This is a genomic window from Chlorobium sp. KB01, from assembly GCF_001975465.1.
In the GTDB taxonomy this organism is placed as follows: Bacteria; Bacteroidota; Chlorobiia; order Chlorobiales; family Chlorobiaceae; genus Chlorobium.
In genome coordinates this window covers 1-57671 of record NZ_MPJE01000045.1, presented here as the reverse complement: position 1 = coordinate 57671, position 57671 = coordinate 1, and the positions used below count along the sequence as shown (strand labels likewise).

Sequence of the window (57671 nt, the reverse complement as noted above, 5' to 3'; positions counted from 1 at the left end):
GGCTGAAACACTCCTTGATGAATTTGAGGACTATGTGATTGATGCACTTGAAGTTGCTTCCCGTGAGTGGTCACAGGAGGTGACGGAGTTGCTGGGTGATGACCGGCCGGTAATCCTGCTTATTAACGGCGAAGAGGTATAGGATCACCGTTATGGCTGTCATGACCGAGTTTATCGATCTGATTGTACCTGTTGCAATCATTGAAGAGAAGTATCCCGGAGGGTGGGAACAATGCCTCATCGATCACAAGAGAGCGATCGGCGGCAGGGTCTGGTTTGATGACCATCTGTTTCGTGATGGTGCCATGAACCCCGGTGCGATGGATGCGCTGCTCAAAGCGTGGTGGAAGATGGGGTTTGAGTGTTACACCGAAAAGGATGGCGTACGGCAGTGGAAGGATCTCTGTGTGTATGAAGGGTTGCATGGGGGATTGCAGATACCCTGTGAGTGGCTCGGAGAGGATCCTGCAACCCGCACACTCTATCTGAGGGGAACCCCGCCGGGCGAAATAAAGGGGAGGGACCGGGATCTGTGCGATGAGTGGGAGGCTCCTGTATTTCCGGGATTGTGACTTGCTGGTTTGAGCAGCGGATAATAAGCTGTATTTTGATTGCAAATGAGTTGCGGGGAAGTTCCCTGCATAGAACAAAACAACTCTTTTCGACACGTGAATACTTCATCCCACTCTCAGGCAGTAACTTCAAAACGGGTGTTTGTTGTCGGTGCCACCGGTTATATCGGCAAATTTGTTGTCCGTGAACTGGTATCGAGAGGCTATGAGGTGGTGAGTTTTGCCCGGGAGCGTTCGGGGGTCGGAGCCATGACCAAAGCGGATGAGCTTCGCGTGCAGCTCAAGGGCTCCGAAGTACGGTTCGGTGATGTGAGCAGCCTGGACTCACTCATGCAGAGCGGTATACGGGGCGAGCATTTTGATGTTGTGGTCTCATGCCTGACCTCTCGCAACGGGGGAGTGAAGGATTCATGGAATATCGATTATCAGGCAACCCGCAATGCACTTGATGCAGCCAAAGCTGCCGGATCAGGGCATTTTGTGCTGCTCTCGGCGATCTGTGTCCAGAAGCCGCTGCTCGAGTTCCAGAGAGCCAAGCTGAAGTTCGAGAAGGAGCTTCAGGAGTCCGGTCTGATCTGGTCGATTGTGCGACCGACCGCTTTTTTCAAATCCATTGCCGGTCAGGTTGAAGCGGTAAAAAAAGGAAAACCCTATGTTGTGTTCGGCAACGGCGCATTGACCGCCTGCAAGCCGATCAGCGAGCGGGATCTGGCCCGTTTTATTGCCGACTGCCTTGATGATCCCTCAATGCAGAACAGGATTCTCCCCATCGGCGGACCGGGCAGGGCTATTACTGCAAGGGAGCAGGGCGAACTGCTGTTTGAACTTCTTGCTCTTCCGCCTAAGTTCAAAAACATGCCGATACAGATGTTTGATGTTATCATCCCTGTCTTGACCCTGCTGGCCAGGATTTTTCCGAAACTTGAGGACAAGGCCGAGTTTGCCCGTATCGGCAAATACTACTGTTCGGAGTCCATGCTGGTGCTGAACCCGGTTACCGGCAGGTACGATGCAGAGATCACCCCTTCCTACGGCAGCGATACCCTGCGCGATTTTTACAAGAGGGTACTTCAGGAGGGGCTTGCAGGCCAGGAGCTCGGTGAGCACTCCATGTTCTGAGGATCGCAACACCTTTTCTTTTGCCTGCGGCGGCTCTTTTCATTTCAAACGAATGCCTTATGCTCAAAGCCTTTCTCAAGGAGATGAAAAAGACCCTCTTCCCGCATGCCATTGCTGCCCATTTCAGCAACGGTCTGATTCCCGTTGCCGTGCTATTTCTTCTGCTCTCTCTCTCTTCTGGCGATGTTTATTTTGAGCATACCGTCATTCACCTGCTTGTTATCGTGCTGATGGCCATTCCGGTCTCCTTTTTTTCCGGCATTTATGACTGGAAAACGAAGTACAAGGCGGCAAAAGCGCCCATATTTATAAAAAAAATCCGCCTTTCCATTCTGCTGTTTATACTCTGTGTCACGACAGTTTCTTTCCGTCTGGGCGTGCCCGGGGTGATGCATCAGGAGGGTATGCTGCACTGGCTCTATATTGCACTGCTCTTATCCATGCTGCCGGTGGTGGTGCTGCTCGGTCATTATGGCGGGAAACTCTCGGCAGCACAACGATCGGCAGGCGCCAGAAAATAAGGATCCCCCGTGCGGCTTTACAACACCGAGCCGCACCCTATCATGAGCGGCGGTACTCACAACAGATCTCAAGCGAAGAAACGATGAAAACAGCAGAAAAGATGAACCGGTCGGCACTCAAAAGGATTGCACTCTTTACCTCCGGTGGTGATGCTCCGGGTATGAATGCTGCCATTCGGGCGGTAACGCGAGCCGCCATAGCCGCCAATCTTGAGGTAATCGGCATCCGCCGGGGGTATCAGGGGATGATTGAAGGGGATTTTCAGTCCCTTCATGCCTCGGATGTGAGCGGTATTATTCATCTGGGCGGAACCATGCTTCGAACAGCCCGGAGTAATGACTTCAGAACTCCTGAAGGCCGCAGCAGGGCCTATGAGCAGTTGAAAAATGCTGCTATTGATGCCGTTGTGGTCATCGGCGGCGACGGCTCATTCAGGGGGGCTCAGGAGATGTCACAGGAGTATCCGGTTTCGTTTGTCGGTATTCCTGCCACCATTGACAATGATATGTATGGTACCGATTACACCATCGGTTTTGAGACGGCATTGAACACCGTTGTGGAGGCGGTCGATAAAATAAGGGATACAGCTCGCTCGCATGGCCGGATATTTTTTGTGGAGGTGATGGGTCGGGAGGCCGGACAGCTTGCACTGCACAGCGGAATTGCCTGCGGGGCAGAGGTGATACTGATTCCCGAGTCGAGTGCGGAGGGGGGAGAGCTGCATAATTTTCTGAAACACGGATATAAAAACAAGGAGAGCAGCGGCATTGTCATTGTTGCAGAGGGTGATGAAACCGGTGGCGCCATGAAAATTGCCGAACATGTGCGCCGGGATCATCCTGAGCTGGAAGTTCGGGTTTCCATTCTCGGTCATATACAGCGGGGAGGAAACCCTACAGCTGATGACCGGATCAATGCGACAAGAATGGGTGTTGCGGCTATTGAGGCCCTGCTTGCCGGAGAGAAAAATATCATGATCGGACTGGCAAGGGATAAAATTGTACAGGTACCCTTTAAAACCGCAGTAAAGCTTTGCCACCGAATTGACGAGCAACTGCTTGATATTCAGCGGATTATGAACATTTAACATGCAACGGATGCATGATCAGGCATAGCGTGAGCAAAAAAAACAGCAAAAGCCGGGAAGGTAACCGGCTTTTGCTGTTAAAAAAGAGGCTTGTGAGCGATGAAAAACATGAACCGCGGTTATGCTGATCATGGTTTGGTTGTACCTGTTTTTACCGGTTTTTCATTGACTACGCAGGAGTTGCAGGAAGAAACTTTCAGCAATGTGTAGAGCGGACAAAACCCGGAAAGTGCCGTCACTATCGGCATGAGGCCGATTGCTCCCCACCATGACTGATTGAGTATGCCAATAAAAATAATCGATATACCAATGATGATGCGGATCCCTTTATCATATTTTCCGATGTTTTTGTTCATTGGTTCCCTTTAATAAATGTTGAGTATACGTTATGCTTGTTGAGCATGGTTCTTTGCTGTTAAATTACCATCACTTTATCTTTTTAGCAATCGCTCCGGTGCATATTTATGACAATACCGTTCAGGGAGAGCCCTGAAGGTTTGCTTTTACCCTGAACCATGAGTTATACCGCCTGCCAGTGAGCATAACAATAAACAATCTAACCGCGGGGTATGACCGCCATCCGGTTGTACATCATCTCAGCGGTTCGTTTGCTGATGCCTCATTAACGGCGGTTGCAGGGCCGAATGGAGGCGGGAAGAGCACCCTGCTTAAAGCCCTTGTCGGCTTTGTTCCCTTGATGACCGGCCGTATTGATTTTGGCGGCATCAAGTCTGATGACATTGCCTATCTGCCGCAACAGTTTGAAATTGACCGTACCTTTCCGATTTCGGTTATTGATGTTGTTCTGCTTGGTAACTGGTCGAGAACCGGCGCTTATAAACCTATGGGTAAATTGCATAAAAAAGAGGCTCTCGATGCTCTTGCAGAGGTCGATATGGCGGCGTTTGCCTCCCGACCTGTTGTTTCGCTCTCCACCGGTCAGTGGCAGCGTGTGCTTTTTGCCCGCATTATTGTGCAGCGAGCACGCCTGATTCTGCTTGACGAACCCTTTGCGGCAATTGACGGTCATACAACCCTTGAATTAATGCAGCAGCTGAAACAGTGGGGTCGAAATGGCGTTACGATTATCTGCGTCATGCATGATCTCAATCTGGTTCGTTCCCATTTTCCTCAATCACTGCTGCTCTCAAGAGAGCTTATTGCCTGGGGTAGTACGGCCGATGTGCTCAGTGAGGAAAATCTTGAAGCTGCGCTTGAACGAAGGGGGAGCTGGCAGGAGTCACTTGAACGCTGTGAAATCAACGGGGAGGAGCGGAGTGCATAGTGAATATCTGCTGGATCCTGCAATGAAGCGGGCGTTGACTGGAGCGGTTCTGGTCTCATGCAGCAGTGCCCCGCTGGGTGTATTTCTTGTCCTACGCCGCATGAGTCTGCTCGGTGACATTATGGCGCACGCCATTCTGCCCGGTGTTGCGGCGGCTTTTATTCTCTTCGGTATGTCGATTCCGGTAATGAGTATCGGTGGTTTGGCTGCGGGGTTGACGGTTGCACTGCTGGCAGGGGTGGTATCGCGTTTTACCGCCTTGCGTGAAGATGCTTCTTTTGCAGCACTCTATCTGATAGCCGTGGCCTCAGGCGTGTTGATGATTTCGCTGCATGGGACGGCTCAGGATCTGGAGGATATTCTTTTTGGTGATGCCCGGTTACTGGATGAACAGATCCTTTCCCTTATGGCGGTTATCAGTGGATCGACGCTTCTGGCGCTTTTGCTGATCTATCGTACGCTTGTTGTCGAGTCATTTGATCCTGTTTTTCTGCGTACCGTAAGGGGAAATGGAGGTGTGGTGCATGCGGTTTTTATTACCCTTACCGTACTGAATATGGTCGCAAACTACCGGGCAATGGGGACGCTGATGTCGGCAGGTCTCATGCTTGTTCCGGCTATTGCTTCGCAGTTCTGGACACAACATCTGCGAAGCATGCTTGCTCTTGCTGTTGCCCTGGCGGTCAGCGGATCAATGCTCGGCCTTATTCTTGCTTTCAGCTGTAATCTCCCTTCCGGACCCTCCATAATTCTGATACTGGGGGGATTTTATCTCTTCTCCCTGCTCTTCGGGCGTTTTGGAAGCGTGAGGGCTCGATACTTCCCGTTTCGTCATTTTTCGAGGTAGAGCCCCTTTTTCAGGGAGTCGGATCCAGAGTGACCGGCAGCACTTCGTGTATTGCGGATGCTATCTGCACCATCTGAACCGGTTTATTCAGTGTCTTGGTGATACCGACCCGATTGATGGTAGAGAGGTCATGCACATTTTTCCCATAGCCGGAAATCATGATTATGGGGAGTTTCGGATCTGTTTTATGGATCTCTTCAGCCAGCTCAAACCCGGTCATTTCCGGCATGGTAAGGTCGGTAATGAGCAGGTCGAACTGTTCTGGTTGCCGCCTGAACTCTTCAAGTGCCTGCTGCGGGGAGTTCAGGGCATCTACGTTGAAACCCAGTTTTGTAATCATGAGCGACATCACCTTCAGGGCGGCCTGTTCATCGTCAACGAGGAGAATGGTGCCGTGCCCTTTGGCGTGTGCGCTTTTTGCTTCTCTCTTTTCGCTCTTTTCGTCAACCAGCGGAAGATAAATCTTGAAGGAGGTTCCTTTTCCTACAAGACTTTCAACCACAATCTCCCCCCTGAAACTTTTGATGATGCCATGAACAACCGAGAGGCCGAGGCCTGTTCCTTTATTGACCGCTTTTGTGGTGAAGAATGGTTCGAAGATTCTCTCCATTGTGGCTTCATCCATGCCGGTTCCGGTATCTGAAACCGTGAGCTGAAGACACCCTTTTGCATCAAGTTTCGGAAAAAGCTTCTGCGTATTGTTGTCATGTGATCTCCCTGAGCTCTATGGTCAGCACTCCGCCGGACGCTTCCATAGCCTGGAAGGCATTGGTAGAGAGGTTGACAATAACCTGATGCAGTTTCGATGAGTCAGCCAGAATATTGCGGCAGTTTTTCTCAATGTGCTGCTCAATTCTGATAGTGACGGGTATTGATGGCCGGAGAAGTTTCAGGGCCTCCTCTATAACGGCCTGAACGCTTACGATTGCTGTAGTGCTCTCCTGAGACTTGCTGAAGGTCAGGATTTGCGATACCAGATGCCGTGCCCGTTCGGCTGCCAGCATGATCTCATTGAAATAGTCGTGCATCGGCTCCTCACTTGACAGGCTCATTACCCCCATCTCTGCATACCCGAGGATCGGAGTGAGCAGGTTGTTGAAATCATGGGCGATGCCGCCGGCAAGTGTTCCTATGGTTTCAAGGCGCTGGGACTTGCGGAGTCGCGCCTCAAGCATATTTTTCTCTTCCTCTTCCTTTTTCCTCTCGGTGATGTCAAGAACAATTCCGGCTCCTCGCTATTAAGAGTGGGTAAAGGTATGAGAAGCGTATATTGTAATTTTCCATTTTCACCCTTCCGTTTATGAAAGACCTTGACCTTTTTCAGTCAGCCTTGGGCCTTGAAACACCATGGCATGTATCGTCGTCATCGTTTGATGTCGAGAAAAAACGGCTGGACATCAAAATTGACTTTTTGCCGGGAAGTGTCTTCTGTTGCCCTCAATGCGGTCGAGAAAGGGTGAAGGCTTACGACACCACAGAGATAACCTGGCGCCATCTCAACTTCTTTCAACATGAAGCATACCTGACGGCCCGAGTCCCTCGTGTATCCTGCCCTGATTGCGGTATCATCAAGCTGAAGTCATTTCCCTGGTCTCGCCGTGAGAGTGGTTTCACCCTGTTGTTTGAGGCGATGATCATGCTCATGGCCAAGTCAATGCCAGTCAAGTCAATTGCTGAGATGGTCGGTGAGCATGATACTCGTATCTGGCGAATCATTCATCACTATGTCGATCAAGCCCGTGCGAAGGAGAACTACTCGGCAGTCAACACGGTGGGTGTTGATGAAACCTCAAGCAAGCGCGGCCATCACTATGTGACTCTGTTTGTTGACCTTAAAATTCCGAAAGTGATTTTTGTCACTGAGGGTAAAGACGCATCAACGGTTCAACGATTCAATGAAGACCTTGTTGCTCATAAGGGTGATCCGGCATCGATCACCGAATTCTGTAGCGACATGTCACCGGCTTTTATCAAAGGAGTTGCTGATAATTTTGTCAATGCTCAACTGACCTTTGATAAGTTCCATATTATGCAGGTCATTAACAAGGGTGTAGATGAGGTGCGACGTCAAGAGCAAAAAGAGCGGCCTGAACTGCTCAGAAGCCGTTACATCTGGCTAAAAAATCAGGATAACCTCAAGGAATCACAACGTAACCGACTTGCTGAATTATCGTTAAGTAAATTGAATCTGAAAACAGCACGCGCATACCGGATACGTCTTTCATTCCAGGATTTTTTTAATCAGCCAACAGCTTTGGCAGAGTCGTACCTGAAGAAGTGGTATTTCTGGGCAACCCATAGCAAGTTGCTGCCAATAAAAGAGGCGGCTTATACCATTAAACGACACTGGGATGGCATATTGCGATGGTTCACTTCCCGAATCAGCAATGGAACGCTTGAGGGTATCAACAGCCTCGTTCAAGCCGCTAAAGCACGTGCACGAGGTTACCGTACCATCAAAAATCTCACCAGTATGATTTACCTGATCAGCGGTAAACTGAATTTTGATCTACCCACTTAAAACAGCGAGGAGCCAAAATTCCAGCATATCGAACTATTCTTGAATCAGCATCCCGGACCGGCGCCCCTTTTGACATCAGCCACCGAATGGATCCATCCTCATCACGGGTCCGCCACATGCAGTCGAACTCAACACCCTTAAGGAGTGCCTCTGCGGCAGCAGCTTCAACGGTTTTACGGTCCTCGGCAATAACGGTTTTCAGCCAGTTATCAAAAGATGGCTTACAGCTGTTCGGCTTCAGGCCCAGCAGCGCCCACATCTTATCACTCCAGACGGCATCATTTGTTTCCATTATGGCCTCCCATACACCTGAATTGGTGGAGGTCAAAATGAAATTCATCCGCTCGCTGTTGGCTACAAGCTGCTCCTGAAGGTGCTTGCGCTCCGTAAAATCGTGGATGATGGAGTAGAGGAGGGACTTGCCCTGCAGAATAATCGGGCCGCTGAAAACTTCAACATCACGGATGGATCCGTCACTGCGTCGATGGCGGAAGATAAAGTAGTTCCGTTCATCACGCCTTGCCCGCTGCATCTCTGCTTTAATTTCAGCCTCACTCAACATGTTTATCTCACTGATATTCATCCGGCACAGCTCATCGTGCTCCCATCCGTAAAATGTTACTGCAGCCGGATTGGCATCAATAATCCGGCCACTCTCCGGATCAATGATGAGCATGATGATATACTTGTTCTGAAAGAGGGTTTTGTAGCGGGCCTCGCTTTGCCGTATCTCGTTTTCAGCCTCATCACGATGCTTGCGGGTGCGCAGCATCGTGATGCCGTATGCCAGATTGTCAGTGAGTGAAGCAAGCAGCGCAATCTCCTCTTCGGTAAAGGCATCGACCATTGAGGAGTAGATATTCAACACCCCGAAAACATGATCATCACTCTTCATCGGAAGTCCAAGAGATGAGACATAACCACGCGCCAGAGCCTCTTTGCGCCATGGAGCGAAACGGGGGTCGGCCTGCATGTTCCTTGTGGTAAAGGGCCTGCCCGTGCGAACAGCACTCCCTCCGGGCCCCTGTCCATGTTCATTATCTCCCCAGGAGACCTTGAGCGTCTCAAGGTAACCCGCATCGTAACCGGCTTTGGCTACTGGCAGAACACTTTTTTCCTCGTCATCAAGTGCATAACCCACCCAGGTCATGCGGTACCCTCCGGTTTCAACGATAATGGTGCAGATCTCCTGCAAGAGTTCCTCTTCGGATTGGGCATGCAGCAGAGCCTGATTGCAGTTGTTGATAGCCTGAAGTGCGCGGCTCCGCTTTTGAAGTTCGGTAATATCGGAGAGAATCAGCTGGCAATCATCACTCTTGCTGAGGTGCACAGCCTCCACACGAATGTTGTGACCCTGTGGAGGAGTTTGAGCCTCCGCAGCCGGAATGCCTTCAGCTGACAGGAGTACTATTTCACAGCAGCCCGGTGCTTTCAGTTTGAAGAGGCTCTCCATGAGCGCACTGTATACAGGAATGTACTCCGGAGCAATAAAGTGCCGGAAAGGCTTATTGATCAACAGGGAGCGATCCACGCCGAGCATCCGGGATGAGGTCAGGTTGGCCTGGATGATTTTGCCCTTATTGGAAATAGTCAGATAGCCCAGAGGGGAGAAGTCATAAAGCGACGTGTAACGATCAAGAGAGCTCTCAAGTTCGGCTCTTGAATGCATAAGCTCTTCCTGCTGCATCTCAAGCTCAAGCTGATGAACCGAGAGCTCATGGATAATACGGCGCATATCCTGGGGTGACGTCAATGCATCAGGATCAATACTCAGCTTGTCCCGCAGTCGTTGTTCAGCAAGAAGCCGGAGTTCTGATGATGGCTCTGCAGTGACTCTCTTTTTATTCATGAACGAGTATTCAGGCTCCTCGGGAGGTGACGCAAGGATGTTAATTCAATAATACCAAATGTAGTGGATTATTTCCCTTTTTTTATGGAGATGGTGCCTGAAGACCATGCACCTGCTCTCAGACCGGCATTAGGACAGAGAGGAGAGGGGTGGGGGAGAAGAGGTATCCCGGCATCTGATTTCGGAAAATTCGATACCGGGGATTACGCCTCTTTTCATGAGGAGCGCTCCAGTGGTGAGGGTTACCTGGTGCGTCCCGGTCTGGATGACCAGCGTTTCGGCGCAGTTTTGGCCGGAGGTTTCGGACCGGGGTGGCCTGAATTCCCTCTCCCGTTCTGTTTCGGTGCCTTGACCGGATTATGATCGATCAGGGGGAAGGGGTGATTGTCAATAACGGGGATTTTTTTGCCGATCAGTTTTTCAATATCCCGCAGGTACTCTTTCTCCTCGGCATCGCAAAAAGAGTATGCCGTGCCTTTTGCTCCGGCTCTTCCTGTCCTTCCGATGCGGTGGACGTAGGTTTCAGCAATATTTGAGATCTCAAAGTTGATCACATACTCCAGTTCATCAACGTCAATGCCGCGGGCGGCGATATCCGTTGCCACCAGAACACGGGTAGTCTGGTTCTTGAAGTTCGACAGCGCTCGCTGGCGGGCATTCTGTGCCTTGTTACCATGAATGGCCTCGGCACGGATATTATGATGCGACAGGAATTTAACGACCTTGTCAGCCCCGTGTTTTGTGCGGGTAAAGACCAGAGCAGTTTTAATACTCTGATCTTTGAGAATATCAACCAGAAGGCTGTTTTTATTTCCCTTGTCAACAAAATAGATGTGCTGCTGAATGATATCAACGGTTGACGATATCGGGGTTACCGAGACCTCGGAAGGGTTATGCAGTATGGTGCCCGCAAGCCTGACGATCTCCGGCGGCAGTGTGGCTGAAAAGAAGAGGGATTGTTTCTTTTTTGGCAGTACGGCCAGTACTTTTTTGATGTCGTGGATAAAACCCATGTCGAGCATGCGGTCAGCTTCATCCAGCACAAATATTTCAACATCCCGCAAATTGAGAAATCCCTGATTCATGAGATCAAGCAGTCGGCCCGGAGTGGCAATAACAATGTCGACTCCGTTTCTCAAGGCTGAAATCTGGGGGTTCTGATTGACCCCTCCGAAGATGACCGTATTGTTCAGTCCGGTATGACGACCGTAGGCCCTGAAGCTTTCACCGATCTGGATGGCAAGCTCTCTGGTCGGGGTGAGAATAAGGCTTCTGATTTTCCGTTTTTTCTCATTGCTATGGCTCTCGCTCAGCAGCTGAAGAATCGGAATGGCAAACGCCGCTGTTTTTCCTGTACCTGTCTGGGCACAGCCAAGAAGGTCATTGCCCTGAAGTATAATCGGAATCGCTTCGGCCTGTATCGGGGTCGGGGTTGTATACCCCTCTTCCTGAAGCGATTTTAAAATTGGCTCTATAATGTCCAAAGAGTGAAATTGCATATGGTAAATAATTGTTCAATTGTTCGTTATGGTAACTTCGACTATATGTATGGTTGTTATGCCCACCACATATTCCGAGGTTGCGCATAACCGGTTCACTGTAGACGGTCATCTGAACAGGTGACGACAGTCTGCAAGCAGAACCTCTTCCGGATTGTTTTCAGGCCACCGGAGCAATGACGCTGTTCAGCGAGATTTCAGAAATGACGGCAACAATATTCTCGACAACCTTTTTGTTGAAAGCTGTCGGCATAAGCTTGTCGTGTGTAGGCTTGATGGAGTCGGCGATTGAGGAGGCTACAGCCATTTTTATCTCCGGAGTGACCTGTTTGATACCCGTCTTCAGCAATCCTTTGAAGAGTCCGGGGAAGACCAGGGCGTTATTGACCTGATTGGGAAAGTCGGATCGTCCGGTGCCGACAATGGATGCTCCGGCCCTGAATGCGAGATCAGGCATGATTTCAGGAGCAGGATTTGCCATGGCAAAGATGAACGGCTCACTCTTCATCCCTTTTACCATGCTCTCGGTCACGATGTTTCCTTTTGATACTCCGACAAAAACATCAGCACCCGTCATGGTGCTCTGCAGATCACCTTTATGCTTCGCCCTGTTGCTGACTCTGGCAATGGCCTGTTTGATCGGATTCATTCCCGGCCGGCCTTCGTAGATAGCGCCCTGGGTATCAACGAGCACAACATCCTTGACTTCGGCATAGATCAGGAGCCTTGCGATTGCAATACCTGCAGCACCGGCGCCATTGATGACCACATGGAGTTCATTCAGATTACGGCCGGTTACACGGCAGGCATTGATCATTGCCGCAAGGGTGACAATGGCTGTTCCGTCCTGGTCGTCATGAAAAACCGGAATGGAGAGTTCGTTTTCAAGCCGTTCAAGGATCTCAAAACAGCGCGGAGCGGAAATGTCCTCCAGATTGATACCTCCAAAACTGGGCTCGATAAGCTTGCAGAATTTAACGATATCGTCGACATCGGTAGAGTTTATGCAGAGGGGGATGGCATCAATATCTGCGAATGACTTGAAGATTATGGATTTGCCTTCCATTACCGGCATGGCGGCTTCAGGCCCGAGGTTTCCCAAACCCAGTATAGCTGTTCCGTCGGAGACTATCGCGACCTGATTGGCCCGGTTGGTCAAGGTGAAGGATTTGGTTTTATCATGACCGATTTCAGTACAGACCGCAGCAACTCCCGGAGTGTAGGCCAGAGAGAGATCGTTTTTGGTTTTAAGGCTGACCTTTGATCGGATTTCGATTTTACCTCTTGATTTGAGGTGCAGTGCAATTGACTCTTTGGAGTAGTTCATTTTGTTCAGGAACTCGAGTTTCCTGTGAAGATTTAAAGGTAAATGTGGTGAATTCAGCTCTCGTACTGAGTATTTCTCTGAAAGCCCTCAAGCTTTCCAAAAAATAACGTACCTGCGGAAAGGGTGAATGAAAGGCAGGGCAATATAGATTATTTTCTCGTTCTTAACGTGTTTGATCCAAATAAATTAGTTCAACATATATTTCGTTGTCCTACAATAATTTACAAGAATCCGCCACTAAACGTTCCCTTTGGCGGGTAGTACGTCAGAATTCAGTCGCGCCGTTTGCTGACAGGGTATTCCATCACGAAAGGCTTTGTTTATAGCTCTTTTTACAGCCGTGTGAGTACGTAAAGCTTGCGCGATAATGGCGTAAATCGTATTTTTCGTTATAGCGTGACCACTCTCGTTGTTGATGATGGGCGGGGTTTATCCTCAATAGCCCATGCTCTACTGAATGAATATGGTATGCAATATGCCGTATTGCCGGTATTTACTTCTTTCGTTTTTATCGTCAATTTTAAGCGATCAACGTTACGCACAACCTGCTGAAGCACCAGGGGGGCGGTATGAGGAGCATCCGGTATGCTCAAGCGCTCTTTTCCCGCAGCAGATCGTACAGCTCCTGTTTCAGCTCGCTCTTCGTTGAGCAAGCGGGATATACCTGTAGGGTATGGGCTGGTTCAATAGACTTCATTCAATCTGAAATAGTACTCTTATGGCAAAAAGTGTCGTAAAGTGGGTTGATGGCAAAAAAGGGTACGGCTTTATTGTCAATCCTGACGGGGGAGAGGATATTTTTGTTCACTACTCCACCATTGATTCCGTACACCGCTTCAAGTTTCTCAATCAGGATGCTGAAGTGGATTTTGAGCTTGATGATTCCAAGCAGAGATTGCAGGCCAGGTATGTCAAAGAGATCTCCATCGCCTCCTGAGCGCTGAACACCGCAAAAAAAAAGTCCATCATGCCTCGTTGCATGATGGACTTTTTTATAAAAACTGCAAAACGCTCCTCTTAACCGCCAACTTCATCCTTCAGCGATTTTCCGGGTCTGAACTTTACCACTTTTTTTGCGGCAATAGTTATGGTTTTGCCGGTCTGGGGATTACGTCCCTGACGAGCAGCCCTGTCTACAGTTGCGAAAGTGCCGAAACCGGCAAGTGGCACATCGTTACCGTTTTTCAAAGAGGCTTTTACAATACCGATAAAGGCCGTGAGAGCCCGGTCAGCATCTGCTTTGGTCAGTTTGGCCTGCGCGGCAATTTTCTCGATTAATTCGGCTTTAGACATAGGGTGTATATTTTTAGGGTTAAGGAAAAAGCATGTATCAGGTCAAATTGGTTGATTACCTATTGTGTCAGTACCTCTGTTATGAACGTGCAGGAGCGGGCTGATCCTCATTCCCTGAGCATAATCCGCTGCTCGTTTGTTGCAAAACCGGTTTTGAGAGAGGAGCGGCAGCGTCATTGATGCTGTGATTGTGCTCGCTGATTATAAAATAAACCAAAATATATATAAACTTTCAAAGTTCACGCTGTCGTTATACGCAACCAATACGCCGCACCTGCCATTATTTTATACCTTTTCCATAAATATTGTTATACAGACCATATTTTCAGCATCAATTTTGTGCAAAGTGATCTATTTTTTATGCTGATACAAGCGGAGTGAGATGGCCGGGCAATGAGCAGATTTTGCTTTGTATGCTTCTCCTCCCTTGCCCATCGTAGTACGGTAACTGCCGTTTAATGCTGAAGGTCAAGAAGTGATGAATTTAAGTGGTTATTGTGCATTCTGAACTGATAAACCCCCTGAACCTGCTCCATGCCACTTAATCTCTACACAAGCAACCGGATGGAAGTTCTGGTTGCTGCTCTTGGCGATACGCTTGGCAAGCCGTTGACCTCTGCATTGCAGAGCGAGATGATCGTTCTGCAGAGCAGGGGTATGCAGCGCTGGCTTTCAATGGAGCTTGCCAGTCGTTTCGGAGTCTGGGCCAATGGTCACTATCCCTTTCCAAATGCAATGGTTACCGGGTTGTTTGAGTGTATGCAGCTCGATCAACCTGACAGTTCATCGTTTTCAAAGGAGGTGATGACCTGGAAAATTATCCGTCTTCTCGGGGAGATGACAGAGCTTGAGGTTTTCAGGCCGCTTCAAACCTATCTTGCCGATGACCGGAACGGTCTGAAATGCTTCCAGCTTGCCGGTAAAATTGCCGATACCTTTGACCAGTACACCCTTTTTCGCTCCGACCTGCTTGCAGGCTGGGAGGTGATGGAGGATTCCGGGGCCGGGGAGTGGCAGGCGGTACTGTGGCGTAAGCTGGTGGATGAGGCTTCCGGAAAACACCGGGGGAGCCTGAAGGATGAGTTCTGCAGAAAGATCAGAAGCCGCCAGGGTCACGTTGCCCGCTTTCCTGAACGGATCGCTTTTTTCGGTATCTCCTCTCTTCCCGGATTTTATCTGGAGATGCTCTCTGCGGTTTCGGAAATCGTTGACGTCAATCTTTTTATCCTGAGCCCTACAAAGGAGTACTGGGGTGATATTGTCTCCAGAAGAAGGGTTGCCGGGATGCCTGCTGCCGAAAAGGCGTTGCATACCGAAGGCAATCCGCTGCTTGCTTCACTTGGCACCATTGGCCGCGATTTTTCCGGGATGGTTCTTGAGCTGAACGATGATGCCGTCGTAGAGGAGGAGCTCTATGTTGATCCGGGAGAGGATTCGCTTCTCCATCTCGTGCAGTCAGATATGCTCAATCTCGCTGATGCGGGATCGGATGGCGTACGGCGTAAGGTTGATGCAGTGGATCGCTCCGTGCAGATTCACTCCTGTCACAGCCCGCTCAGAGAGATTGAGGTTTTGCATGATAACCTGCTGTTCATGCTTGACGAACTGCCCGGTCTCAAACCCAGAGATATCCTTGTGATGCTGACGGATGTTGAAGCCTACTCTTCATATATTTCAACGGTTTTTGGCCGGAGCGGAGAGGGGGTTCCGGCTCTGCCATACACCATCGCCGATCGCACGTTTCTCAATGAGGGTGAGATTGCTTCATCGATGCTCAAACTGCTCGATATCGAGGGGAGCCGCATGACGGCGCCGCAGCTCTTTGACCTGCTCTCCACTCCACCGGTGAGCCGAAGATTCAACCTTGAAGAGAGCGGCCTGGAAACCATACGGGAGTGGATTGAGGAAACGAACATCAGGTGGGGTATCAACGAATCGGACCGGGAGGCAAGGGATCTTCCCGCATACCGGGAGAACTCGTGGCGGGCCGGTCTTGACCGTCTCCTTCTGGGCTGCGCCATGCCGGAGAGCGGCGAGCTGTTTGCAGGAATTCTTCCCTGTGAAGATATGGAGGGAGGGGTTATTGAACTGCTCGGAATCCTTGCCGGTTTTATCGATTCCATTGAAAGGCTTGCAATCCGGATCAGGAGTGCGCGTACTCTTGAAGAGTGGCAGGAGTTCTTTCTTGCCATGCTCAATGAGTTTATCAAGGCCGATGAGGAGTCCGAAAGAGAACTTGCGGCCATTCATGGCGTGGTGAACACAATCAGCGACTTTGGCCCGAAATCCCGTTTTACAGGGGAGGTTCAGCCTGCGGTGATGCTTTCCTGGATGCGGATGAATCTTGAACAGGAGGAGCACGGTCTGGGGTTTATGACCGGAGCAATAACCTTCTGCTCCATGCTGCCGATGCGGAGCATTCCTTTCAGGGTTATTGCCATGCTGGGCATGAATGACGGGGCATTTCCACGTCAGGATCGTTCTCCGGGCTTCGACCTTATCGCCAGGGAGCCCCGCCGGGGGGATCGCTCGAAACGGAGCGAGGACCGATACCTTTTTCTTGAAACACTCCTTTCCGCCCGTGATCGGCTTTACCTGAGCTATGTGGGTCAGAGTGTTCGTGATAACAGTGAAATTCCCCCCTCCGTGCTCATAAGCGAACTGCTCGATGCCATAGAGCGGGGGTTCCTCTTTTCCGGCAATGAGCGTGCTGAAAAGCGCCTTGTTGTCCGCCATCGCCTCCAGGCCTTCAATGCGGCATATTTTACCAAGGGGTCACCTCTTTTCAGTTATTCACGGGAGAACTTTCAGGCGCTTGCGGGTTTTGCTTCAGCAGGCAGTAGCTCCGTTCCCTTTATTGATGAGCCGATAGAGGTGCTCTCCGAAGAGCATAAAACCGTTTCCCTTGACCGGTTGATCCGTTTTTATGATAACCCGGCGGCGTTTTTTCTTTCCGAACGCCTCGGGATACGATTCGGAGGGTCAATCAAGCCGCTTGAAGAGCGGGAACCCTTCTCTGTCGGCGGGCTTGACGGCTATTATATGAAGCAGGAGCTGCTCGGCGAGGAGCTTCAGGGAGGCAATCCCGAACGTCTGCTGCCGATTTTTCGCGCCAGAGGTCTCCTTCCTCCTGCCCGGAACGGCGAGATGGTGTTCCGGAAGATGGTTGATGAGGTAAAGGCCTTTGGCGGAGTGGTGCGAAAGAAAACCGGAGGAGGAGCGCCTCTTGCCCCGCTCAATGCAGAGCTTCAGCTTGGTACTTTCCGGCTCACCGGTTCTCTTGAGCGGCTTTCCGCCTCCTGCCGGATGCAGGTGCGCTGTGCATCCATGAAGCCGAGAGATCAGATACGGAGCTGGATTGAACATCTGGTGCTCAATGTCGTTGCACCGGAGGGTTACCCGCATGAGAGTGTGCTGGTGATGCAGGATAAGGCAAAACGATACCGATCGGTTCAGGATGCCCCGTTGCTTCTTGAGAGAGTGCTCGACTACTTCTGGGAGGGTCAGAGAGAGCCGCTGCCATTTTTTCCGGGGGCATCGCTTGCATGGGCCGGAAAATATGGAGAGGATGATGCCATCCGGTTTGAAGCGGCTGACACAGCGTGGAGTGCGGGTTACCTCTCAAGCGGTGAGGGTGCCGATCCGGCAATTCAGCGATGCTTCGGTTCCGAGCCCCCGTTCACTGATCGTTTCAGAACCATCGCCGATGAGCTGCTTCTTCCCATGCTGGCCAGTGGAGAAAGGGCATGAGTATGAAAAAGCTTGAACTCGGCAGTGTTGAACTTGCCGGAATGAATCTTATCGAAGCCAGTGCCGGTACAGGAAAGACCTATGCCATCGCATCGCTCTATCTTCGCCTTCTTCTGGAGTCCTGGCTGCTGCCGGAGCAGATCCTTGTGGTGACCTATACCGAAGCCGCTACGCAGGAGCTTCGCTCAAGGATTCGAAGCCGGATACGCGAGGGGCTGGATGTTCTGGAGGGAGCCGGCACCGGTGATCCCTTCCTGACCGAGATCTCAACGAGAGCCCGGGAGGCCGGAACCGGAAGGGAGAAGGGGGTGCTCGAACAGGCTCTTGCCGCTTTCGATACGGCCGCGATATTTACCATTCACGGCTTCTCCCTGCGAGCCCTGCAGGAGAATGCCTTTGAAAGCGGTTCGCTCTATGACACCGAGCTTGTAACTGATGAGAGTGAACTGTTGCGGGAGATTGTCGATGACTTCTGGCGGCACCATTTTTTTTCTGACACTCCGGATCTTCTCGGTTTTGTCCTGCAGCAGAAGAGCTCTCCCGAGAGCTTCATGAAACTCCTCAAAGGGGTGCACGCTTCGGGAGGTGGTGAGATTGTTCCGCAATTCACTCCGATGGAGATTCTGTCGATCGAACAGAGATGCATGCAGCGCTTCAACGAGATTTCAGATCTCTGGCGGGATGAGGCGCTGAATGTGCAGCTTCTGCTTCAGACCGACAAGGGGCTCAGCCGCTCGGCAGATAACTATCGGGCTGATCTGCTGCCGGATCTTTTTGACTCGATGGAGCGCTTTGTACGCTCTGCAAATCCCTATGACCTCTTCACCGGCTTCGGGAAGTTCACAGAGAGCGGGCTTGCGGGAGGCACCAAACCCAAAGGCAGTGCTCCTCAGCATCCTCTTTTTCAGCTATGCGAATCCTTGAACGCGCTGGTTTTCGAGCGCTTTGTTGCCCTGAAGTTCGAACTGATAGTCTTTTATCACGAGAATATGCCGCTTCGCAAGAGGGCAAGGAATGTTCGTTTTTTCGATGATCTGCTTGCTGACCTTTATCATGCGCTCGACAGCGAAGAGCTGGCCTCGGTACTCCGCACGCAGTACAGGGCCGCCCTGATTGACGAGTTTCAGGATACCGATCCGGTTCAGTATGAGATTTTCAGAAAGATCTACGCTGGTTCCGGTGCGCCGCTCTTTCTGATTGGCGATCCCAAACAGGCGATCTACAGCTTTCGGGGGGCAGATATTTTTGCCTACCTGAGGGCCGCCGAAGAGGTAGAGGAGAACCGGCGCTTTACCCTGACCTCAAACTGGCGTTCCGATTCCTCACTGCTTGATGCCTTCAATACCATTTTTCATCAGCAGCGCCTCCCTTTTCTTTTTGAGGGCATTGTCTATCATCCGCTCACTCCCGGAGAGAGCCGGGAGGCGTCCGGTGCTGTTGAACGCCAGGAGGGTGCAGGGGAGCGGCCGATGCAGATCTGCCTGATGGATCCCGGAAATGAGAGCGGCACCTTTACGACCGGCAGTGCGGAGCGTTTTGCCGCCGAGGCCTGCGCATCTGAAATTGAGCAACTGCTCTCTGACGGTTTCAACGGGAGCTCCTTTCCTCCGGATTGTTCCCTGAATGCCGGCGACATTGCCGTTATTGTCCGTACGCACCGTCAGGCTCGCATGGTGCAATCAACACTGCGCTCAAGGGGAATTTCCGGAGTAATGCGGAGTGACGAGAGCATCTTTGTTTCAAGCGAGGCCGAGGAGGTTCGTATTCTGCTCGCAGCACTCTCCGATCCCGGCGCTGAAACTCTTGTGCGGACGGCTCTGGTGACCGATATCCTCGGCCTCTCGGGTAACGATATTGACCGCCTGAATCGTGATGAGACCCTCTGGATTCCCTGTCTGGAGCGCTTTCACCGTTACCATCGAATCTGGCTTGAACGGGGTTTCATGGCAATGGCCAGTGAGTTCATGAGTAATGAAGCGGTTCGCGCCCGTCTTTTACGCTTTTCCGACGGTGAACGCCGGTTGACCAACGTGCTGCACTGTTTTGAACTGCTGCATCGGGAGGCAGAGGAGCGGCGGCTTGGTATTGAAGCACTTGCATCATGGTTCAGTGAGCGGATTGCCGCAGGGGAGAGTGCCGACGAGTACCAGATACGACTTGAAAGCGATGAGGCGGCAGTCAGAATTGTCACTGTTCATGTGAGCAAGGGACTTGAGTATCCGGTTGTGTTCGCGCCATTCCTCTTCGGCGGGATCAATGCCGGAAAGGATGTTGTACAGTTCCATGATGAAAAGGGAAAGCTGGTAAAGGATTTCGGTTCAGGCACCATTGCTGAGAACCGGAGTGCTGCCGAAAAAGAGGCCTTGGCTGAAAACCTCAGGCTTCTCTATGTTGCACTGACAAGGGCAAAGTACCGATGCTATCTTTTCAGTGCCAGAGTTGTTGACGGACGGAAAAAAGAGAGCACACTCCTCTCACCATTGACCTATCTGTTTCACGCCTCGGAAGAGGCAAAACGTTCGCCCGTGCTTGTGAGGGCGGTAACCGAATCGATACGCGCTCTCGGTGCCGGGGAGATGGCCATGCAGCTCACCGCGCTTGCAGAAGCCTCCGGGGGTTCGATAGGGGTTCGCACGATTGAAGCGGCTCAAGCTCTGCCCATGAAGCACCTTCCCGCTTCTGGCGGAGAGGAGATGTATACTCCTGTGGTGCACTCCTTCAGAGGTCAGATCGAACGTCTATGGCGGGTTTCGAGTTTCACCTCCTTCAGCCGTCATGAGCCTAAAGCGGCTGAACTTCCTGACCGGGATGATCGGGAGGGGGCAATGGTGCAGGCCGTGCCACAGCTGAATGGAGAGCGGAGCATTTTTTCGTTTCCACGCGGAGCGGGAGCGGGGATCATGATGCACTCAATATTTGAAAAGCTTGATTTTGCCTCACCCTCCGGGGAGTCGATAGCGCTCCTTGCTGAGCAGAGTCTCGCCCGACACGGGTATGCAGGGGAGTGGCTCCCTGTTCTTTTACGGATGATCACCGACACCCTCAACACTCCGCTCTCTACGGGAAACGGCTTTTTCACGCTGGGCGCTCTCAAGCCCCGAAGCTGGGTAACGGAGCTGGAGTTTTTCTTTCCGCTCAGGCAGGTGAGCGCCAAAGCGCTCGGTGAAGTGCTGAAGCGTTATTGCGCCTGTTCAGAAGGTGTTGATCTTCTCTCCGTTGCAGGAGTGCTCGATTTCAGGGAGGTCAAGGGGATGCTTATGGGGTTCATCGATATGGTGTTCGAGCATGAGGGACGCTACTATCTGCTTGACTGGAAATCGAACCATCTTGGCAATAGTGTTGAAGAGTACCGCAGTGACTCCTTGAGAAGAGCCATGCAGGAGAATCTCTATCCGCTCCAGTATCTGCTCTATATCGTAGCGTTGAACCGTTATCTTGCTCTTCGGGTGGCAGGCTATACCTACGCTTCACATTTCGGAGGGGTCATCTACATTTTTTTGCGCGGGGTCAGCCCGCAAGAGGGGGAGTCAGCCGGGTTTTTCCGGGACCTGCCCTCCGCCGGGCTGATTGAGGCATTGACGGATATTCTTATTGAAGACGGGGAGGATGAACGGTGAACAGAGAGTTTCATGAACGGTTGATTGACCGCCAATTTGCCCGGTTTATCTCTGGTATTGCCGGAAACGATGAGGAGTTGTTTGCCCTGCTGGTTTCCATGGCAAGCAATGCTCCCGGAAACGGTCATATATGCCTCAATCTTGAAGATCTTGCCGGAGAGAGCCTCACCGTTGAGGGGAAAAACTTTGATCTTCCCGCTCTCTCCGGGTTGAGAGAGCTCTTGATGCATGCCTCTACAACAGGGGTTCCGGGGCAGTTTCGTCCTCTTATACTTGACACAAAAAATCGCCTCTATCTCTATCGTTATTGGCGATATGAGCATGATCTTGCCGTTGCACTTCTTGAAAAGGCGGAAGGTACGGCAGGGAGTGTCGATGAGGAGCTTCTTGCAGAATCACTTGAGCGCCTCTTCACTGACGCCCTGCCAGGGGAGGAGAACCGGCAAAAAGCAGCCGCAGCAATAGCCCTTCGTCGGCAGCTCTGCATTATTTCCGGGGGACCGGGCACCGGCAAGACATCGACCGTGGTCAGGATTCTTGCCTTGCTGCTTATGCAGGAGGGGGGGCTGAATCTGCGCATTGCCATGGCTGCTCCTACAGGCAAGGCCGCAGCAAGACTCAGGGCTTCGGTGAGCGATATCCGTCGTGATCTTGACTGTTCCGAGAGTGTCAGGAGTGCCATCCCCGAGAGCGTTGTTACCATTCACCGTCTTCTCGGAACAGCTTTCCGTTCACACAGTTTCCGTTATGGAGCCTCAAACCGGCTCCCTTATGATCTTGTCATCGTGGATGAGGCCTCCATGATTGCATTGCCTCTGATGCATGCTCTTCTCCAAGCACTCAGGCCGGGAGCCCGCCTCATCCTGCTTGGCGACAGGGACCAGCTCGCCTCGGTTGAGGCGGGGGCCGTGCTTGGTGATATCTGCACTGCCGGAGAGATGAACGCTGCTTCGCCGCTTGGCCGCTCAATGGTGATGCTGAAAAAAAATTTCCGCTTCAGCGAGAAGAGCGGTATCGGAGAGCTGAGCCGACTGATCAATGTCGGCAGAGGGCAGGATGCCATGCATCTCTTGAAAAGCAGTCCACCGGGTACGCTCTCATGGCAACAGCTCACCTCCCGTGAAGAGCTGAACAGAGCGCTGCCCGAAAAGATTGTTGATGGATATCGAAGCTACACCGAAGCTACGACACCTGCAGAGGCGCTTGAGCGGTTCGAACGTTTCAGGATAGTATGTGCGCTTCGCGACGGTCCGTTTGGTGTCAGCGGCCTCAACGGGGATATTGAGAGGATTCTTCGCCGTGCGAATCTGATTTCCGCTACCGGACCGGACTACCGGTGCAGGCCTCTTCTGGTTACAGCTAATGATCACAGACTTCAGCTTTTCAATGGAGATACCGGAATTCTTTTTCCCGATCCGGAGAGTCAGGGTGAGCTGCGTGCATTTTTTCCCGCGGCTGAGGGGGGAATGCGAAAGCTGGCTCCCGTAAGAGTTCCGGAGCATGAGACCGCATTTGCCATGACCGTTCACAAGAGCCAGGGTTCCGAGTTCGAGAGGGTTCTGTTGATTCTCCCTCCGGCACGCTCCGATATTCTTACCAGAGAACTGCTCTATACCGCAATAACAAGGGCGCGATCCGGTGTAGAGATCTGGGGAGATGAAGCGCTCTTTACTTCAGCTGTCAGCCAAAAGAGTGTGCGCAACTCGGGACTGACCGATGCGCTCCTGCATGAGGAAAAGGGGGAAGAGTGGAAACGGTTGTTGATGATGACATAAAGAAATGCGCTTTTTTCTGAACAATAAACATCACGCGAGATGAACGACATTCTGTTTATTGCCGGCATTACAGCTTTTGTCATGTTCTGCTCGATCTTTTGCATGATGATGGTCCGCTGGCGTTTCGGGGAGGCGGAACTCTCAAAGCATAATGATGTCGCAGGTTTTATCTATTCCGTTGTCGGGGTTATCTATGCTGTCCTTCTGGCTTTTGTTGTGATTGTGGAGTGGGAGTTGTATCGGGATGCAGAGTCAAGGGTGCATGAAGAGGTTCGCTACATGGCATCGGTATTCAGAGATGTAAGGGTTTTCAGCGGAAGGCCGGAGGCTGTTGCGATCCAGGAGGAGATCATCACCTACACTACACGGGTTATCAATGAGGAGTGGCCGATGATGGCTGAAGGCAATTCAAGTCCTGAAGCACTCCGCTCCGTTCACCGGATATTTGATTTCACTCTGCAGCTCAGACCGCAGAATGAATATGAGAGCATCTGGTACCGGGAGATTGTTTCAAACCTCAATGATTTCAGCGATGCAAGAAACCAGAGAATTCTGGCCGGAAAGGAGGGGGTAATTCCGCCATTTATGTGGAGTGTCATGATTATCGGCGGTATAGTCACCATCGGTTTCAGTTTTCTTTTCGGCACAAGTAACTCCATGGCACAGTCATTGATGGTCGGCGCTCTTGCCTGTATCATTACGCTGGTACTGCTGGTGATTGTTGCGTTTGACAATCCGTACCAGGGGATCATCAGGGTCAAGTCTGAACCATTTATTGAACAGCTGGCGCATTTCAAGGGGTATCTGTGCCAGTGAAGCGGTTCATTATTCGATGGTGTAATGATGTCGGGCCGGAGGAGGAGCGAAGGGCAGAGCGTCTCAATGCATCAGAAGGAAGAGATCTCCCCTGATGCATTGAGAGCGGAGCGGAGATTAAAACTTGTAGGCCAATCCGAGAGAGATAACTGGGTAGTACTTCAAACTTTTGATGTTACTCTCAAGATCGGTGATCTCTTTGGCAAGATTGGTTTTGAAGGTAGCGTCCGTGGCAATAGGGCCGCTTGCCGCAAGCGAAACGCCTGGTGTTCCCTGAAAGACGACACCAAGGTCAAGTGCTATGGAGAGGTCGCTGTCAGTGCCGACAGCATTTCCCCAGCCGATTCCGGCATAGGGAGCAACGTTGTTGAAGGTAACATCACCGCTGAGTGTGGCAATCTGCGCAGCGGTATAGGATGTTCCTCCAATGGTGTAGGTGCCCTGGGGGGCGCCGGTAGCATTCACCTTGTTGCGGTTGATTACGGCACCCGATGAGAGTCTGAAACCTGATTCATCAAACGGATGCCAGTCGAGCAGCAGCGGAATGGATTGCAGCTTCAGGGTGTAATCATATTTGATATCGCTCTCTGTTTTACTTCCGTCATAGTTCAGGGCGTTAAATCCCGCCCTTGCATTGATGGAGGAGGTAAGGCCGACGGTGACTTCAGCACCCAGCCCTAAGGTTCCGCCTTTGAGTGTCCCGGCGACATCACCGGTATCGGCGAATGCAGCAGGAGAGAGGCATAAAGAGAGCAGACTCCCAAGCACTGCCCGTTTCATCACTCTTTTTTTCATGATCGTAACGGTTATGTTTGAAAGATGAGTATTGTTGGTTTTAGCTCATTGTCATCGCTGTTATCACAGGAGCCGATATCCCCGCAAGGATGAAGCGGGGGATATCAGGATGGCTCGCTATCGATACTGGCGCTTTTCTGCTTTATGCCCGAATAGACATCAAACAGGCGAACAGCACCGGCAAACCGTTTTTCGTAGTAGTTCTGTTTGAGCTGGTCTTCGGTAATCCCCTTGGTAAGGGAGGAGTGAACAAAGGTATCATTGCCGATAAAGATGCCGACATGGTTGATACGGCTGCCGGATGTCTGGAAAAACACAAGATCGCCGGGTTGCAGCTCATTTTTTGCGATTTTATTGCCGATTGCGGCCATCTCTCTTGAAGAACGGGGGAGCTCCATGTTGAAGACCTTGCTGAACATGAAACGAACGAAACCCGAACAGTCAAAACCTGCGGGAGTCTGACCGCCGGAACGGTAGCGGGTTCCGAAATACTGGGTGACATGGACAAAAAATTTCTGCATGGTACTCGAAATCCTGCAGGTTTGCTCGCATTTCTGATCCGGCACCTGCCGTTGAGCGATGTCGGAAGTGACCTCGCTACGAGCCGTTGACGGCAGCTGCACAGCGGCAACGGTGACGCTGAGGAGAGCAATACGCAGTAATCTGGAGAATGTGTTCAGGGGGAAAATCACACGAAACGGTGAGCGCTTACTCTGTTCAGGTGGCATACGCGATAGCCTTTTATTTTAGGTTAAGATGCGGCTGTCTTGCTGATAAAGTGCATATTTTTAATTATAAGCATATATCAGCAAAGATTCTAACGTTTTAGCGAATGCGGAGGAATATTTTTTAACTGTTCCGATAAAGGGTATCGCTTTTCATAGAGGTGAGCAGCCCGACAAAAATGAGCGGAGTACAGAAGCCGGAGGCCCGACCGGGCGGGAGCGACACGGGAAAGGGGTTTCAGAACAAAAAAAAAGAGGTGGCATGAATGGATAGTACCCTCTTTTCGTTATCCAAAAAGAGCAAAACGACGTAAACTCCTGATCGGCGACAGGCGTGTGTCTGCCTGACAGGAGCGATCAGGGCGTAACAGGTGAAACTCTATGCGATACAGGGATCAGCGCTATGTATAAAGAGAAGAGAGAACCGGGCTCTCTCGGTATTGTCATCACCGGAGGCAGCAAAGGGTTGGGCTATGCTTTTGCGGAAGCATTTCTTTCGGCCGGAGACCGGGTCGTTCTCTGCGGGCGCAATCAGGAGCGACTGGAGCGGGCAATCTGCTCCCTGAACAAATCCTTCCCGGAACGTGAGGTTTACGGGTTCCGTTGTGATGTTGCCGATCCGGCAGATGTAAGGAGTTTTGCCGGGTTTGCCGCCGGGCGCCTCGGTCAGGTAGACCGATGGATCAACAACGCCGGAACTGCGGGCCGCCTGAAGCGTCCGTTATGGGAGCTGGAGCTGCCCGATATCCTTGAGACATCAGCAACCAATATGAGCGGTTCGCTTCTGCTCTGTGCTGAAGCGGTCCGGCTTATGGATCGTCAGCCCCTGTCAGGCGAAGCGCGCTATCATATCTTCAATATGGGTTTTTCTTCTCCCGGAGCCGCATTTTCCCGAAGTGCTGTTCCTCACAAGGCATCGAAAAGGGGGGTGGCGGAGTTAACCCGTTTTCTTGCAAAAGAGTTGAAAAGCGCAGGAAAAACAGGTATCGGCGTTCATGAATTAAGCCCCGGTCCGGTATTGACGGACCTTTTGCTCGTCGATGCACCGGCTTCGTCGCAGCGGATTCTGAAACTCATTGCTGAAGAGCCGGAAAGGGTTGCCGCGGTACTGGTGCCGAAAATCCGTAATGTAAGAGACCCTGATGGAGAGCTCCGCTACCGGCCGCTTGCGTTTACCCTGTTGAAGCTCATAGCCGGTATGTCGAAGTCAACCACCGTATAAACTGGTTTGCAGGACGTGCTGAAGTATTGGTCAAAACAGGCATCTGTTCCTGCAGGGTTTTAAATGGAGATAAAATTTCATATTTTCAAGGCCATGAAAACGGCAAGTTAAAAGCAGTTTCAACCTTTTTTCATCCACTCCAATGAAACATCTGCTTCCTTATCTGCTCACTTTTTTTCTTCTTCTCTCCGGCTGTTCTGGTAAAACAGATGAAAAACAGGGGAAAGAGAGCTCATCGGGTGATAAACTGCAGGTTGGACTTGTTTTTGACATAGGCGGAAGAGGGGATAAATCATTCAATGATTCAGCATACAATGGTCTGGAAATGGCCAAAAAAAAGCATGGTATTACGTTTCTCTATGTTGAACCACAGGGAGAGGGAGCTGATCGTGAAGCAGCGCTGCGCCAGATGGCTTCGGATCCGGATATTGATCTGGTAATCGGTGTCGGTCTGCTTTTCAGTGATGATATCACAAGGATTGCGGCTGAATTCCCGGACAAGAAATTTGCATGTATCGATTATATCAGCAAGCCTGGAGCAGCTATTCCTCCTAATCTCCAGGGAATTGTCTTTGAGGAGAAGAAGGGCTCATACCTTGCAGGCGTGCTGGCGGGACTGGCGAGCAAAACAAAAACAGTCGGTTTTATTGGCGGAATGGAGTCTTCGGTTATTAAAAAATTCGAGACCGGTTTTATTGCGGGTGTTCATGCGGTTGATCCAGGTGTCAAGGTTATTTCCGGCTATATCGGTATGACCGGGAGCGCCTTTGCCAACCCCTCAAAGGGAAAGGAGCTGGCTCTTGGCCAGTTTGCAAGGGGCGCCGATATCATCTATGAAGCTGCCGGAGCGAGCGGTCTTGGCGTCATTGAAGCTGCCCGAGAGACGAGGAAGCTTGTTATCTGCACTGACAGGGATCAGGAGCCGGATGCTCCGGGTTTTGTGTTGAGCAGCATGATCAAGGCTGTCGATCGTGCTGTTCTGAAAACGGTTGAGCGTGCTCTTGATGGCTCGTTCAAAGGCGGATCGGTTGCTGTTTTCGGACTGGCCGACCGCTATACCGATTACGTCTACAATGAGAAGAATTCAGCTCTGATCGGAGCGGCAAATCATGAAAAAGTAGAGACTCTTCGTAATAAAATCGTGAGCGGCGAAATTTCAGTTGATGAGAACGGTACCGTACAGTGAGGAGCAGCACAAAAAACGCTTCCGGAATGGCCGGTTATCAGCATTGTGCAGAACAGAGAAATGAAGGTTTGTTAATTATTTTGAAGCGTTTGATTCGTGAATAAAAAAATTCTGGTAACCGGAGCTACCGGTTTCATTGGTTCCCGTCTTGTTATCAAGCTTGCAGCCTCATCTGATGAAATCTTTGTCCTTGTCAGAAAAACTTCTGATTTGACTTCACTCTCTGATGTCCTGGATCGCATTCATCTTATCTATGGCGATATAACAGACAGCGACTCGATTAATGAGGCGATGAAGGGGATCGATCTTGTCTATCATACTGCGGGCCTTACCTATATGGGCGACAAGAAAAATGCACTGCTTTACAAAATCAATGTTGACGGGACGAAAAATATTCTGCGCGCTGCCCTTGCTAACGGAGTTAAACGGGTTATTCATGTCAGCTCCATAACGGCCGTCGGCATAGCATTTGACAAAAAACCGGTGAACGAATCGGTTGTCTGGAATTTTGACTCCATCAGCCTGGAGTATGCCAGAACGAAACATATCGCTGAAGTTGAGGTGGCAACTGCCGTCAAAAAAGGACTTGACTGTGTTATTGTCAATCCCGCATTCGTCTTTGGCGCCGGTGATATAAACTTTAATGCCGGACGTATAATCAAGGATGTCTACAACCGGAAACTCCCTTTCTACCCGCTTGGCGGCATCTGTGTTGTCGATGTTGAAATTGTGGCCGAGACCATCATCGCGGCGATGGAAAAAGGGCGAACGGGCGAGCGCTACATTATCGGGGGGGAAAATGTCTCCTACAAGCAGCTGGCCGACACGATTTCAAGAATTACCGGAGCGCCGAAAATCCATTTTCCGCTGCCCTTCTGGATGGCGAGGATACTGAAGTCGATTCTTGATCTGTACAAGAATAAAAACAGTATCTCGAAGCTCTTCAACCTCTCCATGTTCAGGGTTGCATCCGAGTATCTCTATTTTGATTCATCCAAGGCAATTTGTGAGCTAAATATGCGGTTTGAGCCGCACGAACACAGTATTCGAAATGCCTATGAATGGTATCGCGATCGGAATCTGCTGTAGAGATTTGCCTGTTCAGGGTTTGCGGCAGAAGAGCATCATTCTCGGCGAAACTGTTGCTTCGAACGGGAAACCCTCATAGTCACCGGCAATCGTACTGAGTGAAAATCCCGTTTCACTCAGCATCGACGCTATCTCTTCTCTTGCATAGACTCTCACTGATTCGGTGAAGTTGAGCCTCTCTTCCGCAGGGGAGGTGATGGTGATCGTTTTGGTGATTCTTCCGTTTTCCAGACTCCTCTTCTCATTAACCGTCAGATCGCCAGCCATCCTGCATGAATGCGGAACAAGCGTCCGCTCAAGATGGATGGGATTGATCAGATCGAGCACATACCATCCTCCGCTCTTCAACGCGTCATATACCCTTTGAAGAACCAGCATGTCCTCCTCTTTGGCGGTGAAGTAACCGAAACTGGTGAAGAGCTGTACCACAAGATCAAAGCGCTCCTGCTCCTTGATCTCCCTCATATCGCAGCCGGTAAGCTGCACGTTGAGACAGCCGCTCGCTGCCTCTTTTCTGGCTTCTTCAAGCAGAAAAGGGGAGAGATCGTTTCCGGTTACCGGGTAGCCGAGACGGGCAAATTCAAGGGCGTGACGGCCGGCTCCGCAGGCAATATCAAGGACGGAAACCGAGTGACAGGGCTTACGGTCAAGTTCTGTCAGAGAGAGAATGGTGTGGATGCAGCGTTCGGCCTCATCCCTGTTTCTGTGACTGTAGAGCTGTAGGTAGAAGGGATGGTTAAACCACTCCTCGAACCACGCTGATGGATTTTCTGTTCCCTGCATATCGGAACTCTCGGGTATGGCGGTGAAAAAGAGACGGGAAAAGGAGGGAGTGCAGGGCATCAAATGCAATGCCCTGAACTGATCTGCCGGGCAATTATTTTGCGTAATCGCTGATGGCTTTTGCCAGAATAGGCTGTTCATTCTCGCCATTCGGGATTCTGACATGTTTTTCAACGAATTTCCATGCATTGCTCTTTTCTGATTTTACGGAAAAAACAAGCTTGGCCATTTTGAAGTCGCTGACACCGGTTTTTTTGCCTTTATCTCCAAACGTTTGTTTCTTTGCCATGACGTGTGCGTTAGTTCTTGTTGTTAATACTCGGTACTAAAAGATTTTTCCAAAAATGAACAAGAAAGTAATGAAAATAATAACCGGAAGCAAGTAATCTGTATAAAGGAATCAGTGCAGTTACGGTTCCGAAAAGAGAAGCTTCCCCTTGTGGAATATTCCGCTGGCTTTTCCTTTCAATGTGCGATCAAGAAAGGGGGTGTTTGATGATTTGGAGTGAATCGATTCCGGGGTGCATCTCCACTCCTTTTCGGGATTGATGAAGGTGAAATTGGCAACTTCGCCCGGCGCGAAAAGAATCGGTTTGAGCTTCATGATTCTGCGCGGGTTGACCGAGAGCAGTTCAATGGCCCGAGAGATGGTGATAATCCTCTTTTCCACCAGTTCTGTCAGGGTAAGGCCAACCGATGTTTCAAGTCCGATAATGCCGAACGCAGCCTGGTCGAGGGGGCACTCTTTTTCATGTGATGCATGCGGGGCATGGTCTGTGGCAATGGCATCAATCGTACCGTCGGCAAGCCCCTGCAGAATGGCTTCAAGATTTTCCCTGGAGCCGAGCGGCGGTTTCATCAGATAGTTGCCTTTATCTTCAGCCTGAAAGAGCGACTCATCACAGAGGGTGAAATGGTGGGGTGTAACTTCACAGGTCACAGCCAGTCCATCGCGCTTTGCCTTGCGCACAAGATCAAGCGCAGCTCCGGTACTGATGTGTGCAACATGATAGCGCGGTTTTCTCAGCGGTTCATGCAGTTTGTGCTTCTGCAGGTACTCCATCAGCAGCAGGTCTCTTCCGAGGGTAATGGCTTCGGATATGTCCGGAATGCCTTTCAGGCCGAGTTGTGCTGAAAAAACACCTTCATTCATAACCGCACCCTGGGTAAGGGATTTGTCTTCGCAGTGCTGGATGATGAGGAGATCGAAGTTTGATGCATACTCAAAGGCGAGCCGCATGATCTGACTGCTCTGAATAGCCGTTCCGTCATCGGATACGGCCGTTACGCCATAGGATCGGAACTTTCCGAAAGGGGCAAGATGCTCGCCGCGGCTCTCAACAGTCATCGCGCCGACAACTTCAAGATCTACCGCCAGATTTGCGGCGTGATGACGGATATAGGCGACGCCAAGCGGACTGTCTATAACCGGTTTTGTGTTCGGCATCAGGGCGACTCCGGTAAAACCTCCGGCAGCTGCGGCTTCCGAACCGCTTTCAAGCGTCTCCTTGTACTCCTGTCCGGGTTCACGGAAATGGCAGTGCATATCAAAAAGGCCCGGAGCGAGAATCTGGTCCCGAAGGTCAACAATCCGGTCTTCGGGTGAAGAGGGAAGCGTCTCATTATCGAAGGCGAGCGCTTCAATGATACCCTCATCGGAGACCTTTATGGTTCCGGTGCGATCAAGCTTTTCAAGAGGATTGAGCAGACGGGCCTGCTGAAAAATATAACTCATGGTTCCGGTTCAATAATTTACTGGTGTCAGATAACGTTGGCTTGCAGTTCGGCAACCACCTCAAGGCTTCCGGCTCCCGGTCGGGAAACCCGGCATGTCAGTGCATCACCAGGCCTGACGGCGCCTACTCCTGCGGGTGTTCCTGTAAAAACAAGATCACCGCTTCTTAATCCGTAAAGATACGACAAATAATGAATAAGCATGGCCGGGGGATGGAGCATTTCTGAAACCGCCCCCTGTTGTACCAGCTTGCCGTTCAGCTCCAGCGAAATTTCAAGATCGGGAGGAAATTGTGTTTCGGTGAAGGGAACAAAATCGGAAATCAGGGCGCTTTTACGGAACCCTTTGCTTTTGAGCCACGGGTTGCCCGATTTTTTGGTCGAGAGCTGTTCGTCACGCAGGGTCATATCAAGTCCGGCACCAAATCCGCTGATACAGGTTACAGCCTCCTCAATGGAGCAGCCATCGGTTGATTTGCCGACAAGCAGCACCAGTTCCGCCTCATAATGCATGTTTTCAGAAAGCGGTCTGCCATGAAAAACAGGTATGGTAATCATGCCGTCAGTTTCAAGGGCAGTAGGTGGCTTCATAAAGATAATCGGTTCCTCACTTTGCCGGCTCTGAGCTATCATTGCCGCTGCTTCGAGCTGCTGCATCTCAAGGGCATGATCGGAATAGTTTTTCCCGACACAATAGATGGCGCCGGGATGAATGGAGTTTCGGGGGATCAGGTTTTCCACGCGTTCACCAGGTTGGGATTGTGATGCTGTTGTCTGCTCTCTATGGCTTTCCGGGCGCCCTTTCCTGGGGAGTAGGGCATGCAGGAAAGAACACTATTTTATTATTTTACATTTTATAATGTAGCTGATCTGTTCCATATTATTGGAAAAGAATCATGAAGAGTGAGGGGTGGACCCCTCCCGGCTGTCGGGAGAGCGCTGTAGCAGCAGAAAAAGAAGCGACAAGAGCCCTGATGGCGGAGAGGAGAGGAGCGATCTCTGCAGAGCGCAGGCGTATCATGAGCGAAACCATTTCCGCTCATGTGCTCTCTCTGCCGGAGGTTATGAGTGCCCGTCTTATTGATCTCTATATTCCTCTGCCCGCTCATCCGGAGGTGAACACCTGGCCGCTTGTTGAAGCGTTGACACTCCTCGATAAACAGCTTGCTGTTCCGGTTGTGCAGGATCAGGAGCTCTGTTCAGCGCTCTACCGGAAAGGGGAACCCCTGAGGGGTGCAAGATTCGGCCAGCCGGAGCCCGAGGTGTTGGTGAAGGCTGATGAAGCGATGCTTGATGTTGTGCTTATACCGCTGCTTGCTTTTGACAGAAGCGGATATCGACTTGGTTATGGCAAAGGTTTTTATGACCGGTTTCTTCACCGGCTCTCTCTGGAGGGTTTTCGCCCATTGCGTATCGGACTTGCTTTCAGTATGCAGATGATTGACACCGTGCCTCATGATTCATGGGATGAGCCCCTTGACGGAGTTGTTCATGAAGAAGGATTTATCAGATTTACATAATTTCAGGCTAATTATGCTTCAAGGCAGTGAGGTGAGCAGACCGGAGAGGGTTCAACCGGATTTTTTTGATACCGCATACTATGTCAACCGGGAGCTGAGCTGGATCTATTTCAATCAGCGGGTACTTGAAGAGGCGTTACAACCCGATTTTCACCCGCTGCTCGAAAGGGTGAAATTTATCTCGATTTTCAGCTCAAACCTTGACGAATATTTCATGATCCGGGTTGCCGGTCTTGAGGATCAGTACGAAGCCGGTATTCAGGACAGAACCATTGACGGACTTACTCCGGCACGACAGCTTGAAAAGATCCGGACAATGGTCCTGCAGCAGCTCAGCCAGAGAAATGAGTGCTTCTATAATGACCTCATTCCGGCGCTGAAACGCGAGGGTATTGAGTTTCTGCGTTTTTCCGGACTCTCTGTATCCCAGAAGGAGGTGTTGCGTCACTATTTTCGAAAGGAGATATTTCCGGTACTCACCCCGCTTGCTTTCGATACCGGGCACCCCTTTCCCTTCATGTCCAATCTTTCATTGAATCTTGCCATCGAGCTGGAGGACGAAGAGAACCGGGCGCTGAAGTTTGCCCGGGTGAAGGTTCCGAGCATTCTGCCGCGCTTGCTCCGCCTGAATGATATCGAGGGATTTGAAGCGGGCGATGATATCATCCGCTTTATCTGGCTTGAAGATCTCATCGAGAATAATCTGGAACAGCTCTTTCCGGAAATGAGGATTATCCAGTCACATCTCTTCCGGCTGATTCGTGATGCGGATATTGAAATTGAGGAGGATGAAGCCGGTGACCTCCTTGAAACCATAGAGCAGGGTCTGCTGTCACGCAGGTATGGAAAGGTTGTGCGGCTCGATATCACTCCCGATATGCCGCAGTCGGTCAGAAAGCTGCTGATGAAAAATCTTGAGGTGACTTCGCGCAATGTTTACGAGATTGGCGGAGTGCTCGGTCTGGGTTGTCTCATTGATCTGTTGAAGATTGACAGGCCTGAACTCAAGGATGAACCGTTTGTTCCCTATAACCGGGTTGAAGAGGAGTACGGAGAGGATCTGTTCGGAGCCATCAAGGCAAAGGATCAGCTGCTCCATCACCCCTATGATTCATTTCAGCCGGTTGTTGATTTTATCAACCAGGCCGCAGTGGATCCCGATGTGCTCTCCATAAAGCAGACACTTTACCGGGTAGGCGGCAACTCTCCGATTGTCAAGGCACTGATGAAGGCGGCTGAAGAGGGTAAACAGGTGGCTGTACTTGTGGAGTTGAAGGCCAGGTTTGATGAAGAGAACAATATTGTCTGGGCAAGGGCACTTGAAGATGTCGGTGCGCATGTTGTCTATGGTCTTCCCGGCCTGAAGACCCATGCCAAGCTCACCATGATTGTGCGCCGTGAGCAGCACCGCCTGAAACGCTATCTCCATCTTGGTACGGGAAATTATAATCCGGTAACAGGAAAAATCTATACCGACTACTCACTCTTTACGGTTAATGAGCGTCTTGCCAATGATATTGCCGAACTCTTCAACGCCCTGACCGGGTACTCCCGGCACACCGGATATAAAAAGTTGCTTGTCTCACCGATCAACACCAGAAAACGGATCATTGAACTGATTGAGCGGGAGGCAGAGTGGAGCCGGAAATCGGACAGGGGGAGAATCATCATGCAAATGAATGCCCTTGTCGATGCGCAGACCATACGCGCACTCTATAAAGCATCCTGTGAAGGGGTGAAGATCGATCTCATTATCCGTGGTATCTGCTGTCTTAAGCCCGGCATTCCGGGAGTGAGCGAACATATCCGCGTTATCAGTGTTACGGGACGCTTTCTTGAGCACAGCCGGGCCTACTATTTTTATAATGGAGGCAGGGCGGAACTCTTTTTGGGCAGTGCCGATCTTATGCCGAGAAATCTTGATCACCGGGTCGAGACACTCTTTCCGGTTTTTGACAAAGCATGCATCCGTTCGGTTAAATCCGATCTTGACCTGATTCTCTCTGATAATGTCAAGGCCTGGCAGATGCAGGCCGACGGTACCTACTCGCTTGTTGATAATGATGCGCCGGAAATCAACAGTCAGTCACTCTTTTTAAGCCGATCTACCATCAAAAAAACATCGTTTAAATTTAAAGTCAAAGAATTATGAAAATAGCAGTAGCAAGTGATCATGCCGGTTTTGAATCAAAAAAAACCGTTGTCGCATGGCTTGAAAAGCATGGTTATGCGTGCAGTGATATGGGCCCGTATAATGAAGAGTCTGTCGACTACCCGGATTTTGCCCGTAAAGTTGCACAAGGGGTTGCAGCAGGTGAGTTTGATCAGGGTGTTCTGCTCTGTGGCACCGGCATCGGAGTTTCCATAGCTGCCAATAAAGTGAAGGGTATTCGTGCCGCCCTTGCCTGTAACCCTGAATTTGCAACCCTTGCCCGGCAGCATAACAATGCCAATATTATCTGTTTTTCCGCCCGCTTCTCCGATAAAGCGACAATTGAACAAAGCCTTCAGAACTGGTTTGCCGCAGAATTTGAGGGGGGACGCCATGAACGCAGAGTTGAAAAAATTGAACCATGCTGTTGAGTGAGTGCATAGAGCGCCGTCTTGATACTACCTATCCGTTTTTCACGGATGATGCTCCGGCGTCTGAAGTTTACGCCCGTATGCGTCAGGGGGAGCTTGCGTCTGCGCCGGTACTCCATGAGGGAAAGGTCTGCGCTATGGTTACGATTCCGGATCTTGTGACGGCAGTCCAGTCGAAAAAAACAGCTGCGCTCTCGCTGCGCGATCTCGCGCTGCCGGAGCAGGGCGGTATCGGAGTTCATGAGCATCTCTTTGACATTTTTCCAGGAGCGCTCCTCTTTCCCGGAACGATAATTCCGGTTACCCGTGATGACGGCAGTTACGCCGGAACGATTGAAAAAAAGGTGGTTCTTGAGAAAATTGCAGAGGTGTTTCATCTCGGAGAGGAGAGCCTGACGCTTGAGCTTGACGTGCCCTCCTCCGGCCTGAAGCTCTCCGAGGTCATAGCCTCAATTGAGAATAATGATGCCACCGTTCTCAGCAGTGGCCTCTACCACGCCGATTCAGAAGGGGAGGGGATGATTGTCACCTTCAGGGTTCTGACGCATGACTGGTTCCGTCTGGTGCAGAACATGGGGAAATACGGCTATTCGATCCGCTACTCAACTCCGCTCTCCGATGAGGGCGAGGATGAGATGAGAGAAAAGGCATTGGAGTTTATCCGTCTCATGGATATGTAGGGCACAGCTATAAATCTGTTCCGCAATGTGATTGCTGCGTTGGGTGGTGCTCGATATCCTCATGTACTACGAGTACACTCTGGTATCTGCGCTCCATTCGCCTTGCACTCAAACTGCTCACGACGATTTTTAGCGGTGCCCTTTTGCATATACAGCGATGGGCCACTAACGACAGGCTCCTGATCTCTTGCGTTATCGTTACTTCGGAACAAAGTAATAGAGATGCCTAAGCGTAGTGGCGCACCGCGGCCATCACCACCCCCTGAATGCGAAAGTCCATATCAGCGGTAATGGCTATCGGAGGGTAGCGCTTGTTTTCAGGCATCAGGGAGATGGTGCCGGTATTGCTGATGCAGAGCGTTTTGACGGTTACCTCACCGTTTATGCAGGCAACCACCACCTGGCCGTCCCGTGCGGTCGTTCTCGCCTCAACCATAAGGAGATCTCCCGGCATGATGCCGATATCAACCATGCTGTCACCGTTGACCTTCAGGGCATAGATATTCTTTTTACCCTGGGCCCATGATGCCGGCATATCAAGGTACTCTTCGATTTCATCCGAAGCGGGATCAGGCATCCCTGCCGGAACCGCAGAGCTGTAGAGCGGCACTTTGGCAAGCGAGGGACTTTCAGGCTCGATCGTGTTGATGACGAACTGCTGCATCTGCTTTTCAAGCATGGTGATTCTCCTGCTGAATTCATCAGGGGAGATCCCGCTCTCTTCCGGTTTTTTCAGCATGGATCCCTCCCCGGAGAGGAGCCACTCCGGATTGAGGGGGAACTCCTGGCATATTGAGATCAAAACAGAGGCTTTGGTGCCGCCCTTGTCATTTTCAATTTCAGATACCCTGTTGCCGGAGAGACCTATTTTTTCGCCAAACTCCTCCTGGCGAAGACCGAAGTGATCACGCACCGATTTGATGCGGGTACCGAGAGAGCAAGCTTGTTCCATGGTTGTGCGAGTCTGTGAAATTACCGCGGCTATTATCGGAATATCGATAAAAATTTAGAATAAATCACTATAACCCGAGCATTTCCCTCTCTCCCGCCTCCCGAATCCTCTCCGACCTCTTCTCCTTAATCCATCAGCCAGCATTCAATATTCAGAATCTCCTCATGCCTTTTGGTAGAGTTAGTCGAGAACATCCCGTAGCACAATAGAGTGTTTTTTGGTGCCTTTGTATCGGTTTTTTATTGGCGATTGAAATCGAAGGTCGTATCGTATTTCAGATGGTCAATCAATAGAAATCATAGTATGGACAAAGTTACCTTATTACCGAAATACCAGGTGGTTATTCCCTTGAGAGTAAGGGAGTCAATGAAGTTAAAACCTGGCCAGAAGCTGCAGGTTATATACAGTATGGCGATCGTATTGAGCTGGTGCCGCAGAAAAAGATATCCACAATGCGGGGATTTCTTAAGGGTATATCGAGAGATGTTGAAAGGGAGGAGGAGATTGCTTGAATTTTTTGCTGATGGGCAAAATGCAGATATTTTTGCCGGGCCGCTAAGGGATATCGAAACGGTCCTGGTCCCTTCGACACGCCACTATGAAGTTTTCAAGGTAGTTCTGAGGCAACGAAACGAATCTGATGCCATGCAGGCGGAGAGGTTTACGCTGAGACTCTTCTTTTAGGCTTTTGAGCCGGGACTCCATACAGCATTCCTTCAGCACTGATGTCCTCATCGATTTCTGGCCAATGGATGCCAATACCGTCAGCAATGATCTCAAAGTTGTTTCTCTGCTCCGTTGAAGCTTCCGATAAGCGCCATGACCATGTCAGCGGGACGCTGATCGTTCGCCCGTCATCAAGTGTTGCTGCAATTACTTCTCGGGTGATTTTAACCGCCCTGATTCTTGGCTCGTTATTGACCGCAGTGTTCATACCAGTAACTTTTTATGATGTTGCTTTCAATCCGAATAATCTTGTAGATCGTATTGAGTTCTTTTGAAGCAAAGCCATGATTATTGGCCAATGAAAGAGGCTCTACCCAGAATTTACAGATATTGTTTCCTTTGCTCACGTGTACATGCATTGGCTCGTTACAATCAAAGCTAAAGAAAAAGAATCGAAATCCATTCGACAGCTCTCTAATCGTTGGCATGGCTGTTAATTTGACGGCTCATGATTTTGTGTTTAAGGGTAATTTACGGATTTATTTCGCAGAATGCATAAGCAAGAGCGTTATGGTTGAAACGCAGGGCGCCGTTATAAGCAGCAGTAAAAACAGTGAAAGCTCTGCACGCAGGGGGATTGTTATCGGTATCTACGGGAAGTACAGTAAATCATGAACGTCCCGGAGTTTCATGAACGTCCCGGAGTTTCACAGGACATGAAGAGTGGAGCATTTGAAAAACAGGATATCCAGCGTTTCGCCACCAAAATCGGCACGCACCCGGCGATTGTTGCCGGAAGACTGGCCAACCGTGGGGTGATGAAACAGCATATCGGTAATGTGTACGGATTTTATAAAAAAGTTGAACTAAAGGGTTGAAGCCGGGAGTAAAGAAGGCAAATCAGAACTTGGAGCTTTTGATTCCGGCATCAATCCGACCAAAGCAACACCCCTTCTTTTTCCGTTCCTGACCGATTACCTTGCAATTAACTTGCGTTATTTTTCCCTTACCGGAAACAGTCATGGAAACCTCAGGTATCGAGCCTGAGAGAGAGTGGCTTTTATCGTTGCAAAACAATGTCCCGGAGTTTCACCCACTGATATAGCAGTTGAGATTGTTATGTGGAGCAGTCAGGATTTTAAACTCATCGAATTCGAGATGTTTAGAACTAACATGGTCACCAACCGTCTGAAACGGATCAACCAGATTGCCATCCGTCAGATGAAAACCCTCAAAGCGGCTGCGCTTTGCTCATTTTTGGATGAAACTGGAACGGAGGATAAGGTATGAGCGATTACGATAAATTATTCAAATCGGTCAGCGCTCTTGCTGAACAAATCCGGGACCTCCAAATCATTGCTGTGAAGCAGTATACTCCTGTGGTGGAAGCCATCATTGCTTCACGCAGTCGTGATGTCTACCATATCGAGCATACGCTTGACGGTTTGCTTGATTTTTGTTGCTACGACCCTGCGCTTCAGCTCTACAGAAGGCTTTGTCGTTATTACTTCAGTATTGATCCTGTCGCAACAGCAAGCTATGTCAACATCTATCGGGAAATGTGGGATTCAGAAGAAAAAGATGAAGAGGATGAATGTTGATTTTCCGGTCCGGATAATTGAGTCGCTTTACTGCATCCAGAGTGAATCACAACCATCCATGAGGGGAGGGTAGCTGTTCGGATGATTGCATTTGGTTTGTTTGTAGAGTTAGTTTTTGAAGGTTCCGGAGTTTCACGTTTCAGGTGTCCCCATAATGACCTCGCGCCGAGATCACAAAGACAGTCACAATGCTTTTCGAGATTTGATAAACAATTCGGTGCTGCTTGTTTTACCGCCTTGACCAGTAACCTGACAAATCCCCGCGTAAAGATTCAGGTTTGCCAATACCGGTTGTAGGATGAAGTGCCAGCTCTTTGAAAATCCGGTCAATTTTTCTGATAACGGATTTTTCTCCAACTTTCTGCCAGTACTGAAGGTCAAGCTTGGCCTCTTCAGAGACTATGACAGAATACTGTCCCATATGTTATTCGGGTCAGTTATTTTTGTGACTCTCCCTTCCTTGATATCTTTTTTGCCGCGTTCAATGGCTTCAATGACTTTGGGATTGGCAAAATAGTTGTCTGTATCGGCAGTTTTTTTTGCGAGTGAAGGGTTGGGGCTGTTTTTTCGCTTGAGAAATTCAGCAAAATCGAGCACCTCGTGGAGCATCGGTTCGGGAAGATCTTTTACTGCCCGGTATATTTTCTCGGCTGTTGTCATGGTCACTCCTTGTGCATATCGTAATAAGAGAAAATTTGTTCTTCAATTTAACGAATTTTCTGATTGGGTTTACGAAGAGGATGAAATAACAGAATGGGGGAGCCAGACTCCAGCATTCAAAATTTAAAATCTCTTCAACCCTGAAATTTACCGGATAATTACGACCGAATTTCTTGGCGTGGTTTTATGGTGGTTCTGAGAGAGCAGTAGTTTCCTGTGGGCAGGAGGCACCGGAACCCTCTTTTCTATGTTGACATATCGTTTTAAATCTGGTGAAATCGTTTAAGCGAACGCAATAGATTCGTATATTTAAAGCTGTTTGGTCTATACCCTTAACGACATCATCGCTTGCTTTTGAAAGAGAGGTTCCCGGTAAACCCTGTGTAGCATGTTTTGGGATTAAAAGCGCTTTTAATCACCACATGAGATATCTCGTTACGTTGCTTTTTGACAAGGAAACAAGTGAGCAAATATAATAGAACTGAATAAAATGAGTCAAAGTCGGTGATGAAGAAAGAGAAGTACAGCATGTCATTCACGACAGGTGGTCTTTTTTATCGCGAATCGGTGGCCTTGGCTATGTTGTTTGTTGAGCTGAACGACTGGGATAGTGTCAGAGAAAAGGTTCTTTCCGAAAACCTGTTACAGTACAGAACACTCAATACATCGAAGCGTCAATGCCGAGAAATTATCTCAAGGTTGAAAACTCTTGCCCCGAAGGAGCTGGATTTGCTGATTTCCGGAAGTACCCAGGAGCAGAAGTGTCTGCTTTGGCTTGCAGTTTGTCGTCACTACAGGTTTATTGCCGAGTTTGCTGAAGAGGTTATTCGGGAGCGATACATCGGTCTGAAGCATGATCTTCACTATGAAGAGTTCGACTTCTTTTTCGGTAAAAAGGCCGAGTGGCTTCCTGAACTTGAAGAGATAAAGCCAACTACCAGAAACAAACTGCGTCAGGTCTTGTTCAAAATATTGCGTGAAGCTGAACTCCTGACAGTCAGGAACACCATTAATGCCTCAATGCTGAGTCAACGGCTTCTGGCAGCTATACCGCGCCAGCGGCGCAAGGATATTTTTTTCTTTCCGGTATTTGAATCCGATCTAAAGTGGAGTGCCGAATGAGTGCGGATATGGGAAAAAAGACAATGAATGAGCGATTGCCGCATTTGTTCAATGTCATCTCAGGTCGTCGTTTTTTGGAAAAAAGGGCTCTGAACGGGGAGATTCCATTTTACGTCTGTGCATACCCCCCTGAAGAGTCAGTAGATATGGAGCGTCTACAACGGCAGCTTGCCAACCGGCTTGAGCAGGCAGGTGTCAGGGTGCTGGATATCAACCTTTATGACCTCTCCATCGAGATGCTCAAAGAGCGGGGAATCTGGAAGCAACTCCTCGATATGGAGAAATCCGTCACCAAGGATCAGCTCAAAGAGTTGCTTCAGGGGGTATTGGATCCCGAAGCACACCTAATACCAGCAATAGCCATAAAACTTGCGAAGAGTGATTTTGATGTCCTCTTTCTTTCAGGTGTTGGAGCGGTGTTCCCTTATATCCGTTCTCACAACGTTTTGAATAATCTGCAGAGCACGGCAAAAGAGAAGCCAACAGTTATGTTTTTTCCGGGCACCTATGAACACTGCCAGGAATCAGGCGCGTCACTCGATCTCTTCGGAAAGTTACATGACGACAAATACTATAGAGCTTTTGACATCTCTCATTGCGAAGCATAAACGAAAATAACAGGATGATTCTTAAGAGCATTTTCAAAAAGCCGGTTGATCGCCCGATTGAAGGGGTCATTAAAGCTGATGATGAAGCAAGCCTCCGGCTTGAAATCGAAGAGTATGTCCTGACCAGTGAGGTGGAAAAACGTCTGGAGTTATTTCTCGATGCTTACAACAATTACGAAGGGGCTAACGGGGTTTGGATCTCCGGCTTCTTTGGCTCAGGAAAATCGCATTTGCTCAAGATACTCGCAATGCTCCTTGAAAATCGGGAGATAGACGGAGCATCGGCTCTTGACCTGTTTCTCTTGAAATGTGTCGATAACGAGATACTTCGTGCCGATCTCAAGAGAGCGGTTACCACCCCTTCTAAAAGTATTCTCTTCAATATCGACCAGAAAGCTGATGTTATCAGCAAATCGCAGTTCGACGCTCTGCTTGCTGTTTTTGTCAAGGTGTTCGATGAAATGTGCGGCTACTATGGAAAACAGGGGCATATTGCACAGTTTGAACGTGATCTCGACAGTCGGGGACTCTATGAAAAGTTTAATACAGCCTATCAATCTATTACCGGAAAAGAGTGGCAAAAAGGGCGCGAACAGGCGCTCCTCGAATCGCAGAATATTGCTCAAGCTTATGGCGAGGCAACCGGTGAATCAGCCAGCGCCGCCGCTGGTATTCTCGATAAATACAGAAGCCAATACAAGGTTTCAATTGAGGATTTTGCCGATCAGGTTAACGCCTATATCAACAAGCAATCACCCGGCTTCCGGCTGAACTTCTTTGTTGACGAGGTGGGTCAGTATATCGCCGAAAACGTCAAGTTGATGACCAACCTGCAAACCATTGCCGAAAGTCTTGCAACAAAAAGTCGAGGCCGGGCATGGATCATCGTTACCTCCCAGAACGACATGAGCACGGTTCTCGGTGAAATGAACCGTCAGCAGAGCAACGATTTCTCAAAAATCATGGGCCGCTTTGCAACCAAAATGCCGCTGACCAGCACCAATGTGGCAATGGTGATTCAGAAAAGGCTTTTAGCCAAAACAGAAGAGGGTACAGAACTCGTTTCTGATCTTTACCACCGGGAGTCAAATAACTTCGGGACACTTTTCAGTTTCACCGACGGTTCGCGCGATTACAAGCACTATAAGGACCGGGAGGAGTTTATTCAGAGCTATCCTTTCGTGCCCTACCAATTTGAACTCTTTCAGTCAGCAATAGAGAACCTATCCCGCCACAATGCCTTTGAAGGCAAGCACAGCTCGGTTGGTGAGCGTTCAATGCTCGGTGTCTTCCAGCAGGTTGCCATGCAGATCAGTGGTTATGAAATCGGTCAATTGGCCTCTTTTGACCTTATGTTTGAAGGCATTCAAACAGCATTAAAGGCCCAGACGCAAAAAGCGGTTTTCACCGCAGAGCGGCAACTGGGCAATGAATTTGCCTTAAAAGTGCTGAAAGCTCTTTTTCTTGTAAAATATATCAAAGAGTTCAAGCCATCGCTCCGCAACCTCTGCGTTCTGATGCTTGATGCTTTTAACCAGGACCTGCCCCAATTGCGAAAGCATGTTGAAGAGGCGCTGAACTATCTGGAACAGCAGACCTACATAAAAAGAAATGGTGAGCTCTATGAGTACCTCACCGATGAGGAAAAGGATATCGAAAAGGAGATCAAGAACACCGAAGTTGAATCAACAGAAGTTGCTGCAGAACTGGAAAAGATTGTTTTCGATCATGTTATCAAGCAGAGGAAGATCCGCTACGATGACAACGGGCCGGATTATCCCTATTCCAGAAAACTTGATGACCGTCTGCACGGTCGTGAATACGAGTTGGCTATTCATGTTGTCACCCCATTCCACGAAAACGCCGAGAATGAAAGCATTCTGCGCATGCAGAGCATGGGTCGTGATGAACTTCTGGTGCTGATGCCTCCTGACGACCGGCTTATGCGGGATATTACGCTCTACAAACAGACTGAGAAGTATATCCGCCAGAACATAACGACATCCCAGCAAGAGGCTGTTACCCGCATACTGACCAATAAAGGTGATCAGAACAGGGATCGATACAGGGAGTTGGAGTTGCGACTGCAAACGCTGCTTGGAAGGGCAAAACTATTTGTTGGTGGCAGTGAGATAGAAATAGGTGGTGAAGATCCTCAAAGCAGGATCATCCGGGGTTTTCATCAGCTTGTCATTCAGGCATATCCCAATCTCCGCATGCTTCGCGGCATTACCTATTCCGAAAACGATATTGCGGGTTGTCTCCGGCAAACTCAGGAGGCATTGTTCGGAACTGATGTAACCTCATTGGCGGAATCCGAGCAGGAGGTGCTGGCCTTTATCCAGAGCAACAACCGGAGTGGCGTTCGCACAACGCTGAAGCTCCTGCTGGAAAGGTTTGAGCATAAACCAAATGGCTGGTACTATGCCGCCGTGCTCTGCACACTGGCCAAACTCTGTGCACGTGGCAAGGTTGAAGTCCGATCAGAAAGCAATACCCTTGAAGATGACGAACTCGAACGGGCACTGCGCAATACGCACGGCCATGGCAATGTTATTCTGGTGCCACAGGCTGATTTTACCGCATCACAGGTTCGCAACCTGAAAGAGTTTTATGAAGAGTTTTTTGACGTTTCTCCAGTTGCCACTGAAGCCAAGGCTCTCAGCAGGGAAACAGGTGAAGCATTGCAGAATAAAATGCTTGAACTGGCTCCATTTGTGGCACAATCTGCGCTCTATCCGTTCCTGAATGCATTGAATCCGGTTATTGAAAAGCTGAAATCGGTGAGCGGAAAACCCTATACATGGTACCTTACGGATTTCCTGAAAGAGGCTGATCTGTTGCTTGACCTGAAGGAAACGGTTATCGACCCGATCCGCAAGTTCATCAGCGGCCCACAAAAAAACATTTTTGATGCTGCCCGTAAAATGGTGCGGGATCAGGAATCGAATTTCGCCTACATCCAGGGAGATGAATCAGCGCTCCTCTCCAAGGCACTGCTTGATCCGGAATGTTACAAGGGGAACAGCATACAGCAGGTGAAAACACTTGTAGATACCCTTCAGGAAAAGGTCGGGGCGCAACTCGAAGCTGAGATATCCAGTGCAAAGGCAGCATCCCAGGCACTTAAGGATCGCCTTTGCAATATGGCTGAATTCAGCTCTCTCACTGTGGAGCAGCAGGCAGAGATAACGCAGCCATTCAGAGATTTCACTCAATCAGTAGAGCGTCAACAGCTTATTGCAGTGATTCGCGACATGCAGCGGCGCTTCGAGGAAAAAGAGTACCAGCAACTCTTATCCCGATTGACAGCCCTGTCGCAGCCAAAACCGCAACGCTCAAATCTGGCACAGACATCTGAAACAGAAAAGCATCTGACAAGCGTCTATCCCCCTATAGCTGAGCCAAAAGTAGAGTATATCCCCGGACGTTCAATCAAAGTCTCCTTCAAAAAAGCATGGCTGGCCGATGAGTCCGATGTAGAGCTTTATCTGGCTTCCTTGAGGGACGCTTTGCTTTCAGAGATTCGCAGCGGGAAAAGAATTCAAATTTAGGTATTGCCAATGAGCGAGACAGTTCAACAACTCAGTAAGCTGATCAGCCAGGGAGAAACCCTGACGGTGGAATTCAAGAGCGATCTGAAAAGTCTGCCTGATCGTGATTTATTGGCGGCAGTGGTTTCTCTGGCCAATACCGAAGGAGGTGAACTGCTGCTCGGCGTTGAGGACGATGGCCGGATCACTGGTTTACATGCGAACCATCTTAATGTTTCGGGAATTCCTTCTCTGGTTGCAAACAAGACAAATCCTGCTCTCTCCATCAGAGTGGATCGGTTCGAGTTGCAAGGCAAATCAATCGCTCGAATCATTGTGCCGAAGTCGAGGCAACTGGTCTCAACCTCTGACGGCCTTCTGGTCCGTCGTCGTCTCAAGCTCGACGGCACACCGGAGGCAGTTCCTTTCTATCCTCATGAGTTTATACAACGCCAGTCTTCTCTGGGGTTGGTCGATCCCTCTGCCATGTTGATGGAACAGATTACGGTTGACCAATTTGATCCACTTCAACGCCTTCGTCTTCGAAATGCCATCAAAAAATACGGGGGCGAACAATCCCTGTTTTCGCTGGCGGACGAAGAGCTGGATGGTGCCTTGGGGCTGGTCATGGACCATCAAGGGCGAAAGCGCCCCACTGTTGCAGGCTTGCTTATTTTGGGAAGTGAAACTCTACTGCGCCAATACTTGCCTGCTTATGAAGTTGCATTTCAGGTACTGCGAGGCACCGATGTTCGTGTCAACGAGTTTTACCGAAAGCCCCTGCTTGAGACCTTTGAGGAGGTTGAATTGCAGTTCAAGCCGTGGATTGTTGAAGAGGAAATTCAGGTAGGATTGTTTCGTGTACCAGTTCCGAACTATGATCGCAGGGCCTTCCGTGAAGCCTTTGTGAATGCGTTGGTTCACCGCGATTTCAGTACACTTGGGGCGGTTCACATCAAACTCGATGATGATGGTTTGAACATCAGCAGCCCTGGCGGATTTATTGAGGGTGTGAATCTCAATAATCTGCTCGTGGCGCCTCCGCGCTCGCGTAATCCGTTATTGGCCGACATTATCAAGCGGATTGGTCTGGCTGAACGGACTGGTCGAGGCATTGACCGCATTTACGAAGGTATGTTACGCTATGGTCGCCCGGCACCCGATTATTCGCTCTCCAACGCCTATACCGTCACTCTTTTTCTTTCAAATGCTTCCGCCGATCTCGATTTCCTCAAGATGGTGGTGGAGCAGGAGGATAAGCTTGGAACCATGCCGATCGATTCATTGATCATCCTGTCCCGCCTTCGAGAAGAACGTCGTTTGACAACGACTGATCTTGCTCCATCCGTGCAAAAGCCGGAAGCCAATGTGCGTGCTACACTGGAAAAGCTGGTCGAAACCGGTTTTCTGGAGCCACATGGAACCGGTCGTGGTAGATCATACATCCTGAGTGCACGGATGTACCAGAAAGCAGGACAGCGCGCAGAATATATCCGTCAGGCAGGGTTCGATTCTATCCAGCAGGAGCAGATGGTGCTCAATTATATTGGCAAGCACGGCAGTATAAAAAGGGCCGAAGTAGTCGAGCTGTGTCGTCTTAGCCCGGATCAAGCGTATAAGCTGTTGCTAAGACTTAAGCAACGGGGTGAAATCGAACAAATAGGGCAAAGAAAGGGGGCGTTCTATGAGCGCAAGCGTTAATTTTTGCGTCAGGCGCAAATATATGCGCCTGTTTATGCGTCAGGCGTATATGGCCAATTGAATCTACAACATAGCAAGGATTGGGATAGATTTTGATGGAAACAGCAAAACTCAAAAAATTCGCACAGTTTGCCCGTCGCAGCTTGATTGAGCAGGTCTCTGCCAAACTCAATCTGGTGATGGCCGATGGAAGTGCCGCCCGGCGTGAACAACCGAAGGCGATAGCCGAGCTCGAAAAGCAGCTTCAGGAGCATAACCGGGAACAGGTAATTGAGCGAATAGCCTACACCTGGTTCAATCGCTTTTGCGCCTTGCGCTTCATGGATGTGAACCGCTACACACGGATTGGTGTTGTTTCGCCTGCAGAAGGTCAGTTCCAGCCTGAAATCCTCGCTGAGGCCAAGATGGGCCATATTGATGAAGAGATGGTGTCTGAAAAGATCCGCCAACAGATTTTTGCTTTGCTTGCCGGTTCTTTACCCAGTCGCGATCCGCAGTCTGAGGCCTATCGCCTGCTTGTGGTTGCAGCCTGTAACGATTTCCACAGGGCGATGCCCTACCTTTTCGAGCGCATTGCTGATTTCACCGAACTTCTGATGCCCGATGATCTTCTCTCCGGCAACTCAATTCTTGCTTACACCCGTGAAACAATGACCCCGGATGTTTGCGGGGATGTAGAGGTAATCGGCTGGCTCTACCAGTTCTACATCTCTGAGAAGAAGGATAAGGTGTTCGACGGGCTGAAGAAAAACAAAAAGATAACACCCGAGAATATCCCTGCTGCCACCCAGCTTTTCACGCCACACTGGATTGTGCGCTACCTGGTGGAAAACTCCCTCGGCCGTTTGTGGATGTTGAATCGACCCAACTCGCGGTTGATTGATCGGATGGAGTATTACATTCGACCAGATACTTCAGTTGGAAGTGAAAAGTGGGAAGTGGAAAGCAAGGAGAATCAATATGGCCGTGCAAAATTATCGGGAACTAATAGTCTGGCAGAAGGCGATGGATATGGTCGAGTGGGTGTATCAGGCAACCAAGGCGTTTCCCAAGGAGGAGCTTTACGGTCTGACCAACCAGGTTCGCAGAGCGGCAGTGTCGATTCCGTCGAACATAGCGGAGGGGCAAGCACGTCAATCGACAGCGGAGTTCAAAAACTTTCTATCCATAGCGCAAGGATCGAGAGCCGAAGTGGAAACGCAAATCATGATAGCTCAGCGGCTGGGGTATCTTCCGCAACAGCAAACCGATCAGATTCTCAATCTATCCGAGGAAATCAAGCGGATGATCTATTCATTAACAGCGAAGCTGAAATAACTTCCCACTCTCCACTTCCCACTTCCCACTCCGCTGCCACACGCCAAGAAGACTTCTTACGCATAGAAAAGCCCGAGGACATAAAAATCTGCGATCCGGCCTGCGGCTCCGGCCATATGCTGACCTATGCCTTTGACCTGCTCTATGCCATTTACGAGGAAGAAGGCTACGAGCCCGCCGAGATTCCGGAGAAGATCCTCACGAACAACCTCTACGGCATCGAGATCGACGAACGCGCCGGAGAACTTGCGGCCTTTGCACTGACCATGAAGGCCCGCTCAAAGCAGCGCCGATTCTTCAACAAGGGCGTCAAACCGAACATCTGCGTGCTGGAGAATGTCCGCTTCGACGAGGGCGAGCTGAAAGAAGTGGGTAGTGAGAAGTGGGTAGTGGGTAGTGAAAAGCAAAAAGCCCTCTATCACGATCTGAATCTGTTTGAAGAGGCTGACAATTTTGGTTCATTACTCCGTCCGCATCTGCCGCTTGAGGATATTGAGTCTTTTCAAAAAACTATCCACTCCACACTTTCCACTTCCCAATCTCTCTTCGACAGCATGACCCATCAGAAGGTGCTGCAAGCCCTGCGGCAGGCTGATTACCTGAGTCCCAAATACCATGTGGTGATTGCCAATCCGCCGTATATGGGTGGCAAAGGGATGAATGGAAGATTGGCTACGTGGGTAAAGGACAATTACCCGAACAGCAAATCCGATCTGTTTGCGATGTTTATAGAGCGAGGACTCGAATTAGTACCCAAACATGGTTATAGCGCAATGGTGACGATGCAGAGTTGGATGTTTCTTTCATCATTTGAGTTATTAAGAGCGAAACTTTTGGCCCAGACCTCCATCGAGTCCATGGCACATATGGCCAATATGGTTATGGGGATTGCTTTTGGTACTTCAGCAACTATCTGGAGGATTGGGAGACGTAACACAAGTGTGGGTGCTTATTGCTACGTCGAATATAATGATCTCGGAAATGATAAGATTCCCAAAAATTTTCCACCACGAAACGAGAGAAATCGCAAGCGCGAATCCCACGGATGGCTTTATCGCATCACTTCTGCAGACTTCAAGAAGATACCTAGCATTCCAATTGCTTACTGGGTAAGCAGTAAGTTTGCGGACTCATGGAGCGTAAAAGAACTGGTAGAGAACATAACTATTTCGGATGGTCAAAATAAAACAGGAGATAACCTGAAGTTCCTCCGATTCCACTGGGAGTTGGATAGAAATAGGTTTTTGAATTCAGCGTGGATCCCTTATGCCAAGGGCGGTCCTTGGAGAAAATGGTATGGAAATGAGGAATTACTTATCGATTGGTCGGATGAGGCTCGCCGACATTTTAGAAAAGACAAGATCGCGAGGCTAATTCCTGAATATCTTTGGTATAAAAAGGGAATATCTTGGAGTTTTATTACCACTAAAGATGTTGGTTTTCGCTATTTGCCTGAAGGTGGGACGTTTGATGTGCAAGGCTCAACCTTGTTTTTCAAAGATGAATCAAAACTTTGTAACGTACTTGCACTTTTGAACTCCAAGCCAGTTAATAGCCTTTTACGGATTCTGAATCCGACTATTAGTTTGCAGGTTAAAGATGTGCGCGGAGTACCAATACCAGATAATTTCTCATTTGAAAAAACAGACAGTCTTTGCAACTCCGCTATTCACATTTGTAAAGGGGATTGGGATTCATACGAAACCTCTTTGGACTTCACCAGCCTGCCGTTACTGCAAGTGGTTAGTGGTCAGTGGCCAGTGGTCAGTGAAGAAAAAAGCTCCAGGTTACAACTAACCACTGGTCACTATCCACTGGCCACTAAACTCAGCGAAGCATTCGCGAAACTCCGCGCCCACTGGCAGGAGATGACGCTGGAGATGCAGCGGCTGGAGGAGGAGAATAACCGCATCTTCATCGACGCATATGGCTTGCAGGATGAGCTGACGCCCGAAGTGCCGCTGGGCGAAATCACCCTGACCTGTAACCCGCACTACCGCTACGGCGTGGAAGAGTGTGAAGTGGGAAGTAAGAAGTGGGAAGAGATGGAGTCTCGACTGCTCCAGGACACCATGAAAGAACTGGTCAGTTATGCGGTGGGGTGTATGTTTGGGCGATACTCTCTTGATATGCCAGGTCTTGTCTTAGCGAATCATGGAGAGGGCATTGAGGATTACTGCAGGAAAATAGAGGAGTACCGAACCAATGAGCGTGAAAAATTATCGCGAGTTGATTGTCTGGCAGAAGGCGATGGATTTGGTGGAGCTGATTTATCAAGTGACCAAAAACTTTCCCAAGGAGGAACTGTACGGTCTGACGAGTCAGATTCGCAGGGCGGCAGTGTCGATTCCCTCAAACATAGCGGAGGGTCAGGCGAGGCAATCAACGGCGGAGTTCAAAAATTTTCTGTCGATAGCACAGGGTTCCCGAGCAGAAGTGGAAACCCAACTGATGATCGCTCAACGCCTGGGCTACCTCCCGCAGGAGAAAGCGGAGCAAATCCTGAATCTGTCCGAGGAAATCAAACGCATGATCTACGCCCTGACAGCGAAACTGTCTTAACTTCCCACTCTCCACTTCCCACTTCCCACTTATCCTTCGTCCCCGACGAAGATAACGTCATCCCGATGCTCGACGGCGACTGGTTCACCGACGATATCGCCGAGCGGTTCCGTAGGTTCCTGCGCGTGGCCTTTGGCGACGAGCACTACGAGGCCAACCTTAAGTTCGTCGAAAAGGCGCTGAACATCAAGGGCAAGCGCAACTACACGATTCGCGACTACTTCCTCGGCGAGTTCTACACAGACCATGTTAAGCGCTACAAGAAGCGCCCGATTTACTGGCTCTTCAGCAGTCCGAAAGGCAGTTTCAACGCACTCATCTACATGCACCGCTACCGCCCGGATACGGTAAGCGTGGTGCTCAACGGCTATCTGCGAGAGTTTCGCACCAAGCTGCTCTCCCGCAAAAGCCATCTCGAAGCGGTCAGCATCAGTTCCAGCGCGTCACCGGGAGAAAAGACCAAGGCGCTGAAAGAGATCGAAAGCCTCGGGAAAATGATCGAAGAGCTTGAGAGCTATGAACGCGACGTGCTCTACCCGCTTGCTACCCAGCAGCTCGAGATCGACCTTGACGACGGCGTAAAAGTGAACTACCAGAAATTTGGCCCGGCTCTCAGGAAGATTTCCGGCCTTGATGCTAAGGAGGAGTGAACTATGAAACCTTATGAGCCGGATAGCTTGCCTCTCTCGGGGCTGGATTATAAACGCCTTTTTGCTCTGGTTGGTGAGGCAAATGCCGAGCTTGCCCGGTATGATGGTTTGTTGCAAGGTATTGTCAATCCAGCCATTATGCTTTCTCCATTGACCAACGAAGAAGCGGTACTTTCTTCACGGATCGAAGGAACACAGGCGACGGTTGATGAGGTACTGGAGCAGGAAGCTGGTTTGTTGAAAGAGGGCGAAAAATACAAGGATATTCAGGAAATAATCAATTACCGTGAAGCCTTGCGTTCAGCGCACAACTATCTTGAAGAGAGGCCGATAACCCTGGCTTTTGTCAGGGAGTTGCACAAGGTACTGTTGAACAGTGTTCGCGGTCAGGACAAAACTCCTGGAGAGTTTCGAAAAGATCAGAACTGGATTGGTCAAGCTGGTTGTTCCATCGAACAAGCCTCTTTTGTGCCACCAGATCCGCTCCATCTTGTGGATTATCTGAATGCATGGCAGGCTTATCTTGCAGTAGACGACATTGACCTGCTCTTGCAGGCAGCCGTAGTGCATGCACAGTTCGAGCTGTTACATCCGTTTAAAGATGGCAATGGACGAATCGGCAGAATTCTGATTCCTTTGTTTCTTTATCAAAAAAGGAAACTTTCGCTGCCGATGTTCTATCTGAGTTCTTACCTGGAGTCTCATCGGGAAGAGTATTATCATGCACTGCACGCAATCTCTCTCCGTGGCGACTGGAACGGCTGGATCGCATTTTTTTTGCAGGCCATTGTTATGCAGGCAAAAGAGAATAGCCGGAAAGTCAGGGAGATTATGGGGCTCTATGCGGATATAAAGGTTCGCATACAGGAACTGACGCATTCCCAGTACAGCATTCAGATCATCGACGCAATTTTCAATCGTCCGATTTTCAAAACCACAGACTTTATAAGCGAGACAGGCATTCACAAGCCCACAGCAATGGGACTTCTTCGGCAATTGAAAACAGCCGGAATTTTATCCGATCTTAAAGAAGGGAGGGGACGGCGTGCTGCAGTTCTCTGTTTTCCGGCGTTGATTAACATCGCCGAAGGGAAGCGTCTTTTATAAGAAGTGTTGTGTATCGTCTGTTATTCATAAAGTTTTTTGTGTATCGTTAAATGAAAGTTATCATACACTAACTTTCTTGTATCGTTTCTGTAATACACAAAAACAGACTTGTACGGCAAAGTATGTTTAAGAATTTTTGCATTCAATCTTTCTCATGAAAGCTTCTTGTAATGAGTGAACGCATTGCCCAGGCGCTGAACCGGCTCTTTGAGCGTCACCGTATTGTATTCTGGAATGATACGAAGCGGGAGCTGCGTGAAGAATTCGACTCATTGCAGCTTGAGGGTGTTGAAAAGATTGAGCTTGTCAACAACGAGTTTGGTGTGAAGTATCGCATTCTGCGCGATGAGCCGGAACAGAAGTTCCTGCTCTATCGAGAAGGGCCTCAACCGGCCAGGCTCGATAACTGGCTTCTCGATGTAGAGCTTGCTTACGGGGAGTTTCGTGCAGATCAGTCGAGTATATGGCTTTCAGAGCTGGAGCTTGACAGTGATTTTCAGGATGTGGTGAAGGATCATGCTGAATTCTACAGGTCTGCAAAGAGGATTGAGAGCCTTAAAAAATTGCTCAAGTCGGACGATACGCCAGGAATGATCCGGTTGAAAATGCTTGCAGTTTGTGCCGGTTCCGCACCTCAGCTTGATATGGTTCTGGAACATCTACTGGAAGAGTTGGCAGGGAGCGCTTCGGATGAAAAGCAGTTAGGTCTGGAATTGCTGGATGGTGACAGGTATCGGCTGATTGAACGATGCAGGTTGGATGGCTATTTTTGGGAGCTTGTAAAACGGAGCTACGGCTACGAATCAACGGAACCCGGTCTGAAGGATTTCGTTATCGAACTTTTCAAGAGCAGCTTTGTCGTTGGTAGCGATGGAAAGGGTGCACTATCCGGGGATGCGTTGGTGTTTTTGAAGCGCTGGAAAGACAGTCGTCAATTTGAACGGTGCTTTGAAGCACTCTCTGATGAGTGTGCGGGGATTCTTCGTATTGAAGAGAAAATGCATGGACTTGATTTCCGTCAGCTTGTAGAACTTGATTATTTCCGGTTGATTGACAGGAAAGTCATCAGTGATCTGGTTCGGGCTCTTGCAGCTCGTACGGTGTTCAGCCATGAGGTCACACAATGGATTCGTCTTCGCCGACAAGGCCACTGGTTCAATGAGTTCCGGCACTTCTATGAGGCGGTGGAGTATGCGGCGCTTTTCATGCATGCAATCGAAGAAGCCAAACTGGATATGAGTTCCATGGCTGACGGCGTGCAGCAGTATAGTCGGTTCTGGTTTCGGCTTGACCAGTTCTACCGCAAATTCATTTACCATGTCAGCATCTCCGGTCAGGTCTCGCTGATGGCTGAATTGAGCGAAAAAGTAGAAAATCTCTACTCCAACAACTTTCTGCTGAAGTTGAACGACCAGTGGCAGGCTTTCGTGGACAAAGCTGATACATGGGAGGCTCCTCCTGTGCCGTTACAGAAAAGTGTTTTCGAGCGGTTTGTACAGCCATTTCTCTCAAAGAAGAATAAGGTCTGTGTCATTATTTCCGATGCGTTACGCTATGAAATCGGTGACGAATTGCTCACGCTTATTCGTAAGGAAGACCGTTATGATGCAAATCTGGAGCCGGTGCTGTCAATGCTGCCGAGCTATACGCAGCTTGGTATGGCTGCGCTCCTCCCAAATAAAGTTTTGGCGTTTGCCGATAACGATACAGGAACGGTGTTAGCGGATAATATTAGTTCTCAAGGCACAGCTAATCGCTCCAGGATTCTCAACCGGACGGCTTCATGGAAGGGTGCTACCGTAAAGGCTGAAGAGGTGATGGCGCTCAAGGGTGATGAGTGTCGTGCATTACTCAGGGATCACGATGTAATTTATATTTACCATAATCGCATTGACATAACGGGTGATAAGCGGGAATCGGAAGAGCGAGTGTTTGAGGCGGTTGAAGAGTGCCTGAAAGATCTTGTCAAGCTGATCAAAAAGCTGACCGGGGCCAATGCCAATAATTTGCTGGTGACCTCTGATCATGGATTTATCTACCAGAACCGTGCACTTGACGGGAGCGATTTTTCGGGAGAGGATGTTGAAGGTGATCTGATTTTTTTCCGTGATCGGCGTTTTGTACTTGGTAAGGGTCTGAAAGAGGTGCCGGGACTCAGGAAGTTTAATGCATCCCAGCTTGGTCTGGCGGGTGATGTGGAGGTACAGATTCCCAAATCAATCAACCGTTTGCGTCTGAAAGGTTCTGGAAGCCGTTATGTGCATGGTGGTGCTTCATTACAGGAAGTTGTAATTCCACTCATCAGGATCAACAAAAAGCGGCAGAGTGACCTCTCGGCAGTTGACGTTGATATTATTCGTGGTACCAGTTCAGTGATTACGTCCGGGCAGCTCGCAGTTGTGCTCTACCAGTCGCAGCCGGTTACCGAAAAAGTTCAGGCAAGGTCCCTTGTTGCCGGTATTTATTCGCTGGCAGGGGATCTTATTTCCGATTCACACTCTCTTGTTTTTGACGTTACCTCTGACAATGCTCGTGATCGTGAGCGTCAGGTTCGTTTTCTGTTGATCAGCAAGGCTGACGAGGTGAATGGTCAGGATGTTATTTTGAGACTTGATGAAAAATATCCTGGAACCTCCCACTACAGCGAATACAAGTCCATCCGCTACCTTATGCGTCGTTCATTTACCAGTGATTTTGATTTTTAAACATCGGGACGGACTATGAATACTCTTGACCAGAAGATAAACACTCATTTTTCCGGACTTGTTGTCCGCAAGGATCTTGTCAAGACTGTCAAAGGTAACGCCATTGTTCCAACATACGTGCTTGAATATCTGCTTGGGCAATACTGCGCGACAAGTGATGATGCTACTATTCAAACAGGCATTGAGACCGTCAAGGAGATTTTACGTAAACATTATGTGCATCGCAATGAAGCCGGGTTGGTTCGATCCAATATCAAGGAGAAGGGGCGATACAAGGTCATCGACAAAATCAGTGTTGCACTGAATGACAAGAGCGATGCCTACGAGGCAGAGTTTTCAAATCTCGGAATCAAGAAGGTTCTGGTTGATTCCGGTACGATCAAGACCCATCCAAAACTACTGGTCGGCGGAGTCTGGTGCATTGCTGATATCGAATATGAATTCAAGGAAGAGAAAAATGCTGTGCCGTGGATCCTTTCGTCATTGAAACCGATTCAGTTGTCCCACTTCGATTTTGACGGTTATGTTGAAGCCCGAAAGCAATTCTCTACAGACGAGTGGATTGACCTGCTGATCCAGAGTATAGGATTTAATCCTGAGATGTTCGGAAAACGCAGCAAACTGATGCAGCTTGTGAGGCTGATTCCCTATTGCGAGCGCAATTACAACCTTATTGAGCTTGGTCCGAAGGGAACAGGGAAGTCGCATATCTATTCTGAATTTTCTCCACATGGTATGCTTATCTCAGGCGGTGAAGTGACGGTGCCCAAGCTTTTTGTGAACAACTCTTCAGGCAAAATTGGCCTGCTTGGTTATTGGGATGTGGTTGCTTTTGACGAGTTTGCCGGAAAACAGAAGCGCGTGGACAAGGCGCTGGTTGACATCATGAAAAACTACATGGCCAACAAGTCTTTCTCCCGGGGTGTTGAAACCCTCGGAGCAGAGGCATCCATGGTCTTTGTCGGTAACACGCAGCATACCGTGCCCTTCATGCTCAAACACTCGGATCTGTTTGATGAGCTGCCTGAAAAGTTTTATGACTCAGCTTTTCTCGACCGTATCCATTTCTATGCTCCGGGCTGGGAAATAGATATCATTCGCGGTGAGATGTTCTCCAGCGGTTATGGATTTGTCGTCGATTATCTTGCCGAAATTCTCCGCTCGATGCGCAACCATGACTACTCAGACCGATATCAGGAACACTTTTCACTTTCTCCCGATATATCAACCCGTGACCGGGATGGTGTAAACAAAACTTTTTCCGGCCTCATGAAGATCCTTTTCCCTCAAGGAGGAGCTTCAAAAGATGAGATCGAAGAGCTGCTTAAATTTTCCATCGAAGGACGGAAAAGGGTGAAAGATCAGTTGATGCGGATTGATTCGACATACCCGAAGGTTCAATTTGCATATACCGATGCATCTGGTCAATCAAGAACGGTTAAAACGCTCGAAGAGGAGGCATATCCTCATTTCTACAATAAAACGATTGGTGAGGGCGATGAGAAACCGTCTCAAGTAGAAAGCAGAGAGTTGGATTTTCCGGAGGAGTCAGAACCCGGTGTTGGATCTATTACTTCAACTGTTAACAAAGAACAGCATCGAACTTTTCAGGAGAACCAGCGTGGCGTCTCTTATGACTCGCTTTTTGGTTCCTGCCTGAGCGGTGCCAGCCGGATCGTTCTAACTGACCCATACATCCGTATCTTTTATCAGATTCGAAATCTCATGGAGTTTATTGAGACGGTTGTCAAACACAAGCCGATGGAGGTGGAGGTTTCCGTTCATCTAATCACCACGGCAGACGAATTCAAGGGAGATCAACAGCAAGAATATTTCGAGAAGATACAGGAGTCAGGCATCGCTGCAGGTATTACTTTTACCTGGGAGTTTGATGGTACCGGTACCATTCATGCCCGGCATATCGAGACCGACAATGGATGGAAAATCCTGCTCGACCGAGGACTGGATATTTTTCAGCACTATGAAATGAACGACACATTCACCTTCAATAACCGCCTCCAGCAATTCCGACCTTGTAAAGCTTTTGAGGTGACATTTATTAAAGTAGACAAAAGTGTTTTTAAAGCCTGTTGAACAGGTAAAACTGTTGTCGACCATTTCTTGCTTCAGATTCTGATGCCAAGAGTCAACTATAAGCGAGACCAACATCCCGCGACTTTCCAGAATTGTTTTTTCTGTAACACTGATCGTGTAACATGAAAATTGACTTACAAAAACTGGTTGGCCAATTTCCTCAAAACGAAAGTGGTTTCAAAAAGAGGATGAGGTTC

50 protein-coding genes and 2 pseudogenes (1 of these 52 running past the window's edge) are annotated in these 57671 nt (G+C 49.6%); 34 read left to right on the top strand and 18 right to left on the bottom strand.

The window, feature by feature from the left end:
• The 5 genes from BOO20_RS05095 to pfkA form a co-directional block, all read left to right on the top strand.
• A protein-coding gene (locus BOO20_RS05095) for a hypothetical protein (RefSeq protein WP_076791083.1) crosses the window boundary here: on the top strand, window positions 1–142 show its 3' portion. Its footprint begins 218 nt before the window's first position; the window shows 142 of its 360 coding nt (coding positions 219–360); its start codon lies beyond the left edge, outside the window; the stop codon is at window positions 140–142.
• A gap of 10 nt (window positions 143–152) precedes the next feature.
• A complete protein-coding gene (locus BOO20_RS05090) occupies window positions 153–572 on the top strand; it encodes a hypothetical protein (protein ID WP_076791081.1) in 420 nt (139 codons plus the stop codon).
• 96 nt (window positions 573–668) lie between these two features.
• Window positions 669–1691: an NAD(P)-dependent oxidoreductase gene (locus BOO20_RS05085; RefSeq protein WP_076791080.1), complete on the top strand. Its 1023-nt coding sequence runs from the start codon at window positions 669–671 to the stop codon at window positions 1689–1691.
• Between the two features lie 59 nt (window positions 1692–1750).
• The gene (locus BOO20_RS05080) at window positions 1751–2212 is read left to right on the top strand and encodes a hypothetical protein (RefSeq protein WP_233120887.1); all 462 of its coding nucleotides are present in this window, start codon (window positions 1751–1753) and stop codon (window positions 2210–2212) included.
• Window positions 2213–2295: 83 nt separating this feature from the next.
• On the top strand, window positions 2296–3300 hold the full coding sequence (pfkA, locus tag BOO20_RS05075; protein WP_083694563.1) for a 6-phosphofructokinase: 1005 nt from the start codon (window positions 2296–2298) through the stop codon (window positions 3298–3300).
• Window positions 3301–3428: 128 nt separating this feature from the next.
• On the opposite strand, the gene BOO20_RS05070 is transcribed toward pfkA, so the two are convergent.
• Window positions 3429–3656, bottom strand: a complete 228-nt coding sequence (locus BOO20_RS05070; protein ID WP_076791078.1) for a DUF2892 domain-containing protein — start codon at window positions 3654–3656, stop codon at window positions 3429–3431.
• A 179-nt stretch (window positions 3657–3835) separates the two neighbouring features.
• On the opposite strand from BOO20_RS05070, the gene BOO20_RS05065 reads away from it, so the two are divergent.
• Together BOO20_RS05065 and BOO20_RS05060 are read left to right on the top strand one after the other, a co-directional pair.
• Window positions 3836–4585, top strand: coding sequence for a metal ABC transporter ATP-binding protein (locus BOO20_RS05065; protein ID WP_076791076.1), 750 nt, complete (start codon window positions 3836–3838; stop codon window positions 4583–4585).
• Window positions 4482–5432 (top strand): metal ABC transporter permease, encoded by a 951-nt coding sequence (locus BOO20_RS05060; protein ID WP_198935418.1) that lies wholly within the window; start codon window positions 4482–4484, stop codon window positions 5430–5432. Before BOO20_RS05065 ends, BOO20_RS05060 begins: the two co-directional genes overlap by 104 nt.
• A gap of 10 nt (window positions 5433–5442) precedes the next feature.
• Here BOO20_RS05060 and BOO20_RS13100 read toward each other — a convergent pair whose 3' ends face one another.
• Together BOO20_RS13100 and BOO20_RS13095 are read right to left on the bottom strand one after the other, a co-directional pair.
• Window positions 5443–6057: a response regulator gene (locus BOO20_RS13100; protein ID WP_076791075.1), complete on the bottom strand. Its 615-nt coding sequence runs from the start codon at window positions 6055–6057 to the stop codon at window positions 5443–5445.
• Between the two features lie 79 nt (window positions 6058–6136).
• Window positions 6137–6607: a histidine kinase dimerization/phospho-acceptor domain-containing protein gene (locus tag BOO20_RS13095; protein WP_076791072.1), complete on the bottom strand. Its 471-nt coding sequence runs from the start codon at window positions 6605–6607 to the stop codon at window positions 6137–6139.
• 125 nt (window positions 6608–6732) lie between these two features.
• Here BOO20_RS13095 and BOO20_RS05045 point away from each other — a divergent pair, with 125 nt between their 5' ends.
• Window positions 6733–7953, top strand: coding sequence for an ISL3 family transposase (locus tag BOO20_RS05045; RefSeq protein WP_076791070.1), 1221 nt, complete (start codon window positions 6733–6735; stop codon window positions 7951–7953).
• Here the strand turns inward: BOO20_RS05045 and BOO20_RS05040 are convergent.
• From BOO20_RS05040 to BOO20_RS05030, 3 genes are all read right to left on the bottom strand, one after another.
• Entirely contained in the window at window positions 7919–9802 is a 1884-nt protein-coding gene (locus tag BOO20_RS05040; RefSeq protein ID WP_076791068.1) for a PAS domain S-box protein, read from the bottom strand. The two genes, BOO20_RS05045 and BOO20_RS05040, sit on opposite strands and share 35 nt — an antisense overlap.
• A gap of 242 nt (window positions 9803–10044) precedes the next feature.
• Window positions 10045–11301 (bottom strand): DEAD/DEAH box helicase, encoded by a 1257-nt coding sequence (locus tag BOO20_RS05035; protein WP_076791066.1) that lies wholly within the window; start codon window positions 11299–11301, stop codon window positions 10045–10047.
• A gap of 160 nt (window positions 11302–11461) precedes the next feature.
• A complete protein-coding gene (locus BOO20_RS05030) occupies window positions 11462–12628 on the bottom strand; it encodes an NADP-dependent malic enzyme (protein ID WP_076791065.1) in 1167 nt (388 codons plus the stop codon).
• Between the two features lie 718 nt (window positions 12629–13346).
• Here BOO20_RS05030 and BOO20_RS05025 point away from each other — a divergent pair.
• Window positions 13347–13565: a cold-shock protein gene (locus tag BOO20_RS05025; protein WP_076791063.1), complete on the top strand. Its 219-nt coding sequence runs from the start codon at window positions 13347–13349 to the stop codon at window positions 13563–13565.
• Window positions 13566–13645: 80 nt separating this feature from the next.
• On the opposite strand, the gene BOO20_RS05020 is transcribed toward BOO20_RS05025, so the two are convergent.
• Window positions 13646–13930 (bottom strand): HU family DNA-binding protein, encoded by a 285-nt coding sequence (locus BOO20_RS05020; protein ID WP_255372200.1) that lies wholly within the window; start codon window positions 13928–13930, stop codon window positions 13646–13648.
• A gap of 525 nt (window positions 13931–14455) precedes the next feature.
• Here BOO20_RS05020 and recC point away from each other — a divergent pair.
• From recC to BOO20_RS05000, 4 genes are read left to right on the top strand one after another with little or no spacing between them, the layout of a single operon-like run.
• Window positions 14456–17671 (top strand): exodeoxyribonuclease V subunit gamma, encoded by a 3216-nt coding sequence (gene recC / locus BOO20_RS05015; protein WP_076791061.1) that lies wholly within the window; start codon window positions 14456–14458, stop codon window positions 17669–17671.
• On the top strand, window positions 17668–21288 hold the full coding sequence (gene recB, locus BOO20_RS05010; protein WP_076791060.1) for an exodeoxyribonuclease V subunit beta: 3621 nt from the start codon (window positions 17668–17670) through the stop codon (window positions 21286–21288). The genes recC and recB overlap by 4 nt, the downstream gene beginning before the upstream one ends.
• Window positions 21285–23063: an exodeoxyribonuclease V subunit alpha gene (gene recD, locus BOO20_RS05005; RefSeq protein WP_076791058.1), complete on the top strand. Its 1779-nt coding sequence runs from the start codon at window positions 21285–21287 to the stop codon at window positions 23061–23063. The genes recB and recD overlap by 4 nt, the downstream gene beginning before the upstream one ends.
• 39 nt (window positions 23064–23102) lie before the next feature.
• On the top strand, window positions 23103–23879 hold the full coding sequence (locus tag BOO20_RS05000) for a DUF4239 domain-containing protein (RefSeq protein ID WP_076791056.1): 777 nt from the start codon (window positions 23103–23105) through the stop codon (window positions 23877–23879).
• A 117-nt stretch (window positions 23880–23996) separates the two neighbouring features.
• Here BOO20_RS05000 and BOO20_RS04995 read toward each other — a convergent pair whose 3' ends face one another.
• Complete coding sequence (locus BOO20_RS04995) at window positions 23997–24674, bottom strand: hypothetical protein (protein WP_083694561.1); 678 nt, start codon at window positions 24672–24674, stop codon at window positions 23997–23999.
• Between the two features lie 104 nt (window positions 24675–24778).
• Window positions 24779–25195 (bottom strand): C40 family peptidase, encoded by a 417-nt coding sequence (locus BOO20_RS12720; protein WP_233120886.1) that lies wholly within the window; start codon window positions 25193–25195, stop codon window positions 24779–24781.
• A 607-nt stretch (window positions 25196–25802) separates the two neighbouring features.
• Between BOO20_RS12720 and BOO20_RS04985 the strand changes: the two genes are divergently transcribed.
• The 3 genes from BOO20_RS04985 (at window position 25803) to BOO20_RS04975 (ending at window position 28896) form a co-directional block, all read left to right on the top strand.
• A complete protein-coding gene (locus tag BOO20_RS04985; RefSeq protein ID WP_076791055.1) occupies window positions 25803–26621 on the top strand; it encodes an SDR family oxidoreductase in 819 nt (272 codons plus the stop codon).
• Window positions 26622–26763: 142 nt separating this feature from the next.
• Window positions 26764–27807: a BMP family protein gene (locus BOO20_RS04980; RefSeq protein ID WP_076791053.1), complete on the top strand. Its 1044-nt coding sequence runs from the start codon at window positions 26764–26766 to the stop codon at window positions 27805–27807.
• Window positions 27808–27903: 96 nt separating this feature from the next.
• The gene (locus BOO20_RS04975; RefSeq protein ID WP_076791051.1) at window positions 27904–28896 is read left to right on the top strand and encodes an SDR family oxidoreductase; all 993 of its coding nucleotides are present in this window, start codon (window positions 27904–27906) and stop codon (window positions 28894–28896) included.
• A 12-nt stretch (window positions 28897–28908) separates the two neighbouring features.
• Here BOO20_RS04975 and BOO20_RS04970 read toward each other — a convergent pair whose 3' ends face one another.
• The 4 genes from BOO20_RS04970 to BOO20_RS04955 form a co-directional block, all read right to left on the bottom strand.
• Window positions 28909–29679: a bifunctional 2-polyprenyl-6-hydroxyphenol methylase/3-demethylubiquinol 3-O-methyltransferase UbiG gene (locus BOO20_RS04970; RefSeq protein WP_076791115.1), complete on the bottom strand. Its 771-nt coding sequence runs from the start codon at window positions 29677–29679 to the stop codon at window positions 28909–28911.
• 94 nt (window positions 29680–29773) lie between these two features.
• Window positions 29774–29968 carry a hypothetical protein gene (locus BOO20_RS04965; protein WP_006366652.1) on the bottom strand — a complete coding sequence of 65 codons (195 nt, stop codon included), beginning with the start codon at window positions 29966–29968 and terminating at the stop codon, window positions 29774–29776.
• 120 nt (window positions 29969–30088) lie between these two features.
• Window positions 30089–31414, bottom strand: a complete 1326-nt coding sequence (locus BOO20_RS04960) for a dihydroorotase (protein ID WP_076791049.1) — start codon at window positions 31412–31414, stop codon at window positions 30089–30091.
• A 26-nt stretch (window positions 31415–31440) separates the two neighbouring features.
• Window positions 31441–32154 (bottom strand): fumarylacetoacetate hydrolase family protein, encoded by a 714-nt coding sequence (locus tag BOO20_RS04955; protein ID WP_076791048.1) that lies wholly within the window; start codon window positions 32152–32154, stop codon window positions 31441–31443.
• Window positions 32155–32309: 155 nt separating this feature from the next.
• On the opposite strand from BOO20_RS04955, the gene BOO20_RS04950 reads away from it, so the two are divergent.
• The 4 genes from BOO20_RS04950 to BOO20_RS04935 are packed head-to-tail and all read left to right on the top strand — an operon-like array spanning window position 32310 to window position 36196.
• On the top strand, window positions 32310–32933 hold the full coding sequence (locus BOO20_RS04950) for a 5-formyltetrahydrofolate cyclo-ligase (protein WP_076791046.1): 624 nt from the start codon (window positions 32310–32312) through the stop codon (window positions 32931–32933).
• A gap of 13 nt (window positions 32934–32946) precedes the next feature.
• A complete protein-coding gene (gene ppk1 / locus BOO20_RS04945; RefSeq protein ID WP_076791044.1) occupies window positions 32947–35085 on the top strand; it encodes a polyphosphate kinase 1 in 2139 nt (712 codons plus the stop codon).
• A complete protein-coding gene (gene rpiB / locus BOO20_RS04940) occupies window positions 35082–35516 on the top strand; it encodes a ribose 5-phosphate isomerase B (protein ID WP_076791043.1) in 435 nt (144 codons plus the stop codon). The genes ppk1 and rpiB overlap by 4 nt, the downstream gene beginning before the upstream one ends.
• Entirely contained in the window at window positions 35507–36196 is a 690-nt protein-coding gene (locus BOO20_RS04935) for a CBS domain-containing protein (protein WP_076791041.1), read from the top strand. Before rpiB ends, BOO20_RS04935 begins: the two co-directional genes overlap by 10 nt.
• A 226-nt stretch (window positions 36197–36422) precedes the next feature.
• On the opposite strand, the gene BOO20_RS04930 is transcribed toward BOO20_RS04935, so the two are convergent.
• Window positions 36423–37148, bottom strand: a complete 726-nt coding sequence (locus tag BOO20_RS04930) for a S24 family peptidase (RefSeq protein ID WP_076791039.1) — start codon at window positions 37146–37148, stop codon at window positions 36423–36425.
• Window positions 37149–37451: 303 nt separating this feature from the next.
• Here BOO20_RS04930 and BOO20_RS13335 point away from each other — a divergent pair.
• Window positions 37452–37660: pseudogene (locus BOO20_RS13335) on the top strand (AbrB/MazE/SpoVT family DNA-binding domain-containing protein).
• Window positions 37661–37809: 149 nt separating this feature from the next.
• Here the strand turns inward: BOO20_RS13335 and BOO20_RS04915 are convergent.
• Both BOO20_RS04915 and BOO20_RS04910 read right to left on the bottom strand, forming a co-directional pair.
• The gene (locus BOO20_RS04915) at window positions 37810–38082 is read right to left on the bottom strand and encodes a DUF2442 domain-containing protein (protein ID WP_040433479.1); all 273 of its coding nucleotides are present in this window, start codon (window positions 38080–38082) and stop codon (window positions 37810–37812) included.
• Window positions 38063–38233: a DUF4160 domain-containing protein gene (locus BOO20_RS04910; RefSeq protein WP_232209783.1), complete on the bottom strand. Its 171-nt coding sequence runs from the start codon at window positions 38231–38233 to the stop codon at window positions 38063–38065. Before BOO20_RS04910 ends, BOO20_RS04915 begins: the two co-directional genes overlap by 20 nt.
• Before the next feature lie 252 nt (window positions 38234–38485).
• On the opposite strand from BOO20_RS04910, the gene BOO20_RS04900 reads away from it, so the two are divergent.
• The 3 genes from BOO20_RS04900 (at window position 38486) to BOO20_RS04890 (ending at window position 39415) form a co-directional block, all read left to right on the top strand.
• Complete coding sequence (locus BOO20_RS04900) at window positions 38486–38692, top strand: hypothetical protein (protein WP_076791032.1); 207 nt, start codon at window positions 38486–38488, stop codon at window positions 38690–38692.
• A gap of 175 nt (window positions 38693–38867) precedes the next feature.
• A complete protein-coding gene (locus BOO20_RS04895) occupies window positions 38868–39104 on the top strand; it encodes a hypothetical protein (protein WP_076791031.1) in 237 nt (78 codons plus the stop codon).
• The gene (locus BOO20_RS04890; protein WP_083694558.1) at window positions 39101–39415 is read left to right on the top strand and encodes a hypothetical protein; all 315 of its coding nucleotides are present in this window, start codon (window positions 39101–39103) and stop codon (window positions 39413–39415) included. Before BOO20_RS04895 ends, BOO20_RS04890 begins: the two co-directional genes overlap by 4 nt.
• Window positions 39416–39644: 229 nt before the next feature.
• On the opposite strand, the gene BOO20_RS04885 is transcribed toward BOO20_RS04890, so the two are convergent.
• Both BOO20_RS04885 and BOO20_RS12925 read right to left on the bottom strand, forming a co-directional pair.
• On the bottom strand, window positions 39645–39836 hold the full coding sequence (locus BOO20_RS04885; protein ID WP_233120884.1) for a type II toxin-antitoxin system YoeB family toxin: 192 nt from the start codon (window positions 39834–39836) through the stop codon (window positions 39645–39647).
• A complete protein-coding gene (locus tag BOO20_RS12925; protein ID WP_076791029.1) occupies window positions 39815–40075 on the bottom strand; it encodes a DUF2281 domain-containing protein in 261 nt (86 codons plus the stop codon). The genes BOO20_RS04885 and BOO20_RS12925 overlap by 22 nt, the downstream gene beginning before the upstream one ends.
• Window positions 40076–40582: 507 nt before the next feature.
• Here BOO20_RS12925 and BOO20_RS04875 point away from each other — a divergent pair.
• The 10 genes and pseudogenes from BOO20_RS04875 (at window position 40583) to brxL (ending at window position 57474) form a co-directional block, all read left to right on the top strand.
• Window positions 40583–41197 (top strand): DUF1819 family protein, encoded by a 615-nt coding sequence (locus tag BOO20_RS04875; protein WP_076791028.1) that lies wholly within the window; start codon window positions 40583–40585, stop codon window positions 41195–41197.
• Window positions 41194–41805, top strand: coding sequence for a DUF1788 domain-containing protein (locus tag BOO20_RS04870; RefSeq protein WP_076791026.1), 612 nt, complete (start codon window positions 41194–41196; stop codon window positions 41803–41805). Before BOO20_RS04875 ends, BOO20_RS04870 begins: the two co-directional genes overlap by 4 nt.
• A gap of 14 nt (window positions 41806–41819) precedes the next feature.
• The gene (brxC, locus tag BOO20_RS04865) at window positions 41820–45359 is read left to right on the top strand and encodes a BREX system P-loop protein BrxC (RefSeq protein ID WP_076791024.1); all 3540 of its coding nucleotides are present in this window, start codon (window positions 41820–41822) and stop codon (window positions 45357–45359) included.
• 9 nt (window positions 45360–45368) lie between these two features.
• Entirely contained in the window at window positions 45369–47039 is a 1671-nt protein-coding gene (locus BOO20_RS04860; protein WP_076791023.1) for an ATP-binding protein, read from the top strand.
• 960 nt (window positions 47040–47999) lie between these two features.
• Window positions 48000–48356, top strand: coding sequence for a four helix bundle protein (locus BOO20_RS04845; protein ID WP_076791017.1), 357 nt, complete (start codon window positions 48000–48002; stop codon window positions 48354–48356).
• A pseudogene (pglX, locus tag BOO20_RS12710) lies at window positions 48305–50536 on the top strand (BREX-1 system adenine-specific DNA-methyltransferase PglX); the annotation flags it as partial. The gene BOO20_RS04845 and the pseudogene pglX, both read left to right, overlap by 52 nt.
• 25 nt (window positions 50537–50561) lie before the next feature.
• Window positions 50562–50918, top strand: a complete 357-nt coding sequence (locus tag BOO20_RS04835; RefSeq protein ID WP_076791112.1) for a four helix bundle protein — start codon at window positions 50562–50564, stop codon at window positions 50916–50918.
• A gap of 653 nt (window positions 50919–51571) precedes the next feature.
• Window positions 51572–52675, top strand: a complete 1104-nt coding sequence (locus BOO20_RS04830; RefSeq protein WP_076791015.1) for a Fic family protein — start codon at window positions 51572–51574, stop codon at window positions 52673–52675.
• Between the two features lie 170 nt (window positions 52676–52845).
• Window positions 52846–55380 (top strand): BREX-1 system phosphatase PglZ type A, encoded by a 2535-nt coding sequence (gene pglZ, locus BOO20_RS04825; RefSeq protein WP_076791013.1) that lies wholly within the window; start codon window positions 52846–52848, stop codon window positions 55378–55380.
• A gap of 15 nt (window positions 55381–55395) precedes the next feature.
• Complete coding sequence (brxL, locus tag BOO20_RS04820) at window positions 55396–57474, top strand: BREX system Lon protease-like protein BrxL (protein WP_076791011.1); 2079 nt, start codon at window positions 55396–55398, stop codon at window positions 57472–57474.
• Window positions 57475–57671: the final 197 nt, after the last annotated feature.

Excerpts from the sequence above, each read along its gene's own strand:
- BOO20_RS04875 (WP_076791028.1), top strand. The coding sequence starts at position 40,583 with ATGAAGAAAGAGAAGTACAGCATGTCATTCACGACAGGTGGTCTTTTT.
- BOO20_RS04930 (WP_076791039.1), bottom strand. The coding sequence starts at position 37,148 with ATGGAACAAGCTTGCTCTCTCGGTACCCGCATCAAATCGGTGCGTGAT.
- BOO20_RS05060 (WP_198935418.1), top strand. The coding sequence starts at position 4,482 with ATGTGCTCAGTGAGGAAAATCTTGAAGCTGCGCTTGAACGAAGGGGGA.
- BOO20_RS04965 (WP_006366652.1), bottom strand. The coding sequence starts at position 29,968 with ATGGCAAAGAAACAAACGTTTGGAGATAAAGGCAAAAAAACCGGTGTC.
- BOO20_RS05040 (WP_076791068.1), bottom strand. The coding sequence starts at position 9,802 with ATGAATAAAAAGAGAGTCACTGCAGAGCCATCATCAGAACTCCGGCTT.
- BOO20_RS04915 (WP_040433479.1), bottom strand. The coding sequence starts at position 38,082 with ATGAACACTGCGGTCAATAACGAGCCAAGAATCAGGGCGGTTAAAATC.
- BOO20_RS04845 (WP_076791017.1), top strand. The coding sequence starts at position 48,000 with ATGGCCGTGCAAAATTATCGGGAACTAATAGTCTGGCAGAAGGCGATG.
- BOO20_RS05080 (WP_233120887.1), top strand. The coding sequence starts at position 1,751 with ATGCTCAAAGCCTTTCTCAAGGAGATGAAAAAGACCCTCTTCCCGCAT.
- BOO20_RS13100 (WP_076791075.1), bottom strand. The coding sequence starts at position 6,057 with ATGGATGAAGCCACAATGGAGAGAATCTTCGAACCATTCTTCACCACA.
- BOO20_RS05090 (WP_076791081.1), top strand. The coding sequence starts at position 153 with ATGGCTGTCATGACCGAGTTTATCGATCTGATTGTACCTGTTGCAATC.
- recB (WP_076791060.1), top strand. The coding sequence starts at position 17,668 with ATGAGTATGAAAAAGCTTGAACTCGGCAGTGTTGAACTTGCCGGAATG.
- BOO20_RS12925 (WP_076791029.1), bottom strand. The coding sequence starts at position 40,075 with ATGACAACAGCCGAGAAAATATACCGGGCAGTAAAAGATCTTCCCGAA.
- BOO20_RS05030 (WP_076791065.1), bottom strand. The coding sequence starts at position 12,628 with ATGAACTACTCCAAAGAGTCAATTGCACTGCACCTCAAATCAAGAGGT.
- BOO20_RS04870 (WP_076791026.1), top strand. The coding sequence starts at position 41,194 with ATGAGTGCGGATATGGGAAAAAAGACAATGAATGAGCGATTGCCGCAT.
- BOO20_RS04910 (WP_232209783.1), bottom strand. The coding sequence starts at position 38,233 with ATGCATGTACACGTGAGCAAAGGAAACAATATCTGTAAATTCTGGGTA.
- pfkA (WP_083694563.1), top strand. The coding sequence starts at position 2,296 with ATGAAAACAGCAGAAAAGATGAACCGGTCGGCACTCAAAAGGATTGCA.
- BOO20_RS04960 (WP_076791049.1), bottom strand. The coding sequence starts at position 31,414 with ATGAGTTATATTTTTCAGCAGGCCCGTCTGCTCAATCCTCTTGAAAAG.
- pglZ (WP_076791013.1), top strand. The coding sequence starts at position 52,846 with ATGAGTGAACGCATTGCCCAGGCGCTGAACCGGCTCTTTGAGCGTCAC.
- BOO20_RS04890 (WP_083694558.1), top strand. The coding sequence starts at position 39,101 with ATGAGCGATTACGATAAATTATTCAAATCGGTCAGCGCTCTTGCTGAA.
- BOO20_RS05070 (WP_076791078.1), bottom strand. The coding sequence starts at position 3,656 with ATGAACAAAAACATCGGAAAATATGATAAAGGGATCCGCATCATCATT.
- brxL (WP_076791011.1), top strand. The coding sequence starts at position 55,396 with ATGAATACTCTTGACCAGAAGATAAACACTCATTTTTCCGGACTTGTT.
- ppk1 (WP_076791044.1), top strand. The coding sequence starts at position 32,947 with ATGCTTCAAGGCAGTGAGGTGAGCAGACCGGAGAGGGTTCAACCGGAT.
- brxC (WP_076791024.1), top strand. The coding sequence starts at position 41,820 with ATGATTCTTAAGAGCATTTTCAAAAAGCCGGTTGATCGCCCGATTGAA.
- BOO20_RS04860 (WP_076791023.1), top strand. The coding sequence starts at position 45,369 with ATGAGCGAGACAGTTCAACAACTCAGTAAGCTGATCAGCCAGGGAGAA.
- BOO20_RS04970 (WP_076791115.1), bottom strand. The coding sequence starts at position 29,679 with ATGCAGGGAACAGAAAATCCATCAGCGTGGTTCGAGGAGTGGTTTAAC.
- BOO20_RS04985 (WP_076791055.1), top strand. The coding sequence starts at position 25,803 with ATGTATAAAGAGAAGAGAGAACCGGGCTCTCTCGGTATTGTCATCACC.
- recC (WP_076791061.1), top strand. The coding sequence starts at position 14,456 with ATGCCACTTAATCTCTACACAAGCAACCGGATGGAAGTTCTGGTTGCT.
- BOO20_RS05035 (WP_076791066.1), bottom strand. The coding sequence starts at position 11,301 with ATGCAATTTCACTCTTTGGACATTATAGAGCCAATTTTAAAATCGCTT.
- BOO20_RS04830 (WP_076791015.1), top strand. The coding sequence starts at position 51,572 with ATGAAACCTTATGAGCCGGATAGCTTGCCTCTCTCGGGGCTGGATTAT.
- BOO20_RS04935 (WP_076791041.1), top strand. The coding sequence starts at position 35,507 with ATGCTGTTGAGTGAGTGCATAGAGCGCCGTCTTGATACTACCTATCCG.
- BOO20_RS04950 (WP_076791046.1), top strand. The coding sequence starts at position 32,310 with ATGAAGAGTGAGGGGTGGACCCCTCCCGGCTGTCGGGAGAGCGCTGTA.
- BOO20_RS04900 (WP_076791032.1), top strand. The coding sequence starts at position 38,486 with ATGAACGTCCCGGAGTTTCATGAACGTCCCGGAGTTTCACAGGACATG.
- BOO20_RS04980 (WP_076791053.1), top strand. The coding sequence starts at position 26,764 with ATGAAACATCTGCTTCCTTATCTGCTCACTTTTTTTCTTCTTCTCTCC.
- BOO20_RS12720 (WP_233120886.1), bottom strand. The coding sequence starts at position 25,195 with ATGCAGAAATTTTTTGTCCATGTCACCCAGTATTTCGGAACCCGCTAC.
- BOO20_RS05025 (WP_076791063.1), top strand. The coding sequence starts at position 13,347 with ATGGCAAAAAGTGTCGTAAAGTGGGTTGATGGCAAAAAAGGGTACGGC.
- BOO20_RS13095 (WP_076791072.1), bottom strand. The coding sequence starts at position 6,607 with ATGCTTGAGGCGCGACTCCGCAAGTCCCAGCGCCTTGAAACCATAGGA.
- BOO20_RS04835 (WP_076791112.1), top strand. The coding sequence starts at position 50,562 with ATGAGCGTGAAAAATTATCGCGAGTTGATTGTCTGGCAGAAGGCGATG.
- BOO20_RS04995 (WP_083694561.1), bottom strand. The coding sequence starts at position 24,674 with ATGAAAAAAAGAGTGATGAAACGGGCAGTGCTTGGGAGTCTGCTCTCT.
- BOO20_RS05045 (WP_076791070.1), top strand. The coding sequence starts at position 6,733 with ATGAAAGACCTTGACCTTTTTCAGTCAGCCTTGGGCCTTGAAACACCA.
- BOO20_RS04885 (WP_233120884.1), bottom strand. The coding sequence starts at position 39,836 with ATGGGACAGTATTCTGTCATAGTCTCTGAAGAGGCCAAGCTTGACCTT.
- rpiB (WP_076791043.1), top strand. The coding sequence starts at position 35,082 with ATGAAAATAGCAGTAGCAAGTGATCATGCCGGTTTTGAATCAAAAAAA.
- BOO20_RS05000 (WP_076791056.1), top strand. The coding sequence starts at position 23,103 with ATGAACGACATTCTGTTTATTGCCGGCATTACAGCTTTTGTCATGTTC.